Consider the following 57671-nt stretch of genomic DNA (forward strand, 5'->3'; position numbering starts at 1 on the left):
CGGCACTCGCACACTGATGAACAAGGAAGAAGTCATGACTCAAATGATCAGCCACGTTTCCCCGAAATCCCTGACCGAAGTCCTGCAAGCCGCCGGTTATCGCGTCAACCAGACGGAACAGAACGGCATCGTCCAGTTGCTCAGCGCCAGCCAGGGCATCGGTTACGCGGTGCGTTTCGGCAACCCGGCGGTGGCGGAGCAGGGCAGCTACGTCGACTTCACCTTCAGCTGCGCACTGCGCGTACAGGGTGAGCTGCCGGCGGGCGTGGCCGAGCAGTGGAACGCGACCCGCCGCTTTGCCCGGTTGTCGTTGCAGGGCGAGTTTCTGGTGATGGAAATGGATGTCGTTGTGGCCGCTGGCGTCAGCAGCGATTACCTGCGTGGCAACCTGGAACTGTGGGATCGCTTGCTGCAGGAGTTCATCGTGTATCTGCGTGACTTCACCCAGAACGCCGCCGCCCAGGCTGCAAAGGTTGAGCAAGAGGAAGTCGCGCTGTGACGAAACCTGCCATGGTGATCAGCGCCGCTGCGGTGGCGCTGTTGGTGGTGGCCGTGGCGCTGGTGGTGCGGCCGGGTAATGACCCGGTCGCCGCCCAGCAACCGGCGCCGATCGTGGGCGCCAATGCCGGGCCGGCGGTGGCGAGGTTGGGCAATCAGCAGGTCACGCCGGAGGAGTTGCAGGCGTTGCTGGCGGCCGTTCCACCGCAGACCCGCGAGCAATTGCGCGGCAATCGCGAGGCGCTGGAGCGCTGGATACGTTCACGCCTGGCTGAAAAAGCCGTGCTGGAACAAGCCGATGCCCAGGGCTGGGCGCAGCGTCCGGACGTTGCGAGGCAAACCCGTGCGGCCACCGAGCAGATCGTTTTTCGCGATTACTTGCGTTCGGTCAGTCAGGTGCCGGCGGATTACCCGAGCGCCGCCGAATTGCAACAGGCCTATGACGCGGGCAAGGCCAATTGGCAGACCCCGGCGTTGTACCGGGTCAGCCAGATTTTCCTTGGTGTGAACGAGTCACAGAATCTTGAAGCGGTCCGCAAGCAGGCGGTCGAACTGAGCAAGAAAGCCCAGGCAAGCCCGGCGGAGTTTGCGGCGCTGGCCAAGGAATTTTCTCAGGATCGCCTCACGGCCGAGCGCGGCGGCGATACCGGTCTGCAACCGTTGCAGCAACTGGTGCCGGAAGTGCGTGGCACCGTGGCGCGACTCAAGGTCGGCGCGGTTTCCGACCCGGTGCAAAGCAGTGCCGGGTTCCACGTGATCAAACTCACCGAACAACAACCGGCGCGCACCGCGACCCTTGATGAACTGCGTGATCAACTGACCCAGGCCTTGCGTGCCCAGCGTCAGGAACAGATCGCCCAAGCGTATCTGGACGGCATGCTCAATACCGCGACGCTGAGCATCGACGGGGCAGAACTCAACAAGGTGCTGGAGGAAAAGCTGTAATTCAGACTCACCGCAGCTCCCACAGGAGATGTGTGCAAAGGCAAACCACAAAGATCGACAGGGAGTCATCGATGTCATTCACCGAACCCGCAGGACGACAGGGCAGCCCCGATTTTCGCTGGCCGCAGGAAAAGGCCGAACCCTGGCTGGCGCAGGTCGCGAAAATCGAGGGCGACATCGCGCAATACTTTCTGGTCAGCGCCCGTTGCGGCTGCTTCATGCAGGCTGCCCGCAGCCTCAACGTGCGTTCGACCCTGCTGCGCAAGCAACTGGCGCAGCTGGAACAGCAACTGCAATGCGCGCTGTTCAGCTTCCAGGGCAGCGCCTTGACGCTGACCCGCGAAGGCCAGCAATTACAGGCGCAACTGGTGGCCTTGGCTCACGAACGCAAACTCCCGGTGATCGAGCAACCCCTTATCAGGCTGGCCGTTGCCGAATCGATCCTGCACGATATCCTCGGCCGCGACCTCATCGCGCTGCTGCGCCGCAACGCCAGCGTTCGCCTCGAGATCATCGCCCTCGACAGCGAACTGGCCCTGCGCGCCGTCAGTGCGGACATCGTGCTTTGGCTGGCCCATGGCGACACTCCGCATCCAGGCCCGACCTTCGCGACCAGCGAACCGCAGCGCCTCGCACAACTGGAGTACCAGCCGCACATCGCCAAACGGTACTCGCGCGTGACTGCACGGCCAGAAAGTCCGGATGACCTCGCCGATTTCATGCTGGTGCAATGGCAGCATGACCGGCAGATCGACAGCTTTCGGCCCTGGAACAATCTGGTCGAGCAACGTCTGGCGGGCGTGGTGCAGATGCAGTCCTACGAGCTGATGCTGGAGATGATCCGATGCAGCGCATGCATCGGATTGCTGCCGATGTACATGAGCCGGTTTGATCGCGGGTTGGTGGCGTTGCCGGGGTTGTTTGACGAGGCGATGCGGTTGCAGGCGTGGTTGGCGGTTAATTCCGCATCGCGGGATGTGGCTGAAGTGCAGACGTTGGTTGAGTTGATTCAGCGTACGTTCAATGAACGACAGGAGTGGTTTGAATAACCGCGCATAAAAGACGGATCTTTTTGTCTGGCGATATCTGTGGCGAGGGAGCTCGCTCCCGCTGGGTTGCGAAGCAGCCCCCCAAAAGCATTGCGAGCGCTTCGCACTCGAGCGGGAGCAAGCTCCCTCGCCACGATCGCTCACTTGGCTACAGGTTTGCGTCAGCCTTCAGTTCCAGATTATCCAGCACCCGGTTCACCGCCAGTTCCGCCAGCATGATCAGCTGCCCGATGCCCAGCAGCACATGCCGCTGCGGCGCATCGATCATCCCGGCGAAATCGCTGGCCATGGTTTTGGCCGAGGTCAGGGTCTCGCAGGCGTCGGCCAACAGTTCTTCGTTCGCGATGCCGGGGGCGATGAGGTAGCGGGTGTTGGGTTTGAGCAGCGGTTTTCTGGGGTGGAACGGATTGAGGTAGTGATCGAGGGCGCGGTCGGCGGCTTGGTGGAATTTCTTTGAATCGAGGGTTTCGTAGGGCGAGGTCGGGTCGGTTTCAGGCGGGTTTGGCGTTGGTTTGATCATTGTGAAGCTCCTTGAGAAATGGAGCCGTCATCCATCGCTGCTAAACGAATGAGGTGGCGGCTGTACGCGGGTTAGCAGACCAGGCTCAAGGATCCCGGCGCACCGAAGTGCCCCACGCAAGCCGCCATAAAACAGAAATGGCGAAATCAGCGTGCCTTGAGAATTGCCGAGCTGCTAAACCCGATCGCTGATTCGTCAGCGACTCGGAAACGATAGAGCCGGCCCTCAAGGCTCACAAGCCGGCGGATTCTGGCGGATGCGTAGGCAATGGCGCAAGGCGTTGTGGCTTGCCGGACGTTTCGGTCAACGGATTTAAACAGTCATGGCGAATCCGTGAAGAAGCGGTTTACAGTGACCGGCCACGCACTGATCCAGGAGGGATCTTTCATGCCTGAGCACAACCCCGCCATTCACCTCGAACGCTTCAGCGAGTCCCACGTCGAAGGTGTCACCGCGCTCTACAACGACCCGGCCGTGACCCGGCAGGTGTTGCAGATGCCGTTTCAGTCTGCCGAGATCTGGCGTCAACGGTTGATGCCGGAAAACGAACGAATGGTGAAACTGGTGGCGCTGCATCAAGGTGCGGTGATCGGGCATCTCGGGCTGGAGGCTTTTTCGCGGGTGCGCCGCAGCCACGCCGGGAGTTTCGGTATGGGTGTCGCGGTGGAGTGGCAGGGCAAGGGTGTCGGGTCGCAACTGTTGGCGGCAGCCCTGGAAATCGCCGATAACTGGATGAACCTGCACCGGGTCGAACTCTCGGTGTACGCCGACAACGAGGCCGCCATCGGGCTCTACCGCAAGTTCGGCTTCGAGACCGAGGGTCTGTTCCGCGATTACGCCGTGCGTGACGGGCAGTGGGTCGACACCCTGAGCATGGCGCGTCTGCGCAGGGTCTGAATTGCTGTGAAAGATCGTTCCCACGCGGTGGGAACGATCAACAATGGACAGCCATTTGCGGCTACATGTCGAGATTGATCCAGCCCGGCTTCGCCGTTTCCGGCGCCACCGCTTTCACGGACTTGCCGGTAGCCAACTCAACCCGCCGCGCCACCTCCGGATCATCCGCAAACGGCGTCAGACTCGCATCATCCAGGCTTTCAGCCGTTTCATGACGCAAGCAATACTCCACCGACAGCCACAAGAACAGCACGCCCAACACATTCAAGACAATATCGAACATGACCGGCTCCCTTGATCAGGCGATCTGCGCTTGCCGGTGGGCAATCGCAACATCCGCTACCCGTACCGTGCGCCACACGTTGTAGGCCATCAGCAACATGCCCGTCAGGAAGAACACCCCGCCGGCAAACCGTACGACGAACCCCGGATGACTGGCCTGCAGCGCTTCGACGAACGAGTAGGTCAGCGTGCCGTCTTCGTTGATCGCCCGCCACATCAAGCCCTGTGTAATCCCGTTGACCCACATCGACGCGATGTACAACACCGTACCGATAGTCGCCAGCCAGAAGTGCAGGTTGATCAGCGGAGTGCTGTGCATGCGCTCACGACCGAAGACTTTGGGCACCATGTGGTAGGTCGCACCGAAGGTGATCATCGCCACCCAGCCAAGGGCACCGGCGTGTACGTGGCCGATGGTCCAGTCGGTGTAGTGGGAGAGGGCGTTGACGGTCTTGATCGCCATCATCGGACCTTCGAAGGTCGACATGCCGTAGAACGCCAGCGACAGAACGAGGAAGCGCAGGATCGGGTCGGTGCGCAACTGATGCCAGGCGCCTGACAGCGTCATCATCCCGTTGATCATCCCGCCCCAGCTCGGGGCCAGCAGGATCAACGACATCGCCATGCCGAGGGATTGCGCCCAGTCCGGCAGCGCGGTGTAGTGCAGGTGGTGCGGCCCGGCCCAGATGTACAGAGTGATCAGCGCCCAGAAATGCACGATCGACAACCGGTACGAATACACCGGTCGGTTGACCTGCTTGGGCACGAAGTAATACATCATCCCGAGGAACCCGGTGGTCAGGAAGAAGCCCACCGCGTTGTGCCCGTACCACCACTGCACCATGGCGTCGGTGGCGCCGGAATACACCGGATAGGACTTGAACCAGTCCACCGGAATCGACAGGTGATTGACCACGTGCAGCATGGCGATCACCAGGATGAACGCACCGAAGAACCAGTTGCCGACGTAGATGTGCCTGGTCTTGCGCTGCACCACGGTGGTGAAGAACACGATGGCGTACGCGACCCAGACCACGGCCATCCACACCGCGCCGGAGAACTCGATCTCGGCGTATTCCTTGGTGGTGGTGTAGCCCATCGGCAGGCTGATCAGCATGATCACGATCACCGCTTGCCAGCCCCAGAAAGTGAACGCGGAGAGTTTGTCCGAGTACAGTCGCACCTGGCAGGTACGTTGCACCGCGTAGTAACTGGCGGCGAATTGCGCGCTACCGGCGAAGCCGAAAATCACAAGGCTGGTGTGCAAAGGTCGCAGGCGACCGAAGGTGGTCCACGGCAAGTCCAGATTCATGTCCGGCCATACCAGTTGCGAGGCGATCCATACCCCCATCGCCATCCCGACGACGCCCCAGAAAACCGTCGCGATAACGAATTGGCGGACGACCTTGTAGTTATAAGCCTGTCCGATTGTTGCTGTGCTCATGGTCAATTCTTCCACGGTTGCAAAGTCTTGCCAGGCCACCCGGTCTGGCACGAGCTGCACTGTAGGAATGCTGCCGGAAACAAAACAGGCTCAGGAATTGTTCATTTATGCGGATCAGATCAAGGCCTTGCCTGCGGCCATCTGCCGCGCCCTGATACGGTTTTTATGCGTTCAGGTGAATCTGTTGTGCGCTGCGCCGTTCGTCCATAGTCGTAAAAAATCCACAGTTTTAACCGTGATCAAAACCGATGAGGTAGCCGCTGCATGTACCAGTACGATGATTACGACCGGGCGCTCGTGTTCGAGCGCGTTGCGCAGTTTCGCGATCAGGTCGAGCGCTTCATGGCCGGGGAATTGAGCGAAGAAGAGTTCCTGCCGTTGCGCCTGCAGAACGGCCTGTACATGCAAAAGCACGCCTATATGCTGCGGGTGGCGATTCCCTACGGCACCCTGAGCGCGGAACAAATGCGCACGTTGGCGAGCATCGCCAGTGACTACGACCGGGGTTACGGCCACTTCACCACCCGGCAGAACCTGCAGTTCAACTGGATCGAACTGCAGGAAGTGCCGGACATTCTCGAACGCCTGGCGCAAGTGAACATGCATGCGATCCAGACCTCGGGCAACTGTGTACGCAACATCACTACCGAAGCCTTTGCCGGGGTCGCGGCGGACGAGTTGATCGATCCGCGCCCGCTGGCGGAGATCCTGCGGCAATGGTCGACGATCAACCCGGAATTTCTGTTCCTGCCGCGCAAGTTCAAGATCGCCATCTGCTCGGCGAAACAGGACCGCGCGGCGATCATGATGCACGACATCGGCCTGTACCTTTACCCCGGTCGCGACGGGCAGATGCTGTTGCGAGTGATCGTCGGCGGCGGGTTGGGGCGCACGCCGATTCTCGGTCTGCAGATCCGCGAGGGCTTGCCGTGGCAACACTTGCTGTCCTACGTCGAGGCGGTGCTGCGGGTCTACAACCGTCACGGTCGGCGCGACAACAAGTACAAGGCGCGGATCAAGATTCTGGTCAAGGCGCTGGGCATCGAGGCGTTCGCCAAAGAGGTCGAGGAAGAATGGCAACACCTCAGGGACGGCCCGGCACAACTGACCGACGCTGAATACCAGCGGGTCGCCGGCGCCTTTGTGCCGCCGGACTATCGCACGCTGGCCGGGACCGATCTGAAGTTTGGCACGCACCTGGCCGACAACCCGGCGTTCGCCCGTTGGGTCGCACGCAATGTGCAACCGCACAAAGTGTCGGGCTACACCAGTGTCGTGCTGTCGACCAAACCGGGTCCGGCCTCGCCACCGGGGGATGTCACGGGTTTGCAGATGCTGGCCGTGGCCGACTGGTCCGAGCGCTTCGGTTTCGGCGAAATCCGCATCGCCCACGAACAGAACATCGTTCTGCCGGACGTACCCAAATCGGCGCTGTATGCGTTGTGGCAACTGGCGCAGGAACAGGGGCTGGGCGCCGCCAACGCCGGATTGCTGACCGATATCATCGCCTGCCCCGGCGGTGATTTCTGTGCGCTGGCCAATGCCAAGTCGATTCCCATCGCCCAGGCGATTCAGGCGCGCTTCGACGACCTCGATTACCTGCATGACCTCGGTGACATCAGCCTGAACATCTCCGGTTGCATGAACGCCTGCGGGCATCACCACATCGGCAATATCGGAATTCTCGGCGTCGATAAAAACGGCAGCGAGTGGTATCAGATCACCCTTGGCGGCGCCCAGGGCAAGAACAGCGCACTGGGCAAAGTCATCGGCCCGTCGTTCAGCGCCGCCGAGGTGCCGAATGTGATCGAACGGATCATCGGCACCTACGTCCGTTACCGCGAGGCCGAGGAACTGTTCGTCGATACCGTGGCGCGTATCGGGCTGGAACCGTTCAAGGAGCGGGTCTACCCGAAAGCGCTGGAGGTATCGGCATGAACAATCTGCTGCGGATGGAGGCGGGCGGGGCGCGGATCGTGCTCGATGATCCGTGGACGCTGATCCGCGCGCCTGAAACCGGGAGCGGCGGTGAAATGCTGATACTTCCGCTGGCTCACTGGCTCGAATCCCCTTCAACCCACGCGGTCTGGCTGGGGCCGGACGACGACGTCGAAAGCCTGCTGCCGTGGCTGGCCTCGTTGCCGCTGATCGCCCTCGACTTCCCGACTTTTCGCGACGGCCGCGCCTACAGCCAGGCCTATCTGCTGCGCAGCCGTTTTGGCTGGAAAGGCGAGTTGCGGGCCATTGGCGATGTGTTGCGCGATCAACTGAGCCATATGCGTCAGTGCGGGTTCGACAGCTTTGCCGTGCGCGAGGACAAATCCGCCGAGGATGCGCTCAAGGGACTGGCGGGAATGAGCGTGCTGTACGGGCGCTCGGTGATCGAGCCACGGCCATTGTTCCGGCGCAGGTGAGGCAGGGGAAACCCTTAGAACCCTGATGAATCGGGGATTTTTCCTTGGGTCGATGCTGGCCTTTTGGTAGAGTCCCCGTCGCCAGCGGGTTTTCGGCTGGACGACGGAACGAAGAAGGGAGTCTGATCAGTGAGTCCGGGCAAAAAGATTCTGGGCCTCACCGCGTTGCTGCTGATGCTGACGCTGTGGGCCGGCTACATCTACGTATTCAATGAAAACCGTGGCGGTCAGCTCGGCGGTGTCGGCGAAAGCACCGCGTGGTGCGGCACGCCTCCGTCCCCGGATGCGGCGCTGCAGGGCAAGGATCAACTGACCCTGCGCATCACCAACAACCTGCGCGGCGAGTTCATGCTCAGCGGCGCGGTGGTGGTCTCCGAACGCACCTTCAACCGCTATGACCTGGGCCGCAACGAACTGCGTCTGCGTCTGGAACCGTTGCAGTGGTCCTACGGCGTCACGCCGATCTTCCTGGAACAGGTGAAAGTGCTGCCGTTGAGCCGCAACCTGGCTTCGACCGACAAAAGCGCCTTTGCCCAGCTCGAATCGCGCCCCATCGGCGTTCAGGGCCGGGTCACCGAATTTCCTTTCGACACCTATCGCTACGGCTACAAGCCAGTCCTGTATTACCTCAAGGGCAACGAGCGCGTCGATCTGCGCTTCAAGAACATCACCACGCTGATGGAAATGTCCAACACCTTCACGCCGATCCAGAAGTACAACCGCGCCGATTACATCAATGAGAAGGGCTCGGTGGTCCGCGATGAAGACTACAAGGCTTATGGCGCCCATGAATGTGCGTTCAGCGTCGAGCGCAAAGGCGCGTTCAAGGTCGTGGTGCTGCTGATGTTGCTGGTGTTGTGCCTGCCGTTGCTGCTGGTGTTCTACCGCGACGAGCCGGGCATCGACTTCCTCGCCACCCTGGTGGGGATCGGTGTGGTGCGCACGGTGTTGGTGGGGCCGGTGCAGGATTTCCAGCTGTACAACATCGACTTCCTGTTCGGCGCGGCGATTCTGCTGGTGGGTACGGTGTCGCTGATCAAGGCGATGCGGCTTCACAGCCGGCGGGAGATGGCGTTGCGCAGCGGGGAGACGTCGACCTGGTGAGACGGATCCGCACCCTGGCGTGAATGATGATTTCGGCCAGGGCAAAGCCTGTGGTTTTAGCTATACCTGTAACTCCTCGATGCAATAAATCAGGCCTTCTGACAGGAGTTACAGCATGAAGCTAGCCGTAATGATGAGCACCCTGTGCATTGCCACGCTTGGAGTCGTGGGCTGCTCCAGCAAAACCGTCGCTCCGGATGAGTATTCAGGCTTCCTCAAGGATTACAGCCAGCTCAAGGAGGCCAAATCACCGTCCGGTGCCGAGGTCATGCGCTGGGTCGATCCCAAGCTCGATATCAACAAGTTCACCAGCGTCTATATCGAACCGACCCAGCTCTATCCCAAGCCTCAACCCACGGTAAAAATCCCGCAACAGACCCTCAACGGCATCACGGCTTACTACGACCAGGCACTCAAGCGCGAAGTGGGCAAGTCCTTGCCTTTGGCCGCCGGACCCGGTCCGGGTGTGATCGTGGTGCGGGCGGCCATCACGGCGGTCAGCAGCAAGACCGAAGGATTGCATGCCTATGAAGTGATCCCGATTGCCTTGGTGGCGGCAGCGGTCACGACCGCCAGCGGCAGTCGCGATCAGGAAACCACCCTGGCCACCGAAGCCGTGTTCCTTGATGGCGGCAACAACAAGGTGGTGGCGCAAGTCGTGCGCAAGGGCACCGGCAAGCCTCTGGAAAACGACTCTCAGGTCATGAAAGCCGACAATGTGAAAGCCGTGATCGATGGCTGGGCGGCGGACATGCATCAGTCTTATCTGAAGATGAAGGCCAAGTGACGCGAGGCTGAGCAACGCGCAGTCCCCACGGCGTAAACCGTGGGGACTGTTTGTGCAGTTGTCAGTGTTTTTTGGCCTGTTCGCGAATCCGTTCTTCCTGCTCGCGCAGTTCCGGCGTGAACTCGGCGCCGAAGTCTTCAGCGCTGAAAATCTGGCGAATCTCGATCTCGGACTCGGTGCCCGGCATCGGGTTGGGGCAGCGCTTGACCCACTCGATGGCTTCTTCCTTCGATTTCACGTCCCAGATCCAGTACCCGGCGATCAGCTCCTTGGTTTCGGCGAACGGACCGTCGATCACACTGCGTTTCTCGCCGCTGAAACGTACACGGGCGCCTTTGCTGCTCGGGTGCAGGCCATCGGCGGACACCAGGATGCCGGCCTTGGCCAGTTCTTCGTTGTAATTACCCATGTCGGTCAGCAGCTGTTCGCTGGGCATCACGCCGGCTTCGGAATCCTGGCTGGCTTTGACAATGATCATGAAGCGCATGGTGTTTCTCCGTGAGAAATGGGGGATTCACTGCTTTGTCGAACGGCGGGGGCTTGAATCGACAGGTCGTTAAAGAAAAGATGCAGAACCGCGTTTTAACAAGCATCGCCTTCATACGGAATGTGTCCGCCATGCCCACCCTGGAACTCACCACGCTGATCCCCGACCGCACTGCGAAAGAAGTGCTCGATTTCTGTCTGGAGGGCGTCAATTTCCCGAAGATCTTCCCGGAGCGCGTGACGCCGCTGGGGGATATCGACCTGAACAATCTGCGCATTGAAGAGGGCCGGCAATTTCGTTTCCGGCACTGGATGTTCAACCTGATCCCGTCGAACTGGACGGTGACGATCCGCGAAGTCGGCGACACACATTTCGTTGATGAAATGCTCAAGGGGCCTTTGCGTGCCTTTCGTCATGAACATCGGGTGGCAGCGGGCGAGGGCGGTACGCTGTACACCGACCGCGTGACGTATTCGGCGATTGGCGGGGCGTTCAGTGAAGGATTGCTGGTGAATGGTTACATGCGACGGATCTTCGAGGCCCGGCATCGCAACATGCTGCAATTGCTCGGCTAGCGCTCAGGGTTGTATCCAATCTTGAGCGATGGCACATGACAATTTCGGTTCAGGCATAGGTCGTCGGACCATTTCGTGGTTAACTTCCGCCTCTTGCATGCTTTCCCAACAACGTTAAGAAGGACACCGTTCATGGCTCAAGTCACTCTCAAAGGCAACCCGGTTCAAGTCAACGGCCAGCTGCCACAAACCGGTTCCAAGGCGCCAGCCTTTTCCCTGGTGGCCGGCAATCTGTCCGACGTCACCCTGAAAGACTTCGCCGGCAAGCGCAAAGTGCTGAACATCTTCCCAAGCGTCGACACCCCGACCTGCGCCACTTCCGTGCGCAAGTTCAACGCTCAGGCCAACGAACTGGCCAACACCGTCGTGCTGTGCATCTCGGCTGACCTGCCGTTCGCCCAGGCCCGTTTCTGCGGCGCCGAAGGCCTGGAAAACGTACAGAACCTGTCGACCCTGCGTGGCGCCGAGTTTATCGAGAACTACGGTGTGGCCATCGCTGACGGCCCGCTGAAAGGTCTGACCGCCCGTGCGGTGGTTGTTCTGGACGAAAACGACAACGTGCTGCACAGCGAACTGGTCAAGGAAATCGCTGAAGAGCCGAACTACGACGCCGCCCTCGCCGTACTGAAGTAAGCGCTTTTACAATTGTTAACGGCCTGGCCCTGTCCAGGCCGTTTTCATTTGTGTATCAGTGTTTTGGCTCACACCTTGAAACGTAAGTTGAAGGTAAATTGCCGGTAAAGCTGCTTTGCTTTACCCCCACCAGTGCTTATCGTTCAGCCTCCCGTCATAGAAACCCACGCGCCAATGGTCAATCACTCCATGCAATCGTCTTCCCGAAACTCTCGTCGCTGGCTGCTCAGCCTGCTGGTCCTGCTGGTCATCGCCGGCCTGTGCTGGAAATTCTGGCCCGCCGGATCGGCCCACAAGGAGGGCGGTGAGAAGGCGCAGGCCGGTCACACCGGGCGTTCGGGGATGATGCGTCCGGGGTTCGGCGGGGCGTCAGGTCCGATCCCGGTGCGCGTGGCGCCGGCGGTCACCGGTGACTTCCCGCTGTATTACAAGGCACTGGGCACCGTGACCGCGCTCAACACCATCAACGTGCGCAGCCGGGTCGGCGGCGAACTGGTGAAGATCTATTTCGAGGAAGGGCAGATGGTCAAGGCCGGCGACCTGCTGGCGGAGATCGACCCGCGCCCGTACCAGAACGCCTTGCTTCAGGCCGAGGGCACCTTGCTGCAGAATCAGGCACAGCTGAAAAACGCTCAGGTCGATGTCGAGCGTTATCGCGGTCTGTATAAAGAGGACAGCATCGCCAAGCAGACCCTGGACACCGCTGAAGCCCAGGTCGGCCAGTTTCTCGGTACCGTGAAGACCAATCAGGCGGCGGTCAACGACGCCAGGCTCAATCTCGAATTCACCAAGATCCGCGCACCGATTGCCGGTCGCATCGGCCTGCGCCAGCTCGACGTCGGCAACCTGGTGGCGGCCAATGACACCACCTTCCTCGCCGTCATTACCCAGACCCAGCCGATCAGCGTGGTCTTCACGTTGCCGGAAAACTCCCTCGAAACCGTGCTCGCCCGCTATCGCAGCGGCGCCAGACTGCCGGCCGAAGCCTGGGACCGTGGCGACACGAAAATTCAGGCCACCGGTGTGCTGCAAAGCCTCGACAACCAGATCGACGTGACCACCGGCACCCTGAAGTTCAAGGCGCGCTACGAAAACCGCGACCAGACCCTTTTCCCCAACCAGTTCGTCAACGTCCACCTGCTGGCCGACACCCTCAAGGGTGTGGTGCTGGCACCGTCCGCAGCCATTCAGTTCGGCACCAACGGTACGTTCGTCTATGCGATGGACGGCGACAAGAAAGTCACCATCCGCCATTTGAAGATCGGCGCCAGTGACGGGCAGAACACCGTGATCACTGAAGGCCTGGCCGCCGGCGACCGCGTGGTGCTGGAAGGCACCGACCGTTTGAAGGAGGGCAGTGAGGTGGAAGTGGTCAACGACAGTCAGGATGTGCCGACCACCCCGACCGGCCACCTGCAAGGCAAATCCGCCGCCAGCGCACCTGATGCTGCCGTCACCGACAAGGCCAAGAAGGGCGCATGAACATTTCGCGTCTGTTCATCCTCCGCCCGGTCGCCACCACGCTGAGCATGCTGGCCATCGTGCTGGCCGGTCTGATCGCCTATCGCCTGCTGCCGGTTTCGGCTTTGCCGCAAGTGGACTATCCGACCATCCGGGTCATGACCCTGTACCCCGGCGCCAGCCCGGACGTGATGACCAGCGCCGTCACCGCGCCGCTCGAACGTCAGTTCGGGCAGATGCCGGGCCTGACGCAAATGGCCTCGACCAGTTCCGGCGGAGCCTCGGTGCTCACCCTGCGTTTCAGTCTCGACATCAACATGGACGTCGCCGAGCAGCAGGTGCAGGCGGCGATCAATGCGGCGACCAACCTGCTGCCGACTGATCTGCCGGCGCCGCCTGTCTACAACAAGGTCAACCCGGCGGACACCCCGGTACTGACCCTGGCCATCACCTCGAAAACCATGTTGCTGCCCAAACTCAACGATCTGGTCGACACGCGCATGGCGCAGAAGATCGCCCAGATCAGCGGCGTCGGCATGGTCAGCATCGCCGGCGGTCAGCGTCAGGCGGTAAGGATCAAGGTCAACCCGGAGGCGCTGGCGGCCAATGGTCTGAACCTGTCGGATGTGCGCACGCTCATCGGTGCGTCCAACGTCAACCAGCCCAAGGGTAACTTCGACGGCCCGACCCGGGTGTCGATGCTCGATGCCAACGACCAGCTGACTTCGCCCAAGGACTACGCCAACCTGATCCTGGCCTACAAGAATGGCGCGCCGCTGCGACTCAAGGATGTCGCGCAGATCGTCGATGGCGCCGAAAACGAGCGTCTGGCGGCGTGGGCCAACCAGAATCAGGCGGTGTTGCTGAACATTCAGCGTCAACCGGGCGCCAACGTGATCGAGGTGGTCGACCGGATCAAGGCGCTGCTGCCGAGCATCACCGACAACCTGCCGGCCGGCCTCGACGTGACCGTGCTGACCGACCGCACCCAGACCATCCGCGCCTCGGTCACCGACGTGCAGCACGAACTGCTGATTGCCATCGCGCTGGTGGTGATGGTGACATTCCTGTTCCTGCGTCGCGCCAGCGCCACGATCATTCCGTCGGTGGCCGTGCCGCTGTCGCTGATCGGTACGTTCGGCGTGATGTACCTGGCCGGGTTCTCGGTCAACAACCTGACGCTGATGGCACTGACCATCGCCACCGGCTTCGTGGTCGACGATGCGATCGTGATGCTGGAAAACATCGCCCGTTTCATCGAGGAGGGCGACAGCCCGATGCAGGCCGCGCTCAAAGGCGCGAAGCAGATCGGCTTTACCCTGATTTCCCTGACCCTGTCGCTGATTGCGGTACTCATTCCGCTGCTGTTCATGGCTGATGTGGTAGGGCGGCTGTTCCGCGAATTCGCCATCACCCTGTCAGTGGCGATCCTGATTTCCCTGGTGGTCTCGCTGACGCTGACGCCGATGATGTGCGCGCGTCTGCTCAAGCGTGAGCCGGAAGAACATGAGCAGGGCCGTTTCTACCGCGCCAGCGGCGCGCTCATCGACTGGATGATCGCCGCCTACGGACGCAAGTTGCAGTGGGTGCTCAAGCACCAGCCGTTGACCCTGCTGGTGGCCATCGGCACCCTGGCGCTGACCGTGTTCCTTTACATGGTGGTGCCCAAGGGCTTCTTCCCGGTGCAGGACACCGGGGTGATCCAGGGCATCTCCGAGGCGCCGCAGTCGATTTCCTTTGCCGCCATGGGCGAGCGTCAACAGGCGTTGGCCAAGGTGATTCTCGAAGATCCGGCGGTGGAGAGCCTGTCGTCCTACATCGGCGTCGACGGCGACAACGCCACGCTCAACAGTGGTCGCCTGCTGATCAACCTCAAGCCTCACAGTCAGCGTGATCTGACGGCTGCCGAAGTGATTACCCGCTTGCAACCGCAACTGGACAAACTGGTGGGCATCCGTCTGTTCATGCAGCCGGTGCAGGATCTGACCATCGAAGACCGCGTCAGCCGCACCCAGTACCAGTTCAGCATGTCTTCGCCGGACGCCGAACTGCTCAGCCTGTGGAGCGGGCGTCTGGTCGAGGCTCTGGCTCAGCGTCCCGAGCTGACCGACGTTGCCAGCGATTTGCAGGACAAGGGTTTGCAGGTGTTCCTGGTGATCGATCGCGATGCGGCTTCACGCCTTGGCGTTTCGGTGGCGAATATCACCGACGCACTGTACGACGCATTCGGCCAGCGGCAGATCTCGACCATTTACACGCAGGCCAGCCAGTACCGCGTGGTGCTGCAGGCTCAGGCCGGGGAGAAGATCGGTCCGCAGGCGCTGGACCAGATCCACGTCAAGACCACCGATGGCGGCCAGGTGCGATTGTCCAGCCTGGCCCATGTCGAAGAGCGTCAGGCACAGCTGGCAATCACCCACATCGGCCAGTTCCCGGCGGTGATGATGTCGTTCAACCTGGCCCACGGCGTGGCGCTGGGGCATGCGGTGGACATCATCGAGCAGGTGCAGAAGGACATCGGTATGCCGATCGGCGTGCAGACCCAGTTCCAGGGCGCGGCCGAAGCGTTCCAGGCTTCGCTGTCGAGTACCTTGCTGCTGATCCTCGCGGCGGTGGTGACCATGTACATCGTGCTGGGCGTGCTCTACGAGAGCTACATTCACCCGATCACCATTCTCTCGACCTTGCCGTCGGCGGCGGTCGGCGCATTGCTGGCGCTGCTGCTCAGCGGCAATGACCTGGGCATGATCGCGATCATCGGCATCATCCTGCTGATCGGTATCGTCAAGAAGAACGCGATCATGATGATCGACTTCGCCCTCGACGCCGAACGTACTCAAGGCATGGCGCCGGAACAGGCGATCTATCAGGCGGCGCTGCTGCGCTTCCGGCCGATCCTGATGACCACGCTGGCGGCGCTGTTCGGTGCGGTGCCGCTGATGCTGGCCACCGGCTCCGGGGCTGAGTTGCGTCAGCCGCTGGGTCTGGTGATGGTCGGCGGATTGCTGGTGAGCCAGATCCTGACGCTGTTCACCACGCCGGTGATCTACCTGTACTTCGACCGCCTCGGTCGGCGCTGGGGCCGTGCGCCTTCGGCCGTGGAGCCGGTAGAGCAGCCATGAACCTGTCCGGTCCTTTCATCAAACGCCCGGTGGCGACCATGCTCCTGAGCCTGGCGATCATGCTGCTGGGCGGTGTGAGCTTCGGTCTGCTGCCGGTGTCGCCACTGCCACAAATGGACTTCCCGGTGATCGTGGTGCAGGCGAGCCTGCCCGGCGCGAGCCCGGAGGTCATGGCCTCCACCGTGGCCACGCCGCTGGAGCGTTCGTTCGGCGCCATCGCCGGCGTCAACACCATGAGCAGCCGCTCCAGCCAGGGCTCGACCCGGGTCATTCTGCAGTTCGACCTCGACCGCGACATCAATGGCGCAGCGCGGGAAGTGCAGGCGGCGATCAACGCTTCGCGCAACCTGTTGCCGAGCGGGATGCGCAGCATGCCGACCTACAAGAAGGTCAACCCGTCGCAGGCACCGATCATGGTGTTGTCGCTGACTTCGGATGTACTGGAAAAAGGCCAGCTCTACGACCTGGCTTCGACCATTCTGTCCCAGAGCCTGTCCCAGGTGCAGGGCGTGGGTGAAGTGCAGATTGGCGGCAGCTCCCTGCCGGCGGTGCGCATCGAGCTCGAACCCCAGGCGCTGAACCAGTACGGCGTGGCGCTGGATGATGTGCGCAAGACCATCGCCGGCGCCAACGTACGCAGACCCAAGGGTTCGGTCGAGGACGACCAGCGGCTGTGGCAGATCCAGGCCAACGACCAGCTGGAAAAAGCCAAGGACTATGAATCGCTGATCATCCACTACAACGGTGGTGCCGCCCTGCGTCTGAAGGATGTGGCCAAGGTCAGTGACGGTGTGGAAGACCGTTACAACAGCGGTTTCTTCAACGACGATGCGGCGGTGCTGCTGGTGATCAACCGGCAGGCCGGCGCCAACATCATCGAGACGGTCAACGAGATCAAGGCCCAGTTGCCGGCGCTGCAGGCGGTGCTGCCGGCCAGCGTCAAACTGAATCTGGCGATGGACCGTTCGCCGGTGATCAAGGCCACCCTGCACGAAGCGGAGATGACCCTGCTGATCGCCGTGGCGCTGGTGATCCTGGTGGTGTTCCTGTTCCTCGGCAATTTCCGGGCGTCCCTGATTCCGACCCTGGCGGTGCCGGTGTCGCTGGTCGGCACCTTTGCGGTGATGTACCTGTACGGGTTTTCCCTGAACAACCTGTCGCTGATGGCGTTGATTCTCGCCACCGGGCTGGTGGTGGACGACGCCATCGTGGTGCTGGAGAACATTTCCCGGCATATCGATGAAGGCGTCAAACCGATGAAGGCCGCGTATCTCGGGGCCAGGGAAGTCGGGTTCACACTGCTGTCGATGAACGTGTCGCTGGTGGCGGTGTTCCTGTCGATCCTGTTCATGGGCGGGATCATCGAAAGCCTGTTCCGTGAGTTCTCCATCACCCTGGCCGCGGCCATCGTGGTGTCGCTGGTGGTGTCGCTGACCCTGACGCCGATGCTCTGTGCCCGCTGGCTGAAACCGCATACAAAGGGGCAGGAAAACCGTCTGCAACGCTGGAGCCGGCGCACCAACGACTGGATGGTCGGCAAATACGCCACCAGCCTTGATTGGGTGCTGCGCCACCGACGTCTGACGCTGCTGAGCCTGATCATCACGGTCGGGGTCAACGTCGCCCTGTACGTCGTGGTGCCGAAGACCTTCATGCCGCAACAGGACACCGGCCAGTTGATCGGTTTCGTGCGCGGTGACGACGGTCTGTCGTTCAGCGTGATGCAGCCGAAAATGGAAACCTTCCGCCGCGCCGTGCTCAAGGATGACGCGGTCGAAAGCGTTGCCGGGTTCATCGGCGGCAACAACGGCACCAACAACGCTTTCATGCTGGTGCGCCTGAAGCCGATCAAAGAGCGCAACATCTCGGCGCAGAAAGTCATCGAGCGTCTGCGCAAGGAAATGCCCAAGGTGCCCGGCGCGCAATTGATGCTGATGGCCGACCAGGACCTGCAATTCGGTGGCGGTCGTGAACAGACCACGTCGCAGTACAGTTACATCCTGCAGAGTGGCGATCTGGGTGCCTTGCGCGAGTGGTACCCGAAAGTGGTGACCGCGTTGCGGGCCTTGCCGGAACTGACGGCCATCGATGCTCGTGAAGGACGCGGTGCGCAGCAGGTCACGCTGATCGTCGACCGCGATCAGGCCAAGCGTCTGGGTGTGGACATGAACATGGTCACCGCCGTGCTGAACAACGCCTACAGCCAGCGGCAGATTTCCACGATCTACGACAGCCTCAACCAGTATCAGGTGGTGATGGAGGTCAATCCGAAATACGCCCAGGATCCGGTGACGCTCAATCAGGTGCAGGTGATCACTGCCGATGGCGCACGGATTCCGCTGTCGACCATCGCCCACTACGAAAGCAGCCTGGAAGACGACCGGGTCAGCCACGAAGGTCAGTTCGCCTCCGAAAGCATCGCGTTCGACATGGCCGAAGGCGTGACGGTGGAGAAGGGCAGCGCGGCCATCGAGCGAGCGATCGCCAAGGTCGGCCTGCCGGAAGACGTGATCGCGAAAATGGCCGGCACCGCCGATGCCTTCGCGGCCACCCAGAAGAGCCAGCCGTTCATGATTCTCGGTGCGCTGCTGGCGGTGTACCTGGTGCTGGGTGTGCTGTATGAAAGCTACATTCACCCGCTGACCATTCTGTCGACACTGCCGTCGGCCGGGGTCGGCGCGCTGCTGTCGATCTATGTGCTGGGGGGTGAATTCAGCCTGATCTCGCTGCTCGGGTTGTTCCTGCTGATCGGTGTGGTGAAGAAGAACGCGATCCTGATGATCGACCTGGCGCTGCAACTGGAGCGTCACCAGGGCATGGCACCGCTGGAATCGATCCGCAGCGCCTGTCTGCAACGGCTGCGTCCGATTCTGATGACCACCTTGGCGGCAATTCTCGGCGCCTTGCCGTTGCTGCTCAGCCGGGCCGAAGGTGCGGAAATGCGCCAGCCGCTCGGCCTGACCATCATCGGCGGGCTGATCTTCAGCCAGATCCTGACCCTTTACACCACACCTGTGGTTTATCTCTATCTCGACAAGGCCCGCCATCGCTTCAACAAGTGGCGTGGCGTGCGTACCGATGCCGCTCTGGAAACTCCGCTATGAATGACCGTTCGCTTATCCAACTGGCCAGTGTCCGCGGCTCGCGTCTGCTGAGCCTGTCGCTGTGCGTGGCGATGCTCAGCGCGTGCGCCGTCGGCCCGGACTACCAGCGCCCGCAGACTGCCGAAATCGCTCAATACAAAGAGGCCGAAGGCTGGCGTCAGGCCAGCCCTTCCGACGCTCTGGCCCGTGGCGCCTGGTGGGAACTGTACGGCGACCGCCAGCTCAACGAACTGGTGGAAAAACTCAACAGTTCCAACCAGACCGTGGCCCAGTCCGAGGCGCAGTATCGTCAGGCCCAGGCCTTGGTGCGTGATGCCCGTGGCGCGTTCTACCCGACGCTCGATCTGAGCGCGGGCAAGACCCGCTCCAGCCAGGGCACCGGCAGCAGCAGTTCGAGCCTGAGCAGTTCCGCCAGCGGTATTCGCGATACCTACAACGCGCAACTGGGTGTGAGTTGGGAGGCCGATGTCTGGGGCAAGTTGCGTCGTGGTCTGGAGGCGAACGAGGCCAGCGCCCAGGCCAGCTACGCCGATCTGGCGGCCATGCGCCTGAGCCAGCAATCGGAGCTGGTGCAGAACTACCTGCAATTGCGCGTGATCGATCAGCAGAAACGTTTGCTGGAGTCGACGGTGGAGGCTTACGAGCGTTCGCTGAAAATGACCCGGAACCAGTACAACGCCGGAATATCCGGGCGCGATGCGGTGGCGCAGGCACAGACCCAGCTCAAATCCACCCAGGGCGATCTGGTGGACCTGATCTGGCAACGGGCACAGTTCGAGAACGCGATTGCCGTGCTGACCGGTCAACCACCGGCGCAGTTCAAGATCGCCGAAACCCAGGACATCCCGAAGCTGCCGCAGATTCCGTTGAGCCTGCCGTCGCAACTGCTGGAACGACGTCCCGACATCGCCTCGGCGGAGCGCTCGGTGATCGCGGCCAATGCCGGTATTGGCGTCGCCAAAGCGGCGTATTACCCGGATTTCACCCTGAGCATGAGCGGCGGTTACAGCAGCAGTACCTCCCGTGACCTGATCAGCCTGCCGAACCGCTTCTGGTCGGTCGGGCCGAAGATGAGCCTGCCGCTGTTCGACGGTGGCCGTCGCTCGGCGGAAGTCGACCGCACCGAAGCGAAATACGACGAGACTGTAGCCAAATACCGGCAGACCGTGCTCGACGGCTTTCGCGAAGTGGAAAACTATCTGGTGCAGTTGAAGGTGTACGAGGACGAGGCGGCTGTGCGCCAGGAAGCGCTGGATGCGGCGCGGGATTCCCTGCGTCTGACCCAGAACCAGTACAAGGCCGGACTGATTGCCTACATCGACGTGGTCGTGGTGCAAGCCACGGCACTGAGCAACGAGCGTACGGTGCTCAACATCCTGCAAAGCCGGCTGATTGCCAGCGTGCAGCTGATCGCGGCGCTGGGTGGTGGCTGGGACGGGCAGCTGGAAACCAGCCAGAATCCCTGACGCCGGGTTCCCGCGCCATGCGCGGGAATGCTCCGTGTCGTGATCCCGGCCTGGAGCCCTGTCAGACGATCAAACAAGCGTTTCATCGGCTTGATGGCCATTTGATTACTTTGTCAGTGCGTTCTTCCGCGCAATCAGTACAATCGCCGCATTTGTCCCCGCCGCGGACGGACGCAGTCCGGTGGGGTGGTCGCGAGAATGCCCATGCTCATCGGTAGTTATTCCTTCACCCTGGTTTTCATTTCGCTGAGTGTGGCGATCCTGGCTTCATACACCGCGCTCGACCTGACCGGGCGCATCGCCACTGCCAGGGGCCGCGCCGTGCATTTGTGGACGGCCGGTGGCGCGTTTGCCATGGGGGTCGGCGTCTGGTCGATGCACTTCATCGGCATGCTGGCGTTCAAGCTGCCGATCAGCCTGGGGTATGACATTGCGCTCACGGCGCTTTCGCTGTTGATCGCCGTACTGTCCTGCGGCTTCGCCCTGTGGCTGGTCAGCCAGCCGAAACTGCCGGCCTGGCAACTGGCCTTCGGCGCCCTGATCATGGGCGCCGGCATCAGCGCCATGCACTACACCGGCATGGCCGCGATGCGCATGCAACCGGGCATCGATTACGACCCCACTTTGTTCGGCGTCTCGCTGGCGATTGCCGTCGGTGCTTCGGCGGCGGCGTTGTGGATTGCCTTTCGCCTGCGTCAGCAATCGCCTTACGTGCGTCTGTTCCGTGCCGGTGCCGCTATCGTCATGGGGATCGCGATTGTCGGCATGCACTACACCGGCATGGCGGCGGCGCGTTTTCCCGAGGGAAGTTTCTGCGGTGCGGCGCTCAATGGTCTGAACGGCAGTGGCCTGGACAATCTGGTGCTGATCACCACGCTGGCGGTGCTGAGCATTGCGCTGTTGACCTCGATTCTCGACGCACGCCTTGAGGCGCGTACTGCCGATCTGGCCCATTCGTTGACTGTTGCCAACCGTGAACTCACTCAACTGGCGTTGCACGACACGCTGACCGGTCTGCCGAACCGCATGTTGCTGGATGACCGGATCAATCAAGCCATGAAAAAGGTCAACGAGCAGGGCGGTTGTTTCGCGCTGATGTTCATCGATCTGGATGGCTTCAAACCGGTGAACGATGCCTTCGGCCATCACATGGGCGATCAGTTGCTCAAAGAGGTGGCGGTGCGTCTGCGCGAAGATTTGCGCAGCCTCGACACCCTGGCACGGATCGGTGGTGACGAGTTCGTGCTGCTGGTGCGCCTGAGCGAGCCCAACGATGCACTGGGGCTGGCCGCGCGTCAGGTCGGTCTGATCGCGCAGTCGTTCCGGGTGGCAGAACATGAACTGCAGATTTCCGCCAGTGTCGGCATCGCGGTGTATCCGGGCAATGGCCACAGTGCCCAGGAACTGCTGATGAACGCCGACGCGGCGATGTACCACGCCAAGGGTGGCGGCAAGAACGGCTACAGCTTTTTCGACGCCTCGATGAACAGCAACGCACGCAAGCAACTTCAGTTGCTGCAGGATCTGCGCGCGGCGCTGGAGCACAATCAATTCTGTCTGCATTACCAACCCAAATTCCACGCCGCCGACGGGCGTCCGGTGGGGGCCGAGGCGCTGCTGCGTTGGGAGCACCCGACTCACGGCATGCTGATGCCGGACAAGTTCATCGAACTGGCGGAGAAAACCGGGCTGATCATCCCGATTGGCGAATGGGTGCTCAACGAAGCCTGCCGACAGATGCGCGAATGGTTTGTGCTGGGCCACACCGACTGGCGCATCGCGGTCAACCTGTCGGCCTTGCAGTTCTGCCACGCCGGGCTGGTGCAAAGCGTGGCCAAGGCGCTGGCGAGACACCGCTTGCCGGCCAACAGCCTGACGCTGGAAATCACTGAAACCACCGCCATGAGTGACGCCGACGCGAGCATGACAGTGCTGCAGGAGCTGTCCGACATGGGCGTCGACCTGTCCATCGACGATTTCGGCACCGGTTATTCAAGCCTGATGTACCTCAAGCGCTTGCCGGCCAACGAACTGAAGATCGACCGTGGCTTCGTCCGCGATCTGGAGCATGACAGCGATGACGCGGCCATTGTTTCGGCGATTGTCGCGCTGGGTCAGGCGCTGGGCTTGCGCATCGTCGCCGAAGGTGTTGAAACCGGCGTTCAGCAGGATTTTCTGACGCAACTGGGTTGCGATTCGTTGCAAGGCTATCTGCTCGGCCACCCGATGCCGGCTGATCGCTTTTTGCAGGGCATTGCGCGGGACAAACCTCTGGCGGTGAGCTGAACCGCTGACGCAGGCCATGCAAAACCCCGCGATGGCGGTTATTCTTGCCTCGACTGTTACGAGTGCATCGAGGGAAGGCCAGCATGGATAAAGTCATTGTGATCACCGGTGGCGGTCGCGGAATCGGGGCCGCCACGGCGCTGTTGGCTGCCGAGCAAGGCTATCGGATCTGCATCAATTATCAGACGGACGAACAGGCTGCCCACCACGTGCTTGAGCAGGTACGCGAGCGTGGCGCCACCGCCATCGCCGTCCGTGCCGACGTCAGTATCGAGGACGAGGTGATCGGCCTGTTTCAACGGGTCGACACGGAGCTGGGCCGGGTGACCGCGCTGGTGAACAATGCCGGCACCGTCGGTCATAAATCCCGGGTCGAGGAAATGTCGGAGTTCCGCATCCTCAAAATCATGAAAACCAACGTTCTGGCTCCGATCCTTTGCGCCAAGCATGCGATCCTGCGCATGTCGCCCAAACATGGCGGGCAGGGTGGCAGCATCGTCAACGTCTCCTCGGTCGCTGCGCGGCTGGGCTCGCCCAACGAGTACGTCGATTACGCCGCGTCAAAAGGCGCACTCGACACCTTCACCATCGGTCTGTCCAAGGAAGTGGCGGGCGAGGGGATTCGGGTCAACGCGGTGCGTCCTGGCTACATCTACACCGACTTCCACGCGTTGAGCGGCGATCCGGACCGGGTCAGCAAGCTGGAGTCGGCAATTCCGATGGCGCGGGGCGGGCGGCCGGATGAAGTGGCGGAGGCGATTGTCTGGCTGCTGTCGGACAAGGCTTCGTATGCCACCGGGACTTTCGTCGATCTCGGTGGCGGTCGCTGAGTTTCAGGGTCGTTGATCGGTCCCACGCAGAGCGTGGGAACGATCAGCACTCAGAACGACCGCACAATCCGCCCCAACGTCTCCATCGCTTTCTCCGAGGCTTCGGTCCACGGGCTGCCGTAGTTCAAGCGGATGCAGTTCCTGAATCGCTGGGTCGGCGAGAAGATCGGCCCCGGCGCAATGCTGATGCCTTGCGCCAACGCCATTTGAAACAGCTTTAACGAATCCATCTGCGGTGGCAGTTCCAGCCACAGGAAATAGCCGCCGGCCGGTTGGCTCACGCGCGTCTGCGCCGGAAAGTAGCGGGCGATAGCCGCCAACATGGCGCTTTGCTGTTCTTCGAGGGCGTAGCGCAGTTTACGCAGATGGCGATCATAGCCGCCGTGTTGCAGATAGTCGGCGATGGCTGCCTGGGCCGGCATCGAGGCGCACAGCGAGGTCATCAGTTTCAGACGCTCGATCTTCTGCGCGTAGCGCCCGGCGGCGACCCAGCCGATGCGATAACCCGGGGCCAGGCTCTTGGCGAACGAACCACAGTGCATCACCAGACCTTCGGTGTCGAAAGCCTTGGCCGGTTTCGGCGCCTGTTGACCGTAATAGAGTTCGGCGTAGACATCGTCCTCGATCAGCGGCACCTGATGCCGCTTGAGCAACTCCACCAGTTCCTGTTTCCTGGCCTCGGGCATGGTCGCGCCCATCGGGTTCTGGAAACTGGTCATGCACCAGCAGGCCTTGATCGGATGCCGTTCCAGGGTCTGGGCGAGCACGCCAAGATCGATGCCGTCGCGCGGGTGCACGGGGATTTCCACGGCTTTGAGTTTCAAACGCTCCAGCACTTGCAGGCTGGCGTAGAACGCCGGGGCTTCGATGGCCACCAGGTCGCCCGGTTCGGTCACTGCTTGCAGGCACAGGTTCAGCGCCTCCAGAGCGCCGTTGGTGATCAGCAGTTCTTCCATCGGCAGCATCAGCCCGCCGACCATGTAGCGCAGGGCGATCTGGCGGCGCAGTTGCGGATTGCCCGGCGACATGTCGGTGACCACCATGCGCGGATCCATCTCCCGGGCGGCGCTGGCCAGTGAACGGGACAGGCGTTGGAGCGGGAACAGCTCGGGGCTGGGAAACGCCGAACCGAACGGTACGGTGCTCGGGTCCTTGATCGATTCCAGCACCGAGAACACCAGTTCGCTGACGTCGACCCGGGTGGATTCGTTGACGGGGGGGCTGATCACCGGCTCCGAGAAGGGGCTCGGAGCGTGGGTGTTCACGAAGTAGCCGGAGCGCGGGCGGGCGCGGATCAGGCCGCGACGTTCCAGCAGGTAATAAGCCTGGAACACCGTGGACGGGCTGACGCCATAGGTCTGGCTCGCGTAGCGCACTGATGGCACCCGCTGACCGGGGCCGAGGACGCCGGAGCGGATCAGTTCAGCGATGTCGTCGGCGAATTTTTCGTAGCGTTTCATCTTGGGTCCGGATTGATTTCTTTCTGAAAGACCGTGTCGCCTTCATTCGCGAGCGGGCTCGCTCCCACTGTTGACTGCATTCCCTGTGGGAGCGAGCCTGCTCGCGAATGGCCGCGCCGCAGTCTAAGGGATCAACGATTCATCGGCGCAACAAACCGGCTCTTCGCCACGCTGTAAATCTCGGGATCATCACTGTCGGCAATCTTGAAACTCAAGGTCTGCGAGCTGCTGGCTGCACGTTCGGTGGTCATGGCCACGGACACTGGCACATCGATAATCTCGCCCGGCGCCAGGCTCAACTCGGTCTTGCCCTGGAGCTGGAAGCCGTCGCCGTCTACCAGGCTCAGGTTGTAGTCCTGACGTTGCTGGGTCTTGTTGATGACCTTGAGGGTGTAGATGTTCTCGATCTGGCCCTGGCCGTTCTCGCGGAACAGGCCACGGTCCTTGGTCACGTCCAGCGACACCATTGGTCGTTCGATCAGGGCCAGGGTGAGGGCGCCGATCATCACCACCAGTACCGTGACGTAGCCGATCAGGCGCGCACGCAACAGATGCGTCTTGCCCCCCTGCAACTCACGCTCCGAGGTATAGCGGATCAGGCCCCGCGCATAGTTCATCTTGTCCATGATCGAATCGCAGGCGTCGATGCACGCCGCACAGCCGATGCATTCCATTTGCAGACCGTCACGGATGTCGATGCCGGTCGGACAGACCTGCACGCACAACTGGCAGTCGATGCAATCGCCGAGACCGGCTTCGGCCGGTTTCACGTCGCGCTTGCGCGGGCCACGGTTTTCTCCACGGGCGGCGTCGTAGGAAATGGCCAGGGTGTCCTTGTCGAACATCACGCTCTGGAACCGCGCATACGGGCACATGTGCATGCACACCGCTTCGCGCAGCCAGCCGGCGTTGATGTAGGTGGCAGCGGTGAAGAACAGCACCCAGAACAGGCTGACACCACCGATCTGCAGGGTCAGCAGTTCTTCGGCCAACGGGCGGATCGGGGTGAAGTAGCCGACGAAGGTCAGGCCGGTCAGCACACTGATCGCCAGCCACAGTGTGTGCTTGGCCGCACGTCGCGCCAGTTTGTTGAGGCTCCAGGGTGCCGCTTGCAGCTTGATGCGCTGGTTACGGTCGCCCTCGGTGACTTTTTCGCACCACATGAAGATCCAGGTCCACGAACTCTGCGGACAGGTGTAACCACACCAGACCCGTCCGGCGAATACGGTAATGGCGAACAGGCCGAACGCGGCAATGATCAGCAGCGCCGACAGCAGGATGAAATCCTGCGGCCAGAAGGTCGCGCCAAAGATGTGGAATTTGCTTTCGGAAAGATCCCAGAGCACCGCCTGACGGCCACCCCAGTTCAGCCAAACCGTGCCGAAAAACAGCAGGAACAGGAATCCCGCGCCGCTCATGCGCAAGGTGCGGAACAAGCCGGTGAAGCTGCGGGTGAAAATCTGGTTATCGCTGCTGGCGTGTTTCGCCTTCATTGGGCGCGCCGGTACTTTTTTTATCCGGGGAGATGCTTCTACGGTTCGGACGGGGATTCGTTCGCTCATGGTCGTTCGCTCATCAGCCTCCATCAGGCCAATGAACTATGAGCGCCGATCTGTTTGCATAACAGACTCAGGCCTCTCAATAAAAAGCGTATCAGATGGGTTTTGCGCCCGGCCCTGCGACAACTTGAAGCAGTCGCCGGCGCGGGGCGCAGGCGCCTATCCCGGACGGCTGCGCGAGATATTGACCGGGGTCAGTCAAATCACCGAATCACCGTCGGTGGCTTTGAGGTGTTTGCGACCGTCAGCGGCTCCGGCGACGGTCAAGGCATCGGCTTCGGCTTCTGTGATGTAGATGCGCCGGCCCTCGATTTCCACGGCGGACATCGATTTTTCACTGTCGGTGATGACCGTCAGGTCGCCGCACAGGCGAATCTGTTCACCGTTTTCGGTGGCGAAGAAACAGGTCTGGTTTTCGATGCGCACGGTCATGGGGCTGTCCTTTTTCCGAGGGTGTTGAAAGGTTAGGGCGCCCGTTCGGGTGATCGTTCTACGCAACCGATTAATGGTCGCTGCTGTCCACTGTTCATGACCTCGGCTCAAGGACTGCGCAATGGACGCCTGGTGGCACGAAGTGTGGAAAACCCTGCAAGCGGAATTCGCCGACATCGGTGATGCGTCGCAACTGACGCGGATCACCGTGCGGCTGCTGATGGCGGCCGTACTGGGCGGGATTCTCGGTTTCGAACGTGAGCACAAGGGCAAGGCTGCCGGTGTCCGCACGCACATGCTGGTGGCCCTCGGCGCCGCGCTGTTTGTGTTGGTGCCGCAGTTGTCCGGCTCCCAGGCCGATGCGATGAGCCGGGTGGTGCAGGGCGTGATTGCCGGGATCGGCTTTCTCGGGGCCGGCACCATTTTGAAAAATCACGAAGGTGACGAAGGTCACGTCAAGGGCCTGACCACCGCCGCCGGCCTGTGGATGACCGCCGCCATCGGCGTCGCGGCCGGGTTGGGCCGCGAAGCGACGGCGGTGTTCAGTACGTTGCTGGCGCTGGGGATCTTCAGTGTCATGCCGAGGATCGTGAAAGTCTTCGAGAAAGATCATGAGCCCTGATCAGACAATCACCGGCGGCATGGTGCTCGGTGGTTCTTCCTTGGGCGGTGGTGTGGTGCCCGGTGGCTCCTGTTCCGGAACCGGTTGCGGCTCGGTCTCGGGCAGCACCGGTTTGTCGATGTTCGGATCGGGTGTTTCAGCGGGGATCGGAATACTCATCGGATGAACCTCCGTATGGCACATGGCGTGAGAAGTGCTTAAGTGGGTTGACCACGTCTGCACGAAATCGATCCGATTTTGTGGCGGCGCAAATCCCTGTGAACTTTTGTCACCGAGGTTCGCTCGGAACCTGAGAGCGATCATTGCCGGGCACCGGTCTGGTTTTGAGTACTGAACAGGCAACCGTGCGTCCCTGGGGCGTTAAGGAGAGATGCTCGATGACGGCTGAAAAACCCTCCGAACAGAGCTACAACCCGCACATCCCGCTGTCACAGGCGTTGTTGCTGCCGCGCATTGTCATTGAAAACACTCGGCCGACCCTCGATGGCGGGCAGTTTGCCGTCAAGGCCGTGATCGGGCGCGAGATCGTGGTCACCAGCAAGATTTTCGCCGACGGCCACGACAAACTGGCGGTGCGCATCCGCTGGCGAGAGGAAGGTGAGGAAGCCTGGCACAGCGAAGTCATGACCGATCAGGGCAACAATGGCTGGCAAGGTCGTTTCCAGCCACAGCGTGTAGGCCGTTATCTCTACCTGATCGAAGCCTGGATCGATCAGTTCGCCAGTTTTCAGTACGAACTGGAGAAGAAACACCTCGCAGCCGTCCCGGTCAGTCTGGAGCTGCAAGAAGGCCGGACGATGGTGCAACAGGCCGCCGAACGCAGCGAAGGGCCGCTCAGCGAGCGGCTGGCGGCCATGCACCATGAGCTGTCCGGACTGCTCGAAACCGAGCAGGTCGCGCTGTTTCTGCACCCGCAGAGTGCGCAGTTGATGGCCGATGCCGATCTGCGTCCGTACCTGAGCATCAGCGCGGAATTTCCGGTGGATGTTGAGCGGGAGCTGGCCGAGTTCGCTAGCTGGTACGAGCTGTTTCCCCGCTCGATCACCGATGATCCCGCCCGCCACGGCACCTTCAATGATGTGCACGCGCGGTTGCCGATGATTCAGGACATGGGCTTCGACGTGTTGTATTTCACACCGATCCATCCGATTGGCCGCAGCCATCGCAAGGGTCGCAACAATTCGCTGACCGCAGGCCCGGACGATCCCGGCAGCCCTTATGCAATTGGCAGCGAAGAAGGCGGGCACGACGCGATTCACCCGCAGCTTGGCACCCGTGAGGACTTTCGTCGTCTGGTGGCGGCGGCTGCCGACCATGGGCTGGAGATCGCCCTCGATTTCGCCATCCAGTGTTCCCAGGATCACCCGTGGCTCAAGCAGCATCCGGGCTGGTTCAACTGGCGTCCGGACGGCACGATCAAATACGCGGAGAACCCGCCGAAAAAATACCAGGACATCGTCAACGTCGATTTCTATGCGCCGGAAGCGATCCCGAGCCTCTGGGTCGAGCTGCGTGACATTGTCGTCGGCTGGGTCGAGGAGGGCGTGAAGATCTTTCGCGTCGACAACCCGCACACCAAGCCGCTGCCGTTCTGGCAATGGCTGATCGCCGATGTGCGGACACTGCATCCCGAGGTGATCTTCCTCGCCGAAGCCTTCACCACGCCGGCGATGATGGCGCGACTGGGCAAGGTCGGTTACACCCAGAGCTACACCTATTTCACCTGGCGCAACACCAAGCCCGAACTGGCGAGCTACTTCAGCGAACTCAACGACTCGCCGTGGCGCGAATGTTACCGGCCGAACTTCTTCGTCAATACCCCGGACATCAATCCGGCGTTTCTGCATGAATCGGGACGTCCCGGTTTTCTCATCCGCGCCGCGCTGGCGACCATGGGCTCCGGCCTGTGGGGCATGTATTCGGGGTTTGAACTGTGCGAATCGGCACCGGTGCCGGGCAAGGAGGAATACCTCGATTCCGAGAAGTACGAGATCCGCGTCCGGGATTTCAACCAGCCCGGCAACATCATCGCCGAGATCGCCCAGCTCAACCGCATCCGCCGGCAGAACCCGGCGCTGCACAGTCATCTGGGCCTGAAAATCTACAACGCCTGGAACGACAACATTCTGTATTTCGGCAAGCGCAGCGCTGATGGCAGCAACTTCATTCTGGTGGCCGTCAGCCTCGATCCGCATCACCCGCAAGAGGCCAATTTCGAATTGCCGCTCTGGGAGATGGGCCTGCCGGACGACGCCACCACCCACGGCGAAGACCTGATGAACGGCCATCGCTGGGACTGGCACGGCAAATATCAGTTCATGCGGATCGATCCGGCGTATCAGCCGTTCGGGATCTGGCGCATCACCGCCTGAACACTGATCCCCTGTGGGAGCGAGCCTGCTCGCGAATACGGGCCAACATTCAATACCTATGTTGCCTGCCAAATCCAATTCGCGAGCAGGCTCGCTCCCACAGGTTACGCATCGTTTGCGAGCCAAGTGATCGGCTCACCGTGTTTATAGAATTCAACAGGAGTTTCACATGGCGAAGAAACCCAAGTCGGCCACTTTCATCAAGGACCCGCTCTGGTACAAGGACGCGGTGATTTATCAGGTTCACGTCAAATCCTTTTTCGACTCCAACAACGACGGGATCGGCGATTTTCCCGGCTTGATCGCCAAGCTCGATTACATCGCCGAACTCGGCGTCAATACCATCTGGCTGCTGCCGTTCTACCCGTCGCCACGGCGCGATGACGGTTACGACATTGCCGAGTACCGTGGCGTACACAGCGATTACGGAACCATGGCCGATGCCAGGCGTTTCATTGCCGAAGCACATAAACGCGGTTTGCGGGTGATCAGTGAACTGGTCATCAACCACACCTCGGATCAGCACCCGTGGTTCCAGCGGGCGCGCAGGGCCAAACGCGGTTCCGCGGCCCGCGACTTCTATGTGTGGTCGGATGACGACCAGAAGTACGACGGCACGCGGATCATTTTTCTCGACACCGAAAAGTCCAACTGGACCTGGGATCCGGTGGCCGGCCAGTACTTCTGGCACCGTTTCTATTCGCACCAGCCGGACCTCAATTTCGACAACCCGCAAGTCATGAAAGCCGTGCTGTCGGTGATGCGCTACTGGCTGGACATGGGCATTGACGGCCTGCGGCTGGATGCCATTCCGTACCTGATCGAGCGCGACGGCACCAACAACGAAAACCTGCCGGAGACCCACGACGTCCTCAAGCGGATCCGTGCTGAAATCGACGCCAATTACCCTGATCGCATGCTGCTGGCCGAAGCCAACCAATGGCCCGAAGACACCCAACTGTATTTCGGTGAAACCGACGCCGAGGGCGTCAACGGCGACGAATGTCACATGGCGTTTCACTTCCCGCTGATGCCGCGCATGTACATGGCGCTGGCCCAGGAGGATCGCTTCCCGATCACCGATATCCTGCGTCAGACCCCGGAGATCCCGGCCAATTGCCAATGGGCGATCTTCTTGCGCAACCACGATGAACTGACGCTGGAGATGGTCACCGACAAGGAGCGCGATTACCTCTGGAACTACTACGCTGCCGACCGCCGTGCGCGGATCAACCTCGGCATCCGTCGGCGTCTGGCGCCGCTGATGGAGCGTGACCGCCGCCGGATCGAACTGCTCAACAGCCTGCTGCTGTCGATGCCGGGCACGCCGACCCTGTATTACGGCGACGAAATCGGCATGGGCGACAACATTTATCTCGGCGACCGTGACGGTGTGCGCACGCCGATGCAATGGTCGATCGACCGTAACGGCGGTTTCTCCCGCGCCGATCCGGCCAGTCTGGTACTGCCGCCGATCATGGATCCGCAGTACGGCTTTCAGTCGGTCAACGTCGAAACCCAGGCCGGCGATCCGCATTCGCTGCTGAACTGGACCCGGCGTCTGCTGGCCGTGCGCAAGCAGTCGAAGGCGTTCGGTCGTGGCACGTTGAAAATGCTTTCGCCCGCCAACCGTCGCGTTCTGGCCTATACCCGCGAATACACGGGGCCGGACGGCAAACACGAAATCATCCTGTGCGTGGCCAACGTCTCGCGCAGCGCTCAGGCCGTGGAGCTGGACCTGTCGGCTTACGTGGGCATGGTGCCGGTGGAGATGCTGGGCGGTAATGCATTTCCGCCCATCGGCCAATTGAATTTCCTGCTGACCCTGGCGCCTTACGGTTTCTATTGGTTCGGCCTGGCGGCGGAAAACCAGATGCCGAGCTGGCACGTCGAGCCGGCGCAGAGCCTGCCGGACTTCACCACGCTGGTGCTGAAAAAACGCATGGAAGAACTGCTCGAAGCGCCGTCCCGGGTCACCCTCGAACAAACCATTTTGCCGAGCTGGTTGCACAACCGCCGCTGGTTCGCCGGCAAGGATGCGGCCGTCGAGCAGGTTCGTCTGGCCTACGGCGTGCGCTTCGGCGATGCGCAGCATCCGGTGCTGTTCAGCGAAATCGAAGTCGGCAGCGGCGGGCAGACCAGTCGTTACCAGTTGCCTTTCGGGTTCATTTCGGAAGATCAGGTCGGGCCGGCGTTGCCGCAGCAATTGGCGCTGGCGCGGGTGCGGCGAGGGCGTCAGGTGGGGTTGATCACTGACGCCTTCAGCCTTGAAGCGTTTATTCGTGCGGTGCTGCAAGGCATGCAGAGTGGCACGGTGCTGGAATCCAGCGATGGCGAGATCCGTTTCGAAGCATCGCCGCAACTGGAAAAACTCGGCCTCGGCGCGGAGTCCGAAGTGCGCTATCTGTCTGCCGAGCAATCCAACAGTTCGGTGGTGATCGGCAGCAGTCTGGTACTGAAGCTGATACGTAAAGTCGCTTCCGGCGTACACCCGGAACTGGAGATGAGCGCTTACCTGACCGATGCCGGATTTGCCAATATCTCCCCGCTGCTCGGTTCGGTGATTCGCCGCGACGGGCAGGGCGAAGACAACCTGCTGATGATTGCGCAGGGCTATTTGAGCAATCAGGGCGACGCCTGGGAATGGACGCAGAACAACCTCGAGCGGGCGCTGCGCGATGAACTGGCAGACGCCGTGTCCGAACAGTCGCAGCATTACAACGCCCTCGGGGAGCTGAAGGACTTTGCCGGCATGCTGGGTCAGCGTCTGGGGGAAATGCATCAGGTGCTGGCGACAGCCACCGATAACCAGGACTTCGCGCCGCAGGTCAGTTCGGCCAGGGATGCACAGGCCACCGGCAAGGATGTCGCCGCTCAGGTCGAGCATGCGCTGGTACTGCTCAAACAGCATCAGGGCGAACTCGATGGGGCAGATCAGAAGCTGGTCGATCGCCTGCTCGACCACAGGAAAACCATCCTCGCCCATGTACAGGATCTGGCGAAGAAATCCGCCGGCGGCCTGCGCATCCGGGTGCACGGCGATCTGCATCTGGGTCAGGTGCTGGTGATCAAGGGCGATGCGTATCTGATCGACTTCGAAGGCGAACCGGCACGGCCTCTGGCTGAACGGCGCGGCAAGCACAGCCCCTACAAGGATGTCAGCGGGGTGTTGCGTTCGTTCGATTACGCCGCCGCGATGGCCCTCAATGTGCACAACGTCGACAACAGTCCCGAAGCCGAGGCTGCGCGTCGGCGGGTGACCGAACGTTATCTGCGCGAAGCGCGGGAAGCCTTTGTGGAGGCATATCACCGGGCAGCAGCTAGTCTTGATCATGCCTGGCAGGATCCTGAAGGTGCCGACGCCGCACTGGCGTTGTTCGGTCTGGAGAAAGCGGCCTACGAAGTGGCCTATGAAGCCGAAAATCGCCCCACCTGGCTGCCCGTGCCGTTGCACGGTCTGTACGGGTTGTTGACGGGGCTGAAACCCTTTTCCGATCTTGGTGGAGAGTAGTCATGAGTTTCTCGAACAAGGAACAGGGTCACGTTGAAGAGCGTTTGCTGCCCAAAGCCAGGGACATCGATGCCCTGGTGCGCGCAGAACATCAGGACCCGTTTTCCATTCTCGGCCCCCACGGCGATGGTGCCGGCGGGCAGTTCATCCGGGCCTATCTGCCCGGTGCGCTGAGCGTCACGGTGCTGGACAAGGACTCTGGTGAAGAGCGCGGTCCGTTGGCGTTGACCGAGACGCCGGGGCTGTTCGTCGCCCATTTCAAGGATGTACGACCCTACCTGTTGCGCACCCGCTGGGCCGGTGGCGAGCAGGTCACCGAAGATCCCTACAGCTTCGGCCAGTTGCTTGGCGAAATGGACCTGTACCTGTTCGCCGAAGGCAATCATCGCGACCTCAGCCATTGCCTCGGTGCGCAGTTGAAAACCGTCGATGGCGTCGACGGCGTGCGGTTTGCCGTGTGGGCGCCGAACGCCCGACGGGTGTCGGTGGTCGGTGATTTCAACGTCTGGGACGGGCGCAGGCATCCGATGCGGCTGCGGCATCCGTCCGGAGTCTGGGAGTTGTTCATTCCGCGCCTGCAGGCAGGGGATCTGTACAAATACGAAATCCTTGGCGCCCACGGTATCCTGCCGCTCAAGGCCGACCCGATGGCACTGGCCACCAGCCTGCCGCCTGACACGGCTTCCAAAGTCGCTTCGCCGTTGCAGATCGACTGGCAGGATCAGGACTGGATGACCGGCCGCCGCGAGCGCCAGCAACACAACGCGCCGCTGTCGATCTATGAGCTGCATGCCGGTTCCTGGCAATGCGAACTGGATGATCTGGGTGAAGTCTCCCGCCAGTACCGCTGGCCGGAACTGGCCGAGCGACTGATCCCCTACGTCAAGGAACTGGGCTTCACCCACATCGAACTGATGCCGATCATGGAGCACCCGTTCGGTGGCTCCTGGGGCTATCAATTGCTGTCGCAATTCGCGCCGAGTGCGCGTTACGGTACGCCGGACGAGTTCGCGGCGTTCGTCAACGCCTGCCATCAGGCTGACATTGGTGTGATTCTCGATTGGGTGCCGGCGCATTTCCCGACCGACGTTCACGGTCTGGCGCAGTTCGACGGCACGGCGCTGTACGAATACGGCAACCCGCTGGAAGGTTTTCATCAGGACTGGGACACGCTGATCTACAACCTGGGTCGTACCGAAGTGCATGGCTACATGCTCGCGTCGGCACTGCACTGGCTGAAGCATTTCCACGTCGACGGGCTGCGGGTCGATGCGGTGGCCTCGATGCTCTATCGCGACTATTCGCGCAAGGCCGGGGAGTGGGTGCCCAATCGTCACGGTGGCCGGGAGAATCTGGAGGCCATCGATTTCCTGCGCCACCTCAACGATGTGGTGGCACTGGAGGCGCCGGGGGCGCTGGTGATTGCCGAGGAATCCACGGCATGGCCGGGGGTCAGTCAGAGCACCCAGCAGGGTGGTCTCGGTTTTTCGTATAAGTGGAACATGGGCTGGATGCACGATTCATTGCATTACATCCAGCAGGATCCGGTGTACCGCGCCCATCACCACAACGAGCTGAGCTTCGGTCTGGTATACGCCTGGTCCGAGCGCTTCATCCTGCCGATCTCCCACGATGAAGTGGTGCACGGCAAGCACTCGCTGATCGACAAGATGCCCGGCGACCGCTGGCAGAAATTCGCCAACCTGCGGGCCTATCTGAGCTTCATGTGGACCCACCCGGGCAAGAAGCTGCTGTTCATGGGCTGCGAGTTCGGCCAGTGGCGCGAATGGAATCACGATCAGCAACTGGACTGGTATCTGCTGCAGTATTCCGAACACAAAGGCGTGCAGAAGCTGGTGACCGACCTCAACCGCTTGTATCGCGAGGAGCCGGCGCTGCATGAGCAGGATGATGCGCCGCAAGGGTTCCAGTGGTTGATCGGTGACGACGCGATCAACAGCGTCTACGCCTGGTTGCGCTGGAGCAGGGACGGATCGCCAGTGCTGGTGGTGGCCAACTTCACTCCGGTGCCGCGGCAGTCGTATCGGGTCGGTGTGCCGTTTGCCGGGCGCTGGAACGAGTTGTTCAACAGCGATGCCGACACCTATGCCGGTTCCAATTACGGCAATGGCGGCGGGGCGTTTACCGAAGAGGTAGCCAGCCACGGTCAGGCGTTGTCGCTGGAGCTGAACCTGCCGCCGCTGGCGGTGTTGATCCTCAAGCCCGAGGGCTGATGTGCATCCTGCGGGAGCAGACGGCTGGCTCCCGCAGGCAAGCCGAGAGCGCACTTACCAGCGCATCCGAACCCCCAGACTGCCGATCAACCCGTTCAGATCATTGTCATCCACATCACTGCTGTAGTCGGCGCTGACGTACAGGCTTACCTTCGGCGTGACCCGCGCCACCAGCCCCAGACCAAGCTCTACCGTGGAAGACTTGCGGCTGCTGCTGATCTTGTCCACCTGATCGAGGGTCACGGTGCTGCCAGTGTACACGGTGTGCCACAGGTTGGTGCGCACATAGGGTTCGACGGACAGCCCGCTCAGGTCGTAGCTGCCTTTCAATCGTGCCCCGACGCGACCGCTCCAGGACGACAGATCGCTGGAGGAGGCATTGCCTGAACCGGCGTACGGCGTGTCGAGTGTGATCCGCTGGTTGATCAGCTGCGCCTGGGGTTCGACGACCCAGTTTTCGCCCAGACCGATGGGGAAACCACCTTCCACCGAGAACGTCATCGCGCTGCCCCCGGTGGCCAGGCGCGCGCCTTGTTCATTGCGACTGAACCCGCTGACCCGGCCGCCGCTGGCCGACAGGTCGACGTGCCAGCCTTCAGAACCGGTCAGGCTGTAATAGGCGCCGAGACTCTGGCCTTGCAGGTTGAGGGTGTCGGTAGTCGGGTTGGCGAGGATCGGGTTGACCTTCAGCCCGCTGCCATTGGCCAGAATGCGTGTCGTACCACCGATCAACCCGAATCGCTGGGTCTGTCCGCTGCTGTCTTGCAGGGTCAATACCGGTGGCCCTTTGAGTGCGGTTGATCCGGGAGCCGTAAATCCCGGTTCGAGACGATCGGTTTGTGCCTGGCGAGCAGATTGTCCGTAAAGCTGATCCCGGGCCGACGGAGCCAGATCTTCGCTGAACAGGTCCGGGCCGCGCAGATCGGGGCGCGGGCTGTTGCGGGGGCGATCAGGAGTGATGAGGGTTGCAGGCAGGGTCAGGACGGGAACGTCCTGCCGATACCAGGGCGTGGCTTCATCCGCTGCGGGACTGGCCTGTGCCTCCATGGATGAACACAGCAGGATGGAGCTTGAAACGCTGCAAAAGGTGATTTTTATCTCGTGTGAAGTGACTGGCGTTTTCATGAGCGTCTGCCTTGCTAGCGCATGCGGTATCTCGCCTTGGCGTCTCTCCTACCCCGAATGAGGGGCGACCGAATGGAGCGAGGCGAACTTCGGGGCACTCGTTTTCACGACTGTCCGGGGCTCGCCCCGGATAGTGTTTCCGGGGGTAGTAAGCTAGAGCTAAGAAGATCGCTGCCAGTGCGTCAAGAAAATGGACGATAAGCGGTAGCGTTGCATTTGTAGATGCAACTTCATGTTTTTACGCGGCTATCTAAGTTCTTGTTTGTATGGAATATCGCTCCTCAAGCGGTGTGGGCGTACGGTTCGGCGGCCGACGGTCGGTCTACCAGTCGATACGAATGCCCAGATTGGCGGACACGCTGCGCTGGTCAGTGCTGTCAATATTGTGGCTGTAGTCGGTACTGGCATAGACACTGACCGTTCGATCCAGGCGCAGCGCCATGCCCATGCCGAGGTCCGCCGTGGAGGCCTTTTGTTGACTGCGGATCACATCGGTGTCGGCGAAGGTGACGGCGTCGGTTCCTGAAAAAGTGTGCCAGAGGTTTGCCCGCAGATAGGGCTCCAGCACACGGCCCTGCAGGCGGTAATGACCGACGATACGGGCACCCAGTCGGGCAGTGAGGCGATTGTCGGCGTCGAAGGACACACGCGAGACGCCATCGTTCTGACTGTCCAGGGAGACCGCCTGATGGATGAGCTGAACCTGTGGTTCGAGGGTCCATCGGTCATTGATCGAAAGCGGATAGCCGCTTTCGACGGAAGCGCTGAGGGCGTGCCCGCGATTATCCAGGCGTGCGCCGCGAATCGAGCGGCTGTCGCCATCGAAGCGGGTACTCATCAGGACGGTGTCGAGGTAAGCGCCGTGAGGGTTGATCAACGTCCAGTAGACCCCGTAACTGTCGCCCTGCAGTTTGAGGGTGCCGGCCCTGTTGTCTTCGACGGCATCGCTGAAACCGTTGACGTCGCCTCGCAAACGGCTGTGACCGACAAACACACCGACTCGCCAGGTCATGGCATCCGAGCGCTGGCTGTAAAGATCATGACCGACCTGCAGGCCGCTGAGCGAGCCGTCCAGGCGCGGGGTCACCGTGCCTGCCCAGGTCTGGTCGAGGTGCCGGCCATAGATCCGCGCCCATCCGGAGCTGAAGCTTCCGGTCTGGTCCAGCAGTGGCTGGGCGCCCTGACGATCATGGAAAGTCCCCAATGCATTGAGCGCCAATTGCGCCGCCGCCGGAGGCAGCACCGACCACACGGGAACTTCCGGACGGTACAGGGCGATCGGCGCGGCGCCGGGAATCGCAGCCGGCAGCACCGGCAACGGCGGGCTGCCGGCGGGAGCGACGGCGGCCACCGGAGCGGCCACCACCGGGACCTGTATCGGCGCAAGGCCTGGTTCGGGATTGGGTACGCTCACCACCGCCGGTGCAACGATGGCCGAACGCAGGTACCAGTTGTTTTCCGTGCCTGCGGTCACGCCGCCCTTGAACAGTCGGTAATCATAGGCGCCGGCGGACACCGGACTGGCCAGGGAAAATGCACTGTCGTTGCTGAGGGAACTGCCCGGTGCCTGTACCAGTTGAATACCGTTCTGCGCGGTCAGGGCGCCATTGCCGCCGAGGTTGGTGACGCTGATGAGGGTCGAACCGCTCAGGCTGCCGTTGTTGACCACCAGTCTGTCGCTGGGGGCGTCATCGCCCGCCACCACGCTTTGCAAGCGCAAATGGCCACCGGCGCCGACGTAGTTGCCTTGCACCGTCAGCGTGTCACTGGTGCGGTTGTTGTTGCCAGTCAGGTCGATGACGCCTGCGTTGTTGAGGGTCACCGGTTGTCCGGCGACAGCGGCCGAAACGACGCCTTGCGCAGATGTCAGCGTGCTGCTGGCGTCGATATTCAGTACGCCCCGGCCGGTGCCGGCGTCGCCAAGGATCAGACTGTCCGCGCCCACATCCATGCGCGAGCCGTTGTTCAGGTTGATGGTTTCCCAATTTGCATAACGCTGGGCCAGCGCAGTGTGGCTGTTGTCGAACGTCAACACATCGTTGCCACTGCCGCCATCGAGCCGAGGTGTCAGCGCAAGCAGGCTGTCATCGAGGTTGCGCAGGATCGCACTGTCATTGCCGTCACCCATGAGAACCGCCGAGCGCACGATGCCACCACCGTCCCACACGAATCGGTCATCGCCTGTGCCGGCCCGTATCTCCCCGGCGATTTCGCCGCCGGTGAGCGTGATGCTGTCGTTGCCCCCGCTGACGCTGAGGTTTCCTCCGATCCGCCCGCCGGAAACACGGATGGTGTCATTGTCGAAGCCTGTCACCAGATTGCCGATGATCTGGCCGCCCGACAGCTCGAAGACATTCTCATCGAGCTTCATGTCGACACGGCCGATGGTACCGCCGCTCATTTGCGCGAAATCGCCGTCTTCGAAGGCGCCGGTGATGGTGCCGCCGGTCATCGTGAACCGGTCGAATCCATCGCCCTGGGTCAATGAAGCGATGGTGCCGCCGTGCATGATGAACGTGTCTACGCCATTGCCCTGGTGAACGGCGCCGCTGAGGGTGCCGTTGTCGATCTGCAGCACATTCTGGCCATCGCCCATGTCGAGAACGCCCGTGATTGCACCCGATTGCATGAGTACGCGGTCGTCCCCGGCGCCGAATGTAACGTTGCCGGGAATGCTGCCATTGCCGTTGGCGGGAAACGTCAGGCTGTTGTTTCCCGAAAGGTCAGTGAGCGATGTGTTGCCAGGGCTGTCGCAAGTGTACGAGTCGTCGCCGGGTGTCGGGTTCAAGGTACAGAGAGCGAGCGCCGGGGCAGGAGGCTCAAACAGAAAACAGATGGAAACAGCCAGCAGACTGAAATGGCGGAGAATGGCATTGCCGGGAGCTTTCATGGAATTTGCGCTCATTGGCGCCCGCGTGCGGGGGCAATGGCTTGAACCTAACAGGGCTTGCGGTCTTCGCCTACTGTCAGAACTGACAGTGCGTGAGGGCAGAACTGCAGAAAAGCGGCGCTTATGCCTTAAATGTGTACCTCGACGGCCAGCGGCAGATGATCCGACAGGTGCGTCCAGGGCTTGTTGCCGAGAATCTGCGGGTCATGGCTGCTGGCATTGCGCAGGTAGACCCGATCCAGGCGCAGCAACGGGAAGCGTGCAGGGTAGGTTTTGGCCGGTCGTCCGTGATGGCGTTCGAAGGCTTCATGCAGGTAGTCGCGACGGGCGAGGGCAGCATTGCCCTGCATTTGCCAGTCATTGAAATCACCGGCGATGATCACCGGCGCCTCGTCCGGCAGGGATTCCAGCAACTGGCAGAGCAGCTGCAGCTGCAATTGCCGATGACTTTCCAGCAGGCTCAGATGCACGCAGATGGCATGGACTTCGGCATGTCCCGGCACGTCCAGGACGCAATGCAGCAGGCCCCGCCGTTCGGGGCCGGTGATCGAGACGTCGAGGTTGCGGTATTCGCGGATCGGGTATTTCGACAACAGGGCATTGCCATGATGGCCGTCCGGGTAGACGGCGTTGCGTCCGTAGGCAAAATCGCTCCACATGCTGTCGGCGAGAAACTCGTATTGCGAGGTCTGTGGCCACTCGTTGTAGCGACTGGAATGCCGTTCGTGTTCACCGACCACTTCCTGAAGAAACACCAGGTCGGCGCTGGTACTGCGCACCGCTTCGCGCAATTCGGGAAGGATGAAACGCCGATTGAGCGCAGTGAAGCCTTTGTGTGTATTGACCGTCAGTACGCGCAGGCGATGGGTGACGGACGGGTTCAAGGGCTTTGCGTCGATGACATGACGCTTGGGGTCGCTGGACACGGTCACTCCTCTGAATCATGACTGCCTGTTCATGCGACTGGGCGCAAGGCCGGGCAGTTCACTTTGAGTGATGCCCGCCGCCGTCGATCAATCCACGAAAACGATTTCATAGGGCAAACGCATACGCTCCAGGATAGCCTTGGGCAACAGCGGCGCAATGCCGATGGCCGGTTCGCCGTTGAGCTGGCTGGCGTAGGCGTGGGTGGCGTGACTCTTGCGCGCGACCGTCCAGGTATCGAGGCGCAGCTTGCGCGCCCGGTGCCAGGGAATCTGTGCCTGATCGCGTTCCGGCCAATGCCAGGCCCAGACCGGCACATCGTGGTAGGCGGCGCCGACCTGGCGGGCAGCCTGGGCGCTGGCCCGGCCGACCACTTCATGATCCTCGGCACCGTCTTCGCGCCAGGTGCTGAACACCACGTCGCCGGGGCGCAGGTAGCGGGAGATGAATTCGGTCAACTGGGCTTCCTGGTCGAGCAGCGCATTGTCGGTGAAGCCCCCGCGCACCCATTTCAGGCTGTGCATCGGAAGACCCAGGCGGCGCAAGGCCTCGACGCTTTCCTGGGGGCGAAACACGCTCAGGCGCTTCTCCGACCACTGACGCGAACCGGGATGGCTGGCACTGCCATCGGTGATCGACAGCAATTGCAGGGGATGGCCAAGGCTGCACAGCAGCTGCAGCAGGCCACCACAGGTGACGACTTCGTCCCCGGGATGAGGAGCGATGACCACGGCGCGGGCACCGGCCGGTACCAGATTATGGGTGCTGATGACGGGAATGTTGTCGAGTTGCGCGGCACTGTTCCAGATTTGTGCAGGCAGGCCGCTTTCATTCAGCGATAACGGTTTCATGGGGCAGGACGTCCTTGTGTCTGGCCTTCCGTCGCGCACGGACGCGTGCTTGACCCTTGAAGGCTGGTTGATAACCCGGCAGCGCTCCGAACCCTGGATTGCCGCGATGCAGAGTATTGCTCAAGACACGCGGTTCGTCGCGTCACAGATCAATCTGATCCGCTTTTTTTTATTCAGACTGTGCCAACTGTCGCAGATAGTCGCCGAAACCACCCCGTGCGCGACTGTCGAGACGGGCGCTGGTGACGACCTGGGGTCGATGACTCCAGGCGATGCTGGCCCCGGAGCGCTCGAGTTGCCGGACCAGTTGCACGTCTTCGTCGCAGGCCAGCGCCTGGAAACCACCGGCCCGTTTGTAGGCCTGGGCGCTGATACCCAGATTCGCACCGTGAATATGCCGGTGGCCGTCACACGCCTGGTAATGGTGGTGATACCGGATTTTCGCCGCTTCATCGATCAAGTCATGCCAGTGTTCGACGGTCACCGTTCCACAGACCGCATCCACACCCAGTCCGAGCTGTGCGACCAGCCAGTCGTCGGCGACCCGGCTGTCCGCATCCGAGCAGGAGATCCAGCGGGCACCGCGTTCAAGCAGTCGTTGCGCGCCGATCGCCCGGGCCAGACCGACATTGCGGGCGTTGATACTCAATGCCAATACCGGATACTGGCTGACGATCTCCGCCGAACGATCGGTGCAGCTGTCGAGAACGATCAGAATTTCCACCTGCTCCCCGGCCAGCATGGCGTGGGTGGCGGCGCGCAGGGCCGCACGCAGGCAGTCATCGAGCCGTTCTTCTTCGTTATGTGCAGGAATCAGGATGCCGATCATCGCAATCCCTCCAGGGTGGCCACTGACCGGGGTTCGCGGCTCCACACTTCCAGCAGGAAATCCGCTTCCTGATGCAGCAGCAGTCGCGGCAGGTGCAAGCGTTCATGGATCAGGTCGTGGACCTGACGTGCATTGAGCGGACAACCCTCGATGGCCGGCCGCCAATGGCAGGCCAGCAATTGCCCGTCGGCGGTCAGTGAATCGTCGAGATGGCGGATCACGGCAATCAGGTCGTCACGGTCCAGGTAATAACCGATTTCGCTGAATACGATCAGGTCGAACTTCTCCTCGGGCCATTGCTGCGGCAGGCGGCAATGCCGGACTTCGGCGTGATCGAACAGGCTCAACCGGGTGCGCGCCAGTTTGACCGCCGCGCCCGTGGTGTCGCAGCACAACAGCCGGTCGCAGCGTTCTGCCAGGGCCGCGCTCAGTTCGCCATTGGCACAACCGGGTTCGAAGATCGCCCGATAGCGAGGACGTAGCAGGGCGGCCAGCGTAATGGCGCGTTTGCGCTGTTCATACCAGCGCTGGCGAAACGCCCAGGGATCATCATTGCCACTGAACAACCCTTCGAAATAGCGATCCTCGACGCTCATAGAAACACCACCTCGAATGGCTGCAACAGTCGATCGAGCACATGAGGCGGGAGCACCGGAGCCAGGCCCGCGTCGGGATCGCCTTCCAGCTGACTGGCAAAGGCATGAATCGCATGGCGCTTGCGCGCTATCTGCATTTTGCTCAGGGCGATTTTCCGGGCCCGCTCCCACGGTACTCTGGCGTCTTCCGGATCTGCCCAGTGCCAGGTCCAGACCGGCAATTCATGGCAGCGTGCGCCGACGCGCCGTGCCGCTTCCACGGCGGCGCGGCCAACGGCTTCATGGTCGCTGTGGCCGTCCTCGCGCCAGGTGGAGAAGACCACGTCACCTGCCTGCAGATAGCCGGCCAGATAGTCGCAGAGTGAAGATTCGCGAGCGGCCACCTGAGTGTCGGGGAACCCGCCGCGCAGCCATTGCAGTTGATGCATCGGCAGACCGAGGCGACGCAAGGCCTCGGCGGACTCCTGTGGACGTACCACGCTCAAGCGCTCCACCGGCCAACGGGTGGAACCGGGATGACTGGCGCTGCCGTCCGTGACCGAAATCAGTTGCAGAGAACGTCCGGCACTGGCGAGCCGTTGCAGAAATCCGCCGCAACCCAGCACTTCGTCATCCGGATGGGGCGCGATGATCACCGCCCGTGAACCGGATGGCACGAGGTCAAGAATGTCGATGCTGTCCAGCGCCGCCAGCCGACAGGAGGTTTGCCATTGCTCCAGGCTCGTGCCATGGCCGACGATCGGATTGCTTTTCATAACGCCCATCCCTCGACCGGTCGCCGGGCGGCCAGTTGGCCGAGAACGGCGAGGTCGCGTTCGGCGTGACTCTGGCGCAGGTACACCGGGAGGTCGGCGATCAGTCGGGCGAAATGCCGGTCCTTGCAGAACGGCCCGGCGCCCAATGCGTGGCCGGTGTCGAGGATGACCTGTTCGGCGGCCTGCTCGACCACTGCACGGACCCGCCGGGCCAGCAGTTCGGCATCGGCCTGGGGGTGATTGTCAATGTCCAGCGCGCTGCTGCGCAGGACCTGGGCAGCGGCCTGCAACGCGCTGTCGACTGCGCCGAGACGGGCGAGGGCATGAGGCTCTTCACGTTTGGCGCAATGCTGGCGCAAGCGCTCGGCGATGGCCCGTGCGGCCCCGTACCAACAGGCGGCGATGCCGATGCCACCGTGCCAGAATCCCGGTCGTTGCAGATAGTCGCCGGGATTGCCGATGGCTTGGGCCTCCACATTGTCGAACAGCACCTCGACGCTGCCGGTGGCCGCCATGCCGATGGCTTGCCAGCCCTGGTCGGTGATCGTCACGCCCGGTTGATCGAGGGCCACCGCCACCAGTTGTTGGCGATCGTCGTCATCCCAGGCGGTGAGCAGCGCATGGCTGAGCACCGCCGCTCCGGAACACCAGGCCTTGCGTCCGTGCAGGCGCACCATGTGGCCTGAAGGCGTGACCCGCACCCGCGCCTGGGGCGGTTCGGCGGCCCACATGCCCCATGTGCTGCCGGGTGTCGGCGTGCCGCCGAGCTGATGGATGATCGCCAGGGCATCGGTGTGGCCTTCGTAGAGTTTGCACAGCCCCAGATCATGCCCGCCGACCTCCGACAGTCGTTGCCAGCGCTGCAGCGTGTGGCCGTTACCGGGCAACGGAAGCCGGTCCAGTCCGGCTTCGACCATCTCCCGCAGACAGCGTCCAAGGGCTGGCGTGTCGCCATAGTCCGGTGCCTGCAGTGCCAGATAGTCAGCGAGCTCCATGTCAGTCTTCCTCGTCCCGTTGCAGTTCGAACAACAACAGCGAGCGGCCGGTGACCGAGTACTCATGGCCGAAATCGAAGCGCTCCTGACCGCGAATCGACGGTTGGTTGGTGTCGATCAGGCAGGTCCAGTAACGGCCTTCCGGTACTTCAGGCAGGGTGAAATTGACGATGTCGTGATGGGCATTGACGACCAGCAGCAACGTGGCATCGGCCCCTTTGCGGCGAATGCCGGTTTCCTGCGCGCGGCCATCGAGCAGCATGCCCAGGCAGCGGTTGTGCGCGTCGTGCCAGTGTTCGGTGCCCATCTCGGTGGCATCCGGTGCCAGCCAGGTCACGTCCTTGACCCCGATATCCTCGTTGTATTCGCCGACCAGAAAACGGCCGCGGCGCAGGATCGGATAAGCCAGGCGCAACTTGATCAGGCGTTTGACGAACTTCAGCAGCGCCTTGCCGTCCTCGCTCAGATCCCAGTTGACCCAGCCGATTTCGCTGTCCTGGCAATAGGCATTGTTGTTGCCGTCCTGGGTCCGGGCGAATTCGTCACCGGCAACGATCATCGGCGTGCCCTGAGCCAGCAGCAGCGTGGCGAAGAAGTTACGCATCTGCCGGTGACGCAGCGCATTGATTTCGGGGTCGTCGGTAGGGCCCTCGACACCATGGTTCCACGACAGATTGTTATTGCTGCCGTCCTGATTGTTCTCGTCGTTGGCCTCGTTGTGCTTGTCGTTGTAGGACACCAGATCGTTGAGGGTGAAACCGTCGTGGGCGGTGACGAAGTTCACCGACGAGTAAGGGCGTCGGCCACGTTGATTGAACATTTCCCCGGAGGCGGTCATGCGGCTGGCGAAGTCGGCGAGCTGGCCGTCGTCGCCTTTCCAGAAGGCACGCACGGTGTCGCGAAACTTGTCGTTCCATTCGACCCAGCCCGGCGGAAAGTGGCCGACCTGATAGCCGCCGGGGCCGCAGTCCCAGGGTTCGGCGATCAGTTTCACCTGGCGCAGCACCGGGTCCTGACGGCAGGCGACGAGAAAGCTGTGACGCTCGTCGAAACCGTCGTGATAGCGCCCGAGGATGGTCGCCAGATCGAAGCGGAAACCGTCGACGTGCATTTCGCTGGCCCAGTAGCGCAACGAGTCGGTGACCATTTGCAGCACGCACGGGTGACTCAGGTCCAGGGTGTTGCCGGTGCCGGAATCGTTGATATAGAAGCGCTTGTCGTCCGGCATCAGCCGGTAATACGAAGCGTTGTCGATCCCGCGCATCGACAGGGTCGGGCCCTGTTCATTGCCTTCGGCGGTGTGGTTGTAGACCACATCGAGGATCACTTCGAGGTTGGCTTCGTGCAGGTGCGCGACCATTTCCTTGAACTCGGCGATCTTGCCGCTGGCCAGGTAGCGCGGGTCCGGGGCGAAAAACGCGATGCTGTTATAGCCCCAGTAATTGGTCATGCCCTTGTGCAGCAGATGCTGGTCGTTGACGAAGGCGTGGATCGGCAACAGTTCGACGCTCGATACGCCCAGTTTGCGGATATGTTCCAGCACATCGTCGACCATCAGTCCGGCGAACGTACCGCGCACGTTATCCGGCACCGCCGGGTGGCGCATGCTGATGCCGCGTACGTGGGTTTCATAAATGATGGTCTTGTCCCACGGCACACTGACCCGATGGTCGTTGCCCCAGGTGTGCGCCGGGTCGATGACCTTGCACTTGGGCACGAACGGCGCGCTGTCACGCTCATCGAAACTGAGGTCGGCATCCGGGTGGCCGATGGTGTAGCCGAACAGCGCTTCGGACCATTTCAGCTGGCCGACCAGTTGCTTGGCGTAGGGGTCGATCAGCAACTTGTTGTGGTTGAAACGGTGGCCGTTGGCCGGGTCGTAAGGACCGTAGACACGGTAGCCATAAATCAGTCCCGGATGAGCGTCGGGCAGATAGCCGTGGAAGATCTCGTCGGTATATTCCGGCAGCTCGATGCGTTCGAGTTCGACTTCCCCGGTATCGTCGAAGATGCACAATTCGACCCGGGTGGCGTTGGCGGAAAACAGCGCGAAGTTGACCCCCAGACCATCCCAGGTGGCACCGAGCGGGAAGGGCAGACCTTCACGGATTCGTGTGGGCTCGGCATGGGCGGCGGGCTCGGTTTGTTTTGGACGGGTCATGATTGCTCCTGCAACTGGGGGTGGGCATCAATCCTCTGTGGCGCCGAGCAGACTCCTCACCACAGGAAGTTCATTTTTTTCAGGGCGAGCTCGCCCCGCGTGGCGAGGGAACCCGCCACGTGTTCATTCAATTCAATGGGTCGTAAAGCTTCAGACCGCCGGGGGTTTACGAGGGGCGCGGGGCTTTTTCTCGGCGGCTTTCTCACCAGGTGGAATCACTTTGGCGGCGCTCGCCGGCTTGGCCTTTGCGGCTGTCCCGGGTTTGGCAACGGGCGCCTTGCTCGCGGCGGGTTTGGTGGTCGTGGTCTTGCCAGCGGTCTTGCTGCCGGCAGCCTTCGGCGATTTTTTCGGCGCCAGGGCCTCGGCTTCGGCCAGTTTGCGCGCCATCTCCCAGTGGCGTTCTTCCTGACCTTCGGGTTTACCTTCCGACTCCCAGATCTGGTAGGCGAATTCGCGGATGCGTTTATCGTCGGTACTCATCGCAATGCTCCTGAAATGAACTCATGCTTCTAGAAGTGTTGGATAAACAGATTGACCGGGACGTCCCCCAGCGCAGCGCTGACCTCCAGCTCCCTGTTTTTTGTGACTGCGCTGCTTGAAAAAAGTCCCTTCAGATTTTCGTCGCAGGTGGCGAACGGTAACTCGACCCGCGTATCGCCCCAGCGCAGCGCGTCCACCTGAGGCACGGCAGCGTTTTCGAGCAAGCTCGCGCAGCGAATCGGCACAATCACAATGACCCGTTGCCCCTCGTGTTCACGGGCAAACGCCAGCACGTTATGCGCCTGGCTGCCCAGCACCTCGAGGGCCTGGTACGAGCCGCGGCGAAACAGCTCGATGTGTTCGGCGCGCAGGTTCAGTACCTGCGCGATCAACGCTTGCTTGATGCGCCCGTCGCGCCAGTTCGACAGCAGCTCCGGTACGGCGGCAGGCTCCAGCGATTGCTCGCGCAGGCGGTAGTCCACGGGCCGGCGGTTGTCCGGATCGACCAGGCTGAAATCCCAATACTCGTTGCCCTGATACAGATCCGGCACCCCCGGCACGGTCATGTGCAGCAAGGTTTGCGCCAGGCCGTTGAGCGCGCCGGCAGCGGCAATGCTGTTGACGCTCTTGACCAGAGCCCCGCGCAACAGCTCACCCTCGGCAGCCGTCAATAACTGCTCGGTGAACGACTGCGCAGCCTGCTCATAGGCCTCGTTGGGCGCACTCCAGCTGCTTTGCAGCTTGGCTTCGCGCAGAGCCTTTTGCTGCCATTGCCAGATACGCCCGGCATAGTCGGCGAGTCCGGCCTGATCGTCGTCGCGCAGCTCCAGCGGCCAACTGCCGATCAGTGCCTGATAGAGGATCAACTCATCGGAAGTCGATGGCACCTGATCGTCTTGGCGCAACGGGCGGGCGAGGGCACGCCACAACTCGACCTGCTCGGTGTACCAGTGGCTGCGTTCACTGAGCACGGCCAGCCGTGCGCGGGTGTCTTCGCCGCGTTTATGGTCGTGGGTGGCGGTGGCCAGCAGGTTGTCGGGGAATGTCGCCAGGCGTTGTCGGTTGGTCGCGTGAAAATCACTGACCGGCGCGCTGAAGCGTTCGGTGTCGTAGCCCACGTCATTGCGCGACAGCAGCACCGCCGAGCGATACAGCGCGGTGTCTTCCACGGCCTTGGCGGCAGCAGGAGAGGTGAGTTGTTGAAAGCGCACGCAGGCATGCCGCAGGATCTTGCGTGAGCGCCCGCGTGGCTTGTGTCGCCAGGGCTGGCCACCGAGCCAGCCGGCCACGGATTCAAGCACCGGCCAGTCGCTTTCGGCCAATGTCTGGCGTGCGCCCTCCATGGCCTGGCGGAAAAACACTTCGTCCTGTTCTGAACGGCCCATGGCGCTGATGTAGGTGCGGTACACCGGGAAATGCACGATCAGCGCCTGCAATACCCGGCGAATCGAGCCGAGCGTCAGGTCGCGGGTCATCAGGTCGTCCCGCGCCACTTGCCACAGTGCCTGAGCCACGCTCTCGCTATCGCTGGCCAGCGAACCGTTGAGAATCTGCTGACGGGCCAGTCGTGCTTCTTCGATAAACATGGCGGGCCGCCCGGTGCGGCGATGCCAGAAGTCGCCAAGCACGTGCTCGCCGTCCGGGTCGTGTTGCAGCAGCGACAACTGATTCATGAATTCGTAACCGGTGCTGCCATCCACCGACCAGTCGGCGCGCAGGGTTTCACCTGCTCCGAGAATCTTTTCGACGTAGATCGGCAGGTGTCGCCCCGGTGCCAGAGAATCGAGGCGCCGACGCAGCTTGCGGCAATAACCCCGTGGATCGGCGAGGCCGTCGACATGGTCGATGCGCAGACCGTCGATCAGGCCTTCTTCGATCAAACGGAAGATCTTGCCATGGGTCGCTTCGAATACGGCGGGCCGCTCGACCCTCAGGCCGCCGAGTTCGTTGATGTCGAAGAAACGTCGCCAGTTGATGTCGTCTGCCGCCGTACGCCAGCTCGCCAGGCGATAGCTTTGTCGCTCCAGCAGTTGATGCAGGCGCCGGAAGCCGTCGTCGGTCTTCGAGTCGTAGCGCGCCAGGTTGTTCTGCAGGGTTTGCAGAATGTGCGGATCGCGGGCCAGTTGTTGCAATTCTTCCTTGAGGGGGATGGCCAGCGAGCGGGCATCGGTCTGGTAGCTCAGGGTGCTGAAACGGTCGGCCAGTGACTTGAGCGCTTCGTTCACGGGTTCATCGCTGTTGAGCAATTCGCCGTAATCGCCAGGGCAGATCGGGAAGTGATGCTCGTAATGCTCGACGTGGAAGGTGCCGCACTCGGCATTGAATACCAGTGGCAACGATCCTTCCTGCAATGCAATCCCGTAATCGCTGCCGAGGAATGGTAGCAGCAATTGGCCTTCCATCAGTGGATCGGGCGAGTGCCACTGAATATCGAAGAACTCGCCATAGGGACTGAGCCGGCCCCATTCCAGCAGATCGAGCCACCAGGGATTGTCGCTGCCGCCGACGGCCATGTGATTGGAGACGATGTCGAGGATCAGGCCCATGTCGTGTTCACGCAGGGCCGCCACCAGACGGCGCAATGCCGGTTCGCCGCCAAGTTCGGGATTGACCCGGGTCGGATCGACCACGTCGTAACCGTGCATGGAGCCGGCGCGGGCCGCCAGCAGCGGCGAGGCATAAACATGGCTGATACCGAGCCGGGCAAAGTACGCCACCAATGGCACGGCGTCATCGAGGGTAAAACCCTTGTGAAACTGCAGGCGCACTGTCGCGCGCACGGTCTGGTTCTGCACGGCACTCATTGGTCACGCTCGGCGGCTTGCAGGCGGGCACAGGCCAGCAGTTCGAGGCGCCGGGCGGCATCGACACCGTCGAGCAGGGTTGCGCTGGTTCCCGGCAAGCGCCGCGACCAGTTCGGGTGGGTGTCGATGGTGCCGGGCAGGTTGGCCTGTTCATCCAGGCCCAGCGCGTCTTCCAGCGGCAGGAGTACCAGCGGCGCGCGGGTATGGCCGAGGAAGCGGACACTGGCGTCGACCACCTGATCGGCTTCGTGGGATTCTTCGCGAAAATTCTGCGGATCCTGGCTCAAGGCATTGCGCAAACCGTCGCGTTCACGCTCGCGGTATCGTCGCCAGTCGATTTCGCCATTGGCGTCGATCAGTCCGAGTCGTGCATTCCAGTCGATGTCCCGACCATGCCACCAGCCGTTGAGCGTCGGCAGATCGTGGGTACTGGTGGTGGCCAGGGCGTTGTCCGGCCAGTCGAGGATCGGTTTGAACCAGGTGTTGTCCTGTTCGAACAACAGCACGCGCATGCCGAGCATGGCCCGGGCGATCAGTTTTTCCCGCAGGCCGTCGGGGACGGTGCCGAGATCTTCACCCAGCACGATCGCCTGATGCCGATGGGATTCGAGGGTCAGCAGACGCAGCAAATCGTCTATCGGGTAATAAAGGTAGGCGCCGTCGGCCGGTGGCGAATCCTTGGGAATGACCCACAGTCGTTGCAACCCCATGACATGGTCGATGCGCAGCCCGCCGGCATGGGCGAAATTGGCGCGCAGCATGTCGATGAAAGCGCGAAAGCCGTTGCGCACCAGCCCTTCCGGGGAGAACGCGGAAATGCCCCAGCCCTGGCCGGAGCGGTTGAGAATGTCCGGTGGCGCGCCGACGGTCAGTGAAGCCAGCAGTTCGTCCTGAAAACTCCAGGCCTGACTGCCGGCGCCATCGGCACCCACTGCCAGGTCGGCGATCAGGCCGATGCCCATGCCGGCGCTGCGGGCGGCATTTTGTGCGCGCTCCAGACAGCGATGGATCAACCACTGGCAAAAAGCGAAATAACCGATGCGTCCGGCGTACTCCTCGGCGAAGGCCGCGAGCGCCGCCCCACGCGGGTCGCGCCAGTGCTCGGGCCATTCGCGCCAGTCGAGGTTTTCCCCTCGGGCGGCACGCATTTCCTGGATGGCTTCGAAGCGGCAGTGGTTTTCCAGTGCTTCGCCGCCTGCATCGCGGTAGCTGGAGAAGTCCGCCTGCAGCGGATGTTCGCCACGGATGAAACCTTCGTACAGCGCTTGCAAGAGCTTTTGTTTGGCGTCGGCAGCGGCGGGCCAGTCGATCAGTTTCAGGTCTTCCAGTTGCTGAAACTGATCCGCCAGTCCGGCGGCATCGATGGCATCACGCAGGGCTCGCTCGCCAAGAATCGTCCCGGGCGCGGCATACAGTGAATTGAGGAACAGACGGCTGGAAGGCGAATAGGGGCTGTAGCGCCCGGTGTCGGCGCTGAACATCGCGTGCAGCGGGCTGATCGCCAGGGCGTCGGCACCGCGCTCGCCGGCGCTGCGGACCAGATCCTCGAGGGCCTGGGTATCACCGAAACCGCCATCGCCGGGGCGGCGCAGGCTGTAAAGCTGCACGCTCAGGCCCCAGACACGGGGAATCGGGCTGTCCACGGCGTCGCCCACACTGAAGCAGCGCTCGGGCGCCACGGCCAGGGTGAAATGTTGACCGGCGATGTGGACTTGCTGATAACCGACCGGGATCTCACCGGGCAATATCGCGTCGGCATCGAGCTTGAGGGACAGGCGCGTACCGTCCTCCAGATGAATCTCGCAGGGGCTTTCGGGTTCGAAATAACGCGCCAGATCCAGGCCCACGCCGACATCGGCAGTCAACAGGGGAGGGAGCTCGCGATTTTGTTGCGCTTGTTGCAGTTCAAGCAGACTGGCGTCGATCTCCTGGGCGGTGTTGGCCGGATGACCGAGCCCGGTCAGTACATTGCGCAGCACGGCGGGTGCAACTTTTTGTGGACGCCCGTTGGCGTCGATCCAGTCGACCGCGAGGCCGGCCCGGCTGGCAAGAATTTCCAGTTGCGCATCACTCATAGGCGCTCTCCATCCAGTGGGGGCAAAGGGGTTGCGGCCGTGAGGCTGACGAGCGCGCAATACGGGGGCAGTTGCCCCGTGTCCTGCAGGTCGGCGGCAGGCGGTTGTCGAAAGAGCCACACCGCGTCGGCCTGTGGTGGGTTGACCACGGGCGTGTCGCTGAGGTTCAGGTCGATTCGCAGCTCGCTGCCGTTCCCCAGTCGCCAGCGTGCACTGACGGCGCCAAACCCCAGAACCTGAGCGCCAAGTGCCTGGGTGCCGGGCAGGTGCGCAATGATGTGTTGGTGGCGCAAATGCAGCAGCTGGCGATACAGCGCCAGCGTGGCCTGCTGTTTCGACGAGCCGCTGCCGAGCAGCCTTGGTTGCGAGGCGTGGAATGTCTGCTCGGCGTTGGGATCGGGAATCTGCTCGCGGCGTTGCGGATCGGCGAATGCGCTGAACGCGGCGAATTCGTTGCGCCGGCCTTCGCGCACCAGCCTGGCGAGTTCGCCGTGATGGCTGGTGAAAAACAGGAACGGTTGTTCGGCGGCGAATTCGTCTCCCATGAACATCAGCGGAATCATCGGTGACAACAGCAGCAACACGGTGGCGGCCTCAAGGGCGCGAGGATCGGCCAGTCGATGCAGGCGTTCACCGAAGGCGCGGTTGCCGATCTGATCATGGTTCTGCAGAAACAGCACGAACGCGGTGGACGGCAGATGCTCGCTCGGCTCGCCACGGGGGGTGCCATGACGGGTCAGGTGACCCTGAAACACGAAACCCTGGCTCAGGCAGCGGGCCAGTTGTTCCGTGGGGTGTTCGGCGTAGTCGGCGTAATAGGCATCGGTTTCGCCGGTCAACAGCACATGCAGGGCGTTGTGGCCGTCATCGTTCCACTGGGCGTCGTAGGCGTCTTCCAGCAGGCTGGCCTGATTATGCTCGTTCTCTACGGTCAGCCAGACGTGCCGCGACGGGTCGACCTGTTGACGGATGCGCTGTGCCAGCTCTTGCAGGAAGTCCGGATCCTCGATGGCGTGCACTGCATCCAGACGCAGACCGTCGAAACGGTACTCCAGCAGCCACATCAGTGCGTTTTCGATGAAGAAGTCCCGCACTTCACGGCGGCGGAAATCAATGGCCGCGCCCCACGGTGTGTGCTTGTCCTCGCGAAAGAAGCCTTTGGCGTAGCGATGCAGGTAATTGCCGTCGGGGCCGAAGTGGTTGTAGACCACGTCGAGAATCACCGCCAGGCCGTAGCCGTGGGCGCTGTCGATCAGGTGCTTGAGCTGCTCCGGCGTGCCATAGGAAGCCTGTGGCGCGTAGTGCAGCACGCCGTCGTAACCCCAGTTGCGATCGCCGGGAAACTGCGCGATCGGCATCAACTCGATGGCGGTGACGCCCAGACCGACGAGGCGCGCCAGATGCTGTTCGACTTCAGCGAATCCACCGAGGGCGCCGACGTGCAGTTCATAGATCACCGCTTCATTCCAGGGGCGACCCTGCCACGTGGTGTTCCGCCAGGAATAGAGGTGCGGATCGACCACCACGCTGTGGCGGTCGAGGTCGCCGTCCTGCGCCCTGGAGGCCGGGTCGGGCACCTCCAGTTCGCCGTCGATGTTGTAGCGATAGCGACTGCCGGCGGGGCAGCGACTCTTGATCACGAACCAGCCGTCTGCCTGTGGCAGCATCGGCAGGGACTGGCCGTCGTCCAGCTCGACGCTGACGTAAAACGCATCCGGCGCCCACAATGCGAACTGCGTATGGTCGGCGTCCAGCATGATCGCGCCGTGGGGCCAGGTTTCAGGGGACCGTAACGGCATCGTTGAAAACCTCCCTGGTTATTTGTGGTGCGTCTTGCCCAGCGCCTTGGCCACCAGTTGTTCGTAGAGCTCGGCATAGGGCTCGACGGCCTTGCACCAGTTGAACGGCGCCGCCATCGCCCGGCAGCGCATGGCGTGGAGCAGGTCGGGGAAGGCAAACACCTTGAATGCACGGCTCAGGGCTTCGCGGTAGCTGTCCACCGTGGACTCGTTGAACAGAAAACCGGTGACGCCGTTTTCGATGGTGTCCGCCAGCCCGCCGGTGTTGCGCGCCACCGGCAACGAGCCGAAACGCTGGGCGTACATCTGGCTCAAACCGCAAGGTTCGTAGCGCGAAGGCATCAGCAGGAAATCGCTGCCGGCGAACATCCGGCGGGCGTCGGTTTCATTGAAACCGATGCGCACGCCGATCTGGCCGGGGAAGCGCAGGGCCAGTTCGCGCATGGCCTGTTCCTCTTCAGGCTCGCCGCGCCCGATGATGGCGATCTGGCCGCCGTTCTGCACGATGTACTCGGAGACGGCTTCGGTCAGGTCCAGGCCCTTCTGGTAAACCAGACGCGAGACCACGGCGAACAGCGGACCTTGAGATTCATTCAGGCCGAACAGTTCACGCACATGGGCGGCGTTGATGGCTTTGCCTTCCCAGTCGCCGATGGCAAACGGTGCGAACAGATGAGGGTCGGTGGCGGCGTCCCAGCTCTCGTCGATGCCGTTGGGGATGCCGCTGAGCAAACCTTGCTGGGTCTTGGCGGCGAGGAAACCGTCGAGGCCGCAGCCGAAATCCGGGGTGGTGATTTCCTGCGCATAGGTGGCGCTGACCGTGGTGATGTGGCTCGAGTAGGCCATGCCGGCCTTGAGGAACGACATCTTGCCGTAGAACTCCATGCCTTCCTGTTGCAGGGCGTGGGCGGGAATTCCGAGTTCCGGGCACGAGCCCAGGCTGGTCACGCCTTGATAGGCCAGGTTGTGAATGGTGAACAGGGTCGGCGTGCGTTGCCCGCGCCAGTGCATGTAGGCGGGTGCCAGACCGGCAGGCCAGTCGTGGGCGTGCACCAGATCCGGGCACCAGTGGATTTGCGCAAGATTGGCGGCGATATCGGCGGCGGCCAGCCCCAGTCGGGCGAAGCGAATGTGGTTGTCCGGCCAGTCGCGACCGTTGTTGGCGCCATAGGGGCCGCCGTCGCGAGCGTAGAGTTCAGGGCAGATCAACACATAGATGACCAGACCGTCAGGCATGTCCATGCGCCCGATCTTGCAGGGGGGCAGCGCTGCATGGCCACCCAGTTCACCGATGATATGGATCGGGTTTTCGCTGTTCATCACTTGCGGATAACCGGGGATCAGCACCCGGACATCATGCAGATGCGCCATCGCTCGGGGCAGCGCGGCAGAAACGTCACCCAGACCGCCGGTCTTCACCAGATCGGCGATTTCCGAGGTCACGAACAATACTTTTTTCTTGTTGGGGTTCTGACTGACTACCGGTTTCAGCGTCTTCGTACTCGGGACGTTGATCGACCGGCTGCCGGGAACGCTCGTGCTGCTCGATTCGCCGACCGGCTGGTGAGCACGCTCTCCCTGAATATCCAATGCCGCACTGATCATATGAATCTCCCGTTTTGTTTGATCTGATTCTTGTCTTGAACAAGCGATGTCCATGGCCGGATCCTTTGGCCGGGCGCAAACGCGCCACGCATCGGTGAGCAAACGCTACCCAACACGCGCAAGCAGAATGGGTGAAGAGGCCGCTGCAAGGAACGAACCAAACGCTCAGGCCCTGTTGTTCAGATGACCCGGTGCGATCAGCAAAAGTTTCGATTAATTTTCGGCTTTGTGACCGCTCGGTCTGACCCCGAGAAAATCAGTCTAGGTCAGATCCTAGAGCGGGCCAGGGCAATCGGATGAATTGTTCGACAATGTGTTGCCGAGTCACGAAAACCGTGGCTTGGCAGGGGGCGCGCACCGACGAAGTGCATGCTGTCGGTGACGAAGGACGCAAAACGGTGACTGTTCGGTCATGTTTTCGGGCGTGACAAATGTGCAGATGCACTGTTGCGGTGCGGGCAGTGATGTTGGCGGGCGGTCAGTGGGTGCTGCTTCGCGGGCACGGGCCGCCCGCGAAGCCGATGTGAGTCAGTTCAGCAGGCGAATCGGTTCTCCCGCCGACCAGGCCTGAATGTCCTCGATCATCTGCGAAAAGAACTGCCCATAGTTTTGTCGGCTGACGTACCCGACGTGGGGTGTGCCCAGCACATTGTCGAGCGTGCGCAGCGGATGCAGTGCCGGCAGCGGCTCCTGGTCGAACACATCGAGGGCCGCCCCGGCGATGCGTTGTTTCTGCAGGGCCTTGATCAGCGCCGCTTCGTCGACGATCGGCCCGCGTGCCGTGTTGACCAGCAAGGCGGTCGGCTTCATCCAGTCCAGCGCCTGGGCATCGACCAGCCCGCGACTGCGGTCGCTGAGCACCAGATGCACGGACAATACGTCGGCCTGTTCGAATAACGCCTGCTTGCTGACATAAGTGACGCCGACTTCTTGAGCGCGCTCGGCGGTGAGGTTTTCGCTCCAGGCGATCACGCGCATGCCGAACACCTGACCGAATTGCGCCACTCGCTGGCCGATACTGCCGAGCCCGAGAATGCCGAGCGTCCTGCCGTGCAGGTCGCCGCCCAGACCCTGCTGCCACTGGCCGGCGCGCAGGGCGTTGGCTTCGTTCACCAGATTGCGGGTGGCAGCCATGATCAAAGCCCAGGTCAGTTCCGGCGCCGCATGTTTATAGCTGTCGGTGCCGCAGACCTTGATCCCGAGTCGCGCGGCGGCCGGCAGGTCCAGCGCCGCATTGCGCATGCCGCCAGTGACCAGCAGCCTGAGGTTCGGTAAACGCTTGAGCAGGTCTTCATCGAAACGCGTGCGTTCGCGCATGACGCAAATCACCTCGAATCGCCCCAGACGCTCGGCCAGCGTGGCGTTGTCCGCCGGGTATTCATGGACAAACGTCACTTCCCCGAGACTGTCGAGTACCGACCAGTCGACCACGTCGCCAGCCACATCCTGCCAGTCATCGATTACTGCAATCTGCACCGCCATCAGTCTTGACTCCTCAACGAACGGGATGGGTCTTGTTCAGCCAGCCGAGCAGTGCCTGGTGAAATTGCGCCGGTTCCTCCATTTGTGGAGCGTGGCCCAGGCCAGGGAACTCCACCAGCGTGGATTGCGGGATCAGCCTCGCCACCTGCTTGCCCAGCACGTTGTAGTGGCCGATTTTCGCTTTCACCTCCGGTGGTGCAATGTCT

Annotated in this window: 45 protein-coding genes (2 of these 45 only partly in view); 21 read left to right on the forward strand and 24 right to left on the reverse strand. The window is 61.9% G+C overall.

Annotated features, from left to right (window positions below; translation table 11 throughout):
* From NWV16_RS12975 to NWV16_RS12990, 4 genes are all read left to right on the forward strand, one after another.
* Positions 1 to 17, forward strand: the 3' end of a protein-coding gene (locus NWV16_RS12975; RefSeq protein ID WP_260523353.1) for a DNA repair protein. The gene continues 613 nt to the left of window position 1, outside the view; 17 of the gene's 630 nt are visible here — the last part of the coding sequence; the start codon falls outside the window, past its left edge; its stop codon occupies positions 15 to 17.
* A 17-nt stretch (positions 18 to 34) separates the two neighbouring features.
* On the forward strand, positions 35 to 499 hold the full coding sequence (locus NWV16_RS12980) for a YbjN domain-containing protein (RefSeq protein WP_260523354.1): 465 nt from the start codon (positions 35 to 37) through the stop codon (positions 497 to 499).
* An 11-nt stretch (positions 500 to 510) separates the two neighbouring features.
* Positions 511 to 1443 carry a peptidylprolyl isomerase gene (locus NWV16_RS12985; RefSeq protein ID WP_409519383.1) on the forward strand — a complete coding sequence of 311 codons (933 nt, stop codon included), beginning with the start codon at positions 511 to 513 and terminating at the stop codon, positions 1441 to 1443.
* Between the two features lie 71 nt (positions 1444 to 1514).
* Positions 1515 to 2492, forward strand: a complete 978-nt coding sequence (locus tag NWV16_RS12990) for a LysR family transcriptional regulator (RefSeq protein WP_065259068.1) — start codon at positions 1515 to 1517, stop codon at positions 2490 to 2492.
* A 148-nt stretch (positions 2493 to 2640) separates the two neighbouring features.
* Here the strand turns inward: NWV16_RS12990 and NWV16_RS12995 are convergent, their stop codons facing one another.
* Positions 2641 to 3012, reverse strand: coding sequence for a DUF6124 family protein (locus NWV16_RS12995; protein ID WP_260523356.1), 372 nt, complete (start codon positions 3010 to 3012; stop codon positions 2641 to 2643).
* Between the two features lie 387 nt (positions 3013 to 3399).
* Here NWV16_RS12995 and NWV16_RS13000 point away from each other — a divergent pair, with 387 nt between their 5' ends.
* Entirely contained in the window at positions 3400 to 3909 is a 510-nt protein-coding gene (locus tag NWV16_RS13000; RefSeq protein ID WP_260523357.1) for a GNAT family N-acetyltransferase, read from the forward strand.
* 61 nt (positions 3910 to 3970) lie between these two features.
* Here the strand turns inward: NWV16_RS13000 and NWV16_RS13005 are convergent, their stop codons facing one another.
* On the reverse strand, positions 3971 to 4192 hold the full coding sequence (locus tag NWV16_RS13005) for a cbb3-type cytochrome c oxidase subunit 3 (RefSeq protein WP_260523358.1): 222 nt from the start codon (positions 4190 to 4192) through the stop codon (positions 3971 to 3973).
* Positions 4193 to 4207: 15 nt separating this feature from the next.
* Entirely contained in the window at positions 4208 to 5635 is a 1428-nt protein-coding gene (gene ccoN, locus NWV16_RS13010) for a cytochrome-c oxidase, cbb3-type subunit I (RefSeq protein ID WP_260523359.1), read from the reverse strand.
* A gap of 264 nt (positions 5636 to 5899) precedes the next feature.
* Here ccoN and NWV16_RS13015 point away from each other — a divergent pair, with 264 nt between their 5' ends.
* From NWV16_RS13015 to NWV16_RS13030, 4 genes are all read left to right on the forward strand, one after another.
* The gene (locus NWV16_RS13015; RefSeq protein ID WP_260523360.1) at positions 5900 to 7573 is read left to right on the forward strand and encodes a nitrite/sulfite reductase; all 1674 of its coding nucleotides are present in this window, start codon (positions 5900 to 5902) and stop codon (positions 7571 to 7573) included.
* On the forward strand, positions 7570 to 8049 hold the full coding sequence (locus NWV16_RS13020; protein ID WP_260523361.1) for a DUF934 domain-containing protein: 480 nt from the start codon (positions 7570 to 7572) through the stop codon (positions 8047 to 8049). The genes NWV16_RS13015 and NWV16_RS13020 overlap by 4 nt, the downstream gene beginning before the upstream one ends.
* A gap of 129 nt (positions 8050 to 8178) precedes the next feature.
* Positions 8179 to 9153, forward strand: coding sequence for a hypothetical protein (locus tag NWV16_RS13025; RefSeq protein WP_260523362.1), 975 nt, complete (start codon positions 8179 to 8181; stop codon positions 9151 to 9153).
* Between the two features lie 115 nt (positions 9154 to 9268).
* Positions 9269 to 9940: a DUF3313 domain-containing protein gene (locus tag NWV16_RS13030; RefSeq protein ID WP_260523363.1), complete on the forward strand. Its 672-nt coding sequence runs from the start codon at positions 9269 to 9271 to the stop codon at positions 9938 to 9940.
* Between the two features lie 61 nt (positions 9941 to 10001).
* On the opposite strand, the gene NWV16_RS13035 is transcribed toward NWV16_RS13030, so the two are convergent.
* The gene (locus NWV16_RS13035) at positions 10002 to 10427 is read right to left on the reverse strand and encodes a YciI family protein (RefSeq protein WP_260523364.1); all 426 of its coding nucleotides are present in this window, start codon (positions 10425 to 10427) and stop codon (positions 10002 to 10004) included.
* A 131-nt stretch (positions 10428 to 10558) separates the two neighbouring features.
* Between NWV16_RS13035 and NWV16_RS13040 the strand changes: the two genes are divergently transcribed.
* The 8 genes from NWV16_RS13040 (at position 10559) to NWV16_RS13075 (ending at position 23904) form a co-directional block, all read left to right on the forward strand.
* Positions 10559 to 11002 carry a polyketide cyclase gene (locus tag NWV16_RS13040; RefSeq protein WP_260523365.1) on the forward strand — a complete coding sequence of 148 codons (444 nt, stop codon included), beginning with the start codon at positions 10559 to 10561 and terminating at the stop codon, positions 11000 to 11002.
* A 132-nt stretch (positions 11003 to 11134) separates the two neighbouring features.
* Positions 11135 to 11635 carry a thiol peroxidase gene (gene tpx / locus NWV16_RS13045; protein ID WP_260523366.1) on the forward strand — a complete coding sequence of 167 codons (501 nt, stop codon included), beginning with the start codon at positions 11135 to 11137 and terminating at the stop codon, positions 11633 to 11635.
* 174 nt (positions 11636 to 11809) lie between these two features.
* Positions 11810 to 13117 carry an MdtA/MuxA family multidrug efflux RND transporter periplasmic adaptor subunit gene (locus NWV16_RS13050; RefSeq protein ID WP_260523367.1) on the forward strand — a complete coding sequence of 436 codons (1308 nt, stop codon included), beginning with the start codon at positions 11810 to 11812 and terminating at the stop codon, positions 13115 to 13117.
* Positions 13114 to 16218, forward strand: a complete 3105-nt coding sequence (locus tag NWV16_RS13055) for an MdtB/MuxB family multidrug efflux RND transporter permease subunit (protein WP_260523368.1) — start codon at positions 13114 to 13116, stop codon at positions 16216 to 16218. Before NWV16_RS13050 ends, NWV16_RS13055 begins: the two co-directional genes overlap by 4 nt.
* Positions 16215 to 19322: an efflux RND transporter permease subunit gene (locus NWV16_RS13060; protein WP_260523369.1), complete on the forward strand. Its 3108-nt coding sequence runs from the start codon at positions 16215 to 16217 to the stop codon at positions 19320 to 19322. Before NWV16_RS13055 ends, NWV16_RS13060 begins: the two co-directional genes overlap by 4 nt.
* Positions 19319 to 20788: an efflux transporter outer membrane subunit gene (locus NWV16_RS13065; protein ID WP_260523370.1), complete on the forward strand. Its 1470-nt coding sequence runs from the start codon at positions 19319 to 19321 to the stop codon at positions 20786 to 20788. The genes NWV16_RS13060 and NWV16_RS13065 overlap by 4 nt, the downstream gene beginning before the upstream one ends.
* A gap of 204 nt (positions 20789 to 20992) precedes the next feature.
* Positions 20993 to 23074: a putative bifunctional diguanylate cyclase/phosphodiesterase gene (locus tag NWV16_RS13070; RefSeq protein WP_260523371.1), complete on the forward strand. Its 2082-nt coding sequence runs from the start codon at positions 20993 to 20995 to the stop codon at positions 23072 to 23074.
* Between the two features lie 83 nt (positions 23075 to 23157).
* Positions 23158 to 23904 carry an SDR family oxidoreductase gene (locus tag NWV16_RS13075; protein WP_260523372.1) on the forward strand — a complete coding sequence of 249 codons (747 nt, stop codon included), beginning with the start codon at positions 23158 to 23160 and terminating at the stop codon, positions 23902 to 23904.
* A gap of 50 nt (positions 23905 to 23954) precedes the next feature.
* Here the strand turns inward: NWV16_RS13075 and mapR are convergent, their stop codons facing one another.
* The 3 genes from mapR to NWV16_RS13090 all read right to left on the reverse strand — a co-directional run bounded on the left by mapR (position 23955) and on the right by NWV16_RS13090 (position 27355).
* Positions 23955 to 25364 carry a GntR family transcriptional regulator MpaR gene (gene mapR, locus NWV16_RS13080; protein WP_065258016.1) on the reverse strand — a complete coding sequence of 470 codons (1410 nt, stop codon included), beginning with the start codon at positions 25362 to 25364 and terminating at the stop codon, positions 23955 to 23957.
* 131 nt (positions 25365 to 25495) lie between these two features.
* Positions 25496 to 26926: a cytochrome c oxidase accessory protein CcoG gene (gene ccoG / locus NWV16_RS13085; protein ID WP_260523373.1), complete on the reverse strand. Its 1431-nt coding sequence runs from the start codon at positions 26924 to 26926 to the stop codon at positions 25496 to 25498.
* Positions 26927 to 27121: 195 nt separating this feature from the next.
* Complete coding sequence (locus NWV16_RS13090) at positions 27122 to 27355, reverse strand: DUF3203 family protein (RefSeq protein ID WP_065258014.1); 234 nt, start codon at positions 27353 to 27355, stop codon at positions 27122 to 27124.
* A 121-nt stretch (positions 27356 to 27476) separates the two neighbouring features.
* Between NWV16_RS13090 and NWV16_RS13095 the strand changes: the two genes are divergently transcribed.
* Entirely contained in the window at positions 27477 to 27977 is a 501-nt protein-coding gene (locus tag NWV16_RS13095; protein ID WP_260523374.1) for an MgtC/SapB family protein, read from the forward strand.
* On the opposite strand, the gene NWV16_RS13100 is transcribed toward NWV16_RS13095, so the two are convergent.
* Positions 27978 to 28136 carry a hypothetical protein gene (locus NWV16_RS13100; RefSeq protein ID WP_176704418.1) on the reverse strand — a complete coding sequence of 53 codons (159 nt, stop codon included), beginning with the start codon at positions 28134 to 28136 and terminating at the stop codon, positions 27978 to 27980. It abuts the gene before it with no gap.
* A 218-nt stretch (positions 28137 to 28354) separates the two neighbouring features.
* On the opposite strand from NWV16_RS13100, the gene NWV16_RS13105 reads away from it, so the two are divergent.
* The 3 genes from NWV16_RS13105 (at position 28355) to glgB (ending at position 36094) form a co-directional block, all read left to right on the forward strand.
* The gene (locus NWV16_RS13105) at positions 28355 to 30349 is read left to right on the forward strand and encodes an alpha-1,4-glucan--maltose-1-phosphate maltosyltransferase (protein WP_260523375.1); all 1995 of its coding nucleotides are present in this window, start codon (positions 28355 to 28357) and stop codon (positions 30347 to 30349) included.
* A 169-nt stretch (positions 30350 to 30518) separates the two neighbouring features.
* Entirely contained in the window at positions 30519 to 33860 is a 3342-nt protein-coding gene (gene treS, locus NWV16_RS13110; RefSeq protein ID WP_260523376.1) for a maltose alpha-D-glucosyltransferase, read from the forward strand.
* A 2-nt stretch (positions 33861 to 33862) separates the two neighbouring features.
* Positions 33863 to 36094, forward strand: a complete 2232-nt coding sequence (gene glgB / locus NWV16_RS13115) for a 1,4-alpha-glucan branching protein GlgB (protein WP_260523377.1) — start codon at positions 33863 to 33865, stop codon at positions 36092 to 36094.
* 54 nt (positions 36095 to 36148) lie between these two features.
* On the opposite strand, the gene NWV16_RS13120 is transcribed toward glgB, so the two are convergent.
* The 16 genes from NWV16_RS13120 to NWV16_RS13195 all read right to left on the reverse strand — a co-directional run.
* Positions 36149 to 37219 (reverse strand): autotransporter outer membrane beta-barrel domain-containing protein, encoded by a 1071-nt coding sequence (locus tag NWV16_RS13120; protein WP_260523378.1) that lies wholly within the window; start codon positions 37217 to 37219, stop codon positions 36149 to 36151.
* A 322-nt stretch (positions 37220 to 37541) separates the two neighbouring features.
* Positions 37542 to 40109: an autotransporter outer membrane beta-barrel domain-containing protein gene (locus tag NWV16_RS13125; protein ID WP_260523379.1), complete on the reverse strand. Its 2568-nt coding sequence runs from the start codon at positions 40107 to 40109 to the stop codon at positions 37542 to 37544.
* A 128-nt stretch (positions 40110 to 40237) separates the two neighbouring features.
* Complete coding sequence (locus NWV16_RS13130) at positions 40238 to 41035, reverse strand: endonuclease/exonuclease/phosphatase family protein (protein WP_065258023.1); 798 nt, start codon at positions 41033 to 41035, stop codon at positions 40238 to 40240.
* 87 nt (positions 41036 to 41122) lie between these two features.
* Entirely contained in the window at positions 41123 to 41884 is a 762-nt protein-coding gene (locus NWV16_RS13135; RefSeq protein ID WP_260523380.1) for a PIG-L deacetylase family protein, read from the reverse strand.
* A 169-nt stretch (positions 41885 to 42053) separates the two neighbouring features.
* Positions 42054 to 42713: a glycosyltransferase family 2 protein gene (locus tag NWV16_RS13140; protein WP_260523381.1), complete on the reverse strand. Its 660-nt coding sequence runs from the start codon at positions 42711 to 42713 to the stop codon at positions 42054 to 42056.
* Complete coding sequence (locus NWV16_RS13145) at positions 42710 to 43309, reverse strand: nodulation S family protein (protein ID WP_260523382.1); 600 nt, start codon at positions 43307 to 43309, stop codon at positions 42710 to 42712. The genes NWV16_RS13140 and NWV16_RS13145 overlap by 4 nt, the downstream gene beginning before the upstream one ends.
* Entirely contained in the window at positions 43306 to 44064 is a 759-nt protein-coding gene (locus NWV16_RS13150; protein WP_260523383.1) for a PIG-L deacetylase family protein, read from the reverse strand. The genes NWV16_RS13145 and NWV16_RS13150 overlap by 4 nt, the downstream gene beginning before the upstream one ends.
* Complete coding sequence (locus tag NWV16_RS13155) at positions 44061 to 45059, reverse strand: acyl-CoA dehydrogenase family protein (protein WP_260523384.1); 999 nt, start codon at positions 45057 to 45059, stop codon at positions 44061 to 44063. The genes NWV16_RS13150 and NWV16_RS13155 overlap by 4 nt, the downstream gene beginning before the upstream one ends.
* A gap of 1 nt (position 45060) precedes the next feature.
* A complete protein-coding gene (glgX, locus tag NWV16_RS13160; protein ID WP_260523385.1) occupies positions 45061 to 47220 on the reverse strand; it encodes a glycogen debranching protein GlgX in 2160 nt (719 codons plus the stop codon).
* Between the two features lie 150 nt (positions 47221 to 47370).
* Positions 47371 to 47700 (reverse strand): DUF2934 domain-containing protein, encoded by a 330-nt coding sequence (locus NWV16_RS13165; protein ID WP_260523386.1) that lies wholly within the window; start codon positions 47698 to 47700, stop codon positions 47371 to 47373.
* 29 nt (positions 47701 to 47729) lie between these two features.
* Positions 47730 to 50504 carry a malto-oligosyltrehalose synthase gene (locus NWV16_RS13170; RefSeq protein WP_260523387.1) on the reverse strand — a complete coding sequence of 925 codons (2775 nt, stop codon included), beginning with the start codon at positions 50502 to 50504 and terminating at the stop codon, positions 47730 to 47732.
* Positions 50501 to 52579 carry a 4-alpha-glucanotransferase gene (gene malQ / locus NWV16_RS13175; RefSeq protein ID WP_260523388.1) on the reverse strand — a complete coding sequence of 693 codons (2079 nt, stop codon included), beginning with the start codon at positions 52577 to 52579 and terminating at the stop codon, positions 50501 to 50503. Before malQ ends, NWV16_RS13170 begins: the two co-directional genes overlap by 4 nt.
* A complete protein-coding gene (gene treZ, locus NWV16_RS13180; RefSeq protein ID WP_260523389.1) occupies positions 52576 to 54378 on the reverse strand; it encodes a malto-oligosyltrehalose trehalohydrolase in 1803 nt (600 codons plus the stop codon). Before treZ ends, malQ begins: the two co-directional genes overlap by 4 nt.
* A gap of 18 nt (positions 54379 to 54396) precedes the next feature.
* Complete coding sequence (gene glgA / locus NWV16_RS13185; protein ID WP_260523390.1) at positions 54397 to 55983, reverse strand: glycogen synthase GlgA; 1587 nt, start codon at positions 55981 to 55983, stop codon at positions 54397 to 54399.
* Positions 55984 to 56511: 528 nt separating this feature from the next.
* A complete protein-coding gene (locus NWV16_RS13190) occupies positions 56512 to 57465 on the reverse strand; it encodes a D-2-hydroxyacid dehydrogenase family protein (protein WP_260523391.1) in 954 nt (317 codons plus the stop codon).
* Positions 57466 to 57478: 13 nt separating this feature from the next.
* Positions 57479 to 57671, reverse strand: the end of a protein-coding gene (locus tag NWV16_RS13195; protein WP_260523392.1) for an alpha/beta fold hydrolase. It continues 833 nt past the right edge of the window; only the last 193 of its 1026 coding nucleotides appear in the window; its start codon lies off the right edge, out of view; the stop codon is at positions 57479 to 57481.

Origin of the sequence: Pseudomonas sp. BW7P1, assembly GCF_024981055.1 — a bacterium.
GTDB classification, from domain to species: Bacteria; Pseudomonadota; Gammaproteobacteria; order Pseudomonadales; family Pseudomonadaceae; genus Aquipseudomonas; species Aquipseudomonas bananamidigenes.

Bases quoted from the DNA above. Each gene is read 5' to 3' on its own strand.
- NWV16_RS12980 (WP_260523354.1), top strand. From the start codon at position 35: ATGACTCAAATGATCAGCCACGTTTCCCCGAAATCCCTGACCGAAGTC.
- NWV16_RS12985 (WP_409519383.1), top strand. From the start codon at position 511: ATGGTGATCAGCGCCGCTGCGGTGGCGCTGTTGGTGGTGGCCGTGGCG.
- NWV16_RS12990 (WP_065259068.1), top strand. From the start codon at position 1,515: ATGTCATTCACCGAACCCGCAGGACGACAGGGCAGCCCCGATTTTCGC.
- NWV16_RS12995 (WP_260523356.1), bottom strand. From the start codon at position 3,012: ATGATCAAACCAACGCCAAACCCGCCTGAAACCGACCCGACCTCGCCC.
- NWV16_RS13000 (WP_260523357.1), top strand. From the start codon at position 3,400: ATGCCTGAGCACAACCCCGCCATTCACCTCGAACGCTTCAGCGAGTCC.
- NWV16_RS13005 (WP_260523358.1), bottom strand. From the start codon at position 4,192: ATGTTCGATATTGTCTTGAATGTGTTGGGCGTGCTGTTCTTGTGGCTG.
- ccoN (WP_260523359.1), bottom strand. From the start codon at position 5,635: ATGAGCACAGCAACAATCGGACAGGCTTATAACTACAAGGTCGTCCGC.
- NWV16_RS13015 (WP_260523360.1), top strand. From the start codon at position 5,900: ATGTACCAGTACGATGATTACGACCGGGCGCTCGTGTTCGAGCGCGTT.
- NWV16_RS13020 (WP_260523361.1), top strand. From the start codon at position 7,570: ATGAACAATCTGCTGCGGATGGAGGCGGGCGGGGCGCGGATCGTGCTC.
- NWV16_RS13030 (WP_260523363.1), top strand. From the start codon at position 9,269: ATGAAGCTAGCCGTAATGATGAGCACCCTGTGCATTGCCACGCTTGGA.
- NWV16_RS13035 (WP_260523364.1), bottom strand. From the start codon at position 10,427: ATGCGCTTCATGATCATTGTCAAAGCCAGCCAGGATTCCGAAGCCGGC.
- NWV16_RS13040 (WP_260523365.1), top strand. From the start codon at position 10,559: ATGCCCACCCTGGAACTCACCACGCTGATCCCCGACCGCACTGCGAAA.
- tpx (WP_260523366.1), top strand. From the start codon at position 11,135: ATGGCTCAAGTCACTCTCAAAGGCAACCCGGTTCAAGTCAACGGCCAG.
- NWV16_RS13050 (WP_260523367.1), top strand. From the start codon at position 11,810: ATGGTCAATCACTCCATGCAATCGTCTTCCCGAAACTCTCGTCGCTGG.
- NWV16_RS13055 (WP_260523368.1), top strand. From the start codon at position 13,114: ATGAACATTTCGCGTCTGTTCATCCTCCGCCCGGTCGCCACCACGCTG.
- NWV16_RS13060 (WP_260523369.1), top strand. From the start codon at position 16,215: ATGAACCTGTCCGGTCCTTTCATCAAACGCCCGGTGGCGACCATGCTC.
- NWV16_RS13065 (WP_260523370.1), top strand. From the start codon at position 19,319: ATGAATGACCGTTCGCTTATCCAACTGGCCAGTGTCCGCGGCTCGCGT.
- NWV16_RS13070 (WP_260523371.1), top strand. From the start codon at position 20,993: ATGCTCATCGGTAGTTATTCCTTCACCCTGGTTTTCATTTCGCTGAGT.
- NWV16_RS13075 (WP_260523372.1), top strand. From the start codon at position 23,158: ATGGATAAAGTCATTGTGATCACCGGTGGCGGTCGCGGAATCGGGGCC.
- mapR (WP_065258016.1), bottom strand. From the start codon at position 25,364: ATGAAACGCTACGAAAAATTCGCCGACGACATCGCTGAACTGATCCGC.
- ccoG (WP_260523373.1), bottom strand. From the start codon at position 26,926: ATGAGCGAACGAATCCCCGTCCGAACCGTAGAAGCATCTCCCCGGATA.
- NWV16_RS13090 (WP_065258014.1), bottom strand. From the start codon at position 27,355: ATGACCGTGCGCATCGAAAACCAGACCTGTTTCTTCGCCACCGAAAAC.
- NWV16_RS13095 (WP_260523374.1), top strand. From the start codon at position 27,477: ATGGACGCCTGGTGGCACGAAGTGTGGAAAACCCTGCAAGCGGAATTC.
- NWV16_RS13100 (WP_176704418.1), bottom strand. From the start codon at position 28,136: ATGAGTATTCCGATCCCCGCTGAAACACCCGATCCGAACATCGACAAA.
- NWV16_RS13105 (WP_260523375.1), top strand. From the start codon at position 28,355: ATGACGGCTGAAAAACCCTCCGAACAGAGCTACAACCCGCACATCCCG.
- treS (WP_260523376.1), top strand. From the start codon at position 30,519: ATGGCGAAGAAACCCAAGTCGGCCACTTTCATCAAGGACCCGCTCTGG.
- glgB (WP_260523377.1), top strand. From the start codon at position 33,863: ATGAGTTTCTCGAACAAGGAACAGGGTCACGTTGAAGAGCGTTTGCTG.
- NWV16_RS13120 (WP_260523378.1), bottom strand. From the start codon at position 37,219: ATGAAAACGCCAGTCACTTCACACGAGATAAAAATCACCTTTTGCAGC.
- NWV16_RS13125 (WP_260523379.1), bottom strand. From the start codon at position 40,109: ATGAAAGCTCCCGGCAATGCCATTCTCCGCCATTTCAGTCTGCTGGCT.
- NWV16_RS13135 (WP_260523380.1), bottom strand. From the start codon at position 41,884: ATGAAACCGTTATCGCTGAATGAAAGCGGCCTGCCTGCACAAATCTGG.
- NWV16_RS13140 (WP_260523381.1), bottom strand. From the start codon at position 42,713: ATGATCGGCATCCTGATTCCTGCACATAACGAAGAAGAACGGCTCGAT.
- NWV16_RS13145 (WP_260523382.1), bottom strand. From the start codon at position 43,309: ATGAGCGTCGAGGATCGCTATTTCGAAGGGTTGTTCAGTGGCAATGAT.
- NWV16_RS13150 (WP_260523383.1), bottom strand. From the start codon at position 44,064: ATGAAAAGCAATCCGATCGTCGGCCATGGCACGAGCCTGGAGCAATGG.
- NWV16_RS13155 (WP_260523384.1), bottom strand. From the start codon at position 45,059: ATGGAGCTCGCTGACTATCTGGCACTGCAGGCACCGGACTATGGCGAC.
- glgX (WP_260523385.1), bottom strand. From the start codon at position 47,220: ATGACCCGTCCAAAACAAACCGAGCCCGCCGCCCATGCCGAGCCCACA.
- NWV16_RS13165 (WP_260523386.1), bottom strand. From the start codon at position 47,700: ATGAGTACCGACGATAAACGCATCCGCGAATTCGCCTACCAGATCTGG.
- NWV16_RS13170 (WP_260523387.1), bottom strand. From the start codon at position 50,504: ATGAGTGCCGTGCAGAACCAGACCGTGCGCGCGACAGTGCGCCTGCAG.
- malQ (WP_260523388.1), bottom strand. From the start codon at position 52,579: ATGAGTGATGCGCAACTGGAAATTCTTGCCAGCCGGGCCGGCCTCGCG.
- treZ (WP_260523389.1), bottom strand. From the start codon at position 54,378: ATGCCGTTACGGTCCCCTGAAACCTGGCCCCACGGCGCGATCATGCTG.
- glgA (WP_260523390.1), bottom strand. From the start codon at position 55,983: ATGATCAGTGCGGCATTGGATATTCAGGGAGAGCGTGCTCACCAGCCG.
- NWV16_RS13190 (WP_260523391.1), bottom strand. From the start codon at position 57,465: ATGGCGGTGCAGATTGCAGTAATCGATGACTGGCAGGATGTGGCTGGC.